Origin of the sequence: uncultured Roseobacter sp., assembly GCF_947501835.1 — a bacterium.
Taxonomy (GTDB): domain Bacteria; phylum Pseudomonadota; class Alphaproteobacteria; order Rhodobacterales; family Rhodobacteraceae; genus Roseobacter.
This window is the reverse complement of sequence record NZ_CANMXR010000007.1, coordinates 287,456-333,384: the sequence shown is the minus strand read 5'-3', so window position 1 is coordinate 333,384 and position 45,929 is coordinate 287,456. Positions and strand designations below refer to the sequence as shown.

37 protein-coding genes are annotated in these 45,929 nt (G+C 59.5%); 16 read left to right on the top strand and 21 right to left on the bottom strand.

Annotated elements, in window-relative coordinates; genetic code table 11:
- Positions 1–159: 159 nt before the first annotated feature.
- Genes Q1A20_RS16410 through Q1A20_RS16400 form a run of 3 tightly spaced genes read right to left on the bottom strand, consistent with a single transcriptional unit; the run spans position 160 to position 5,406 of the window.
- The gene (locus Q1A20_RS16410) at positions 160–3,477 is read right to left on the bottom strand and encodes an error-prone DNA polymerase (protein WP_299405219.1); all 3,318 of its coding nucleotides are present in this window, start codon (positions 3,475–3,477) and stop codon (positions 160–162) included.
- Positions 3,474–4,955, bottom strand: a complete 1,482-nt coding sequence (locus Q1A20_RS16405; protein ID WP_299406591.1) for a DNA polymerase Y family protein — start codon at positions 4,953–4,955, stop codon at positions 3,474–3,476. The genes Q1A20_RS16410 and Q1A20_RS16405 overlap by 4 nt, the downstream gene beginning before the upstream one ends.
- Entirely contained in the window at positions 4,897–5,406 is a 510-nt protein-coding gene (locus Q1A20_RS16400; RefSeq protein WP_299917678.1) for a hypothetical protein, read from the bottom strand. The genes Q1A20_RS16405 and Q1A20_RS16400 overlap by 59 nt, the downstream gene beginning before the upstream one ends.
- Positions 5,407–5,656: 250 nt before the next feature.
- Here Q1A20_RS16400 and Q1A20_RS16395 point away from each other — a divergent pair, with 250 nt between their 5' ends.
- Positions 5,657–8,077 (top strand): methyl-accepting chemotaxis protein, encoded by a 2,421-nt coding sequence (locus Q1A20_RS16395; protein WP_299917676.1) that lies wholly within the window; start codon positions 5,657–5,659, stop codon positions 8,075–8,077.
- A gap of 179 nt (positions 8,078–8,256) precedes the next feature.
- On the opposite strand, the gene ugpC is transcribed toward Q1A20_RS16395, so the two are convergent.
- The 4 genes from ugpC to ugpB are packed head-to-tail and all read right to left on the bottom strand — an operon-like array spanning position 8,257 to position 12,353.
- Positions 8,257–9,267, bottom strand: a complete 1,011-nt coding sequence (ugpC, locus tag Q1A20_RS16390; protein ID WP_299405227.1) for a sn-glycerol-3-phosphate ABC transporter ATP-binding protein UgpC — start codon at positions 9,265–9,267, stop codon at positions 8,257–8,259.
- 2 nt (positions 9,268–9,269) lie between these two features.
- Positions 9,270–10,106, bottom strand: a complete 837-nt coding sequence (ugpE, locus tag Q1A20_RS16385) for a sn-glycerol-3-phosphate ABC transporter permease UgpE (protein WP_299406594.1) — start codon at positions 10,104–10,106, stop codon at positions 9,270–9,272.
- Positions 10,107–10,123: 17 nt separating this feature from the next.
- The gene (gene ugpA, locus Q1A20_RS16380; protein ID WP_299405229.1) at positions 10,124–11,005 is read right to left on the bottom strand and encodes a sn-glycerol-3-phosphate ABC transporter permease UgpA; all 882 of its coding nucleotides are present in this window, start codon (positions 11,003–11,005) and stop codon (positions 10,124–10,126) included.
- Between the two features lie 43 nt (positions 11,006–11,048).
- The gene (gene ugpB, locus Q1A20_RS16375; RefSeq protein WP_299405232.1) at positions 11,049–12,353 is read right to left on the bottom strand and encodes a sn-glycerol-3-phosphate ABC transporter substrate-binding protein UgpB; all 1,305 of its coding nucleotides are present in this window, start codon (positions 12,351–12,353) and stop codon (positions 11,049–11,051) included.
- Positions 12,354–12,619: 266 nt separating this feature from the next.
- Here ugpB and Q1A20_RS16370 point away from each other — a divergent pair, with 266 nt between their 5' ends.
- Both Q1A20_RS16370 and Q1A20_RS16365 read left to right on the top strand, forming a co-directional pair.
- The gene (locus Q1A20_RS16370) at positions 12,620–13,870 is read left to right on the top strand and encodes an efflux RND transporter periplasmic adaptor subunit (protein WP_299405234.1); all 1,251 of its coding nucleotides are present in this window, start codon (positions 12,620–12,622) and stop codon (positions 13,868–13,870) included.
- Between the two features lie 3 nt (positions 13,871–13,873).
- Positions 13,874–16,939 carry an efflux RND transporter permease subunit gene (locus Q1A20_RS16365; protein ID WP_299917672.1) on the top strand — a complete coding sequence of 1,022 codons (3,066 nt, stop codon included), beginning with the start codon at positions 13,874–13,876 and terminating at the stop codon, positions 16,937–16,939.
- Here the strand turns inward: Q1A20_RS16365 and Q1A20_RS16360 are convergent.
- The gene (locus Q1A20_RS16360) at positions 16,936–18,339 is read right to left on the bottom strand and encodes a short-chain fatty acyl-CoA regulator family protein (protein WP_299917670.1); all 1,404 of its coding nucleotides are present in this window, start codon (positions 18,337–18,339) and stop codon (positions 16,936–16,938) included. The two genes, Q1A20_RS16365 and Q1A20_RS16360, sit on opposite strands and share 4 nt — an antisense overlap.
- 137 nt (positions 18,340–18,476) lie before the next feature.
- On the opposite strand from Q1A20_RS16360, the gene Q1A20_RS16355 reads away from it, so the two are divergent.
- Genes Q1A20_RS16355 through sucD form a run of 4 tightly spaced genes read left to right on the top strand, consistent with a single transcriptional unit; the run spans position 18,477 to position 22,747 of the window.
- The gene (locus Q1A20_RS16355) at positions 18,477–19,679 is read left to right on the top strand and encodes an aminotransferase class V-fold PLP-dependent enzyme (RefSeq protein ID WP_299405240.1); all 1,203 of its coding nucleotides are present in this window, start codon (positions 18,477–18,479) and stop codon (positions 19,677–19,679) included.
- Positions 19,680–19,703: 24 nt separating this feature from the next.
- Positions 19,704–20,645, top strand: coding sequence for a CoA ester lyase (locus Q1A20_RS16350; RefSeq protein WP_299405242.1), 942 nt, complete (start codon positions 19,704–19,706; stop codon positions 20,643–20,645).
- Between the two features lie 17 nt (positions 20,646–20,662).
- Entirely contained in the window at positions 20,663–21,838 is a 1,176-nt protein-coding gene (locus Q1A20_RS16345; protein WP_298970985.1) for a malate--CoA ligase subunit beta, read from the top strand.
- A gap of 12 nt (positions 21,839–21,850) precedes the next feature.
- Entirely contained in the window at positions 21,851–22,747 is an 897-nt protein-coding gene (gene sucD / locus Q1A20_RS16340; protein WP_299405246.1) for a succinate--CoA ligase subunit alpha, read from the top strand.
- A gap of 54 nt (positions 22,748–22,801) precedes the next feature.
- On the opposite strand, the gene Q1A20_RS16335 is transcribed toward sucD, so the two are convergent.
- From Q1A20_RS16335 to Q1A20_RS16310, 6 genes are read right to left on the bottom strand one after another with little or no spacing between them, the layout of a single operon-like run.
- Positions 22,802–24,133 carry an FAD-binding oxidoreductase gene (locus tag Q1A20_RS16335; RefSeq protein ID WP_299405248.1) on the bottom strand — a complete coding sequence of 444 codons (1,332 nt, stop codon included), beginning with the start codon at positions 24,131–24,133 and terminating at the stop codon, positions 22,802–22,804.
- A 7-nt stretch (positions 24,134–24,140) separates the two neighbouring features.
- Positions 24,141–25,691 (bottom strand): trimethylamine methyltransferase family protein, encoded by a 1,551-nt coding sequence (locus tag Q1A20_RS16330; RefSeq protein ID WP_299405251.1) that lies wholly within the window; start codon positions 25,689–25,691, stop codon positions 24,141–24,143.
- Positions 25,688–26,446 carry an NAD(P)-binding domain-containing protein gene (locus Q1A20_RS16325; protein WP_299405253.1) on the bottom strand — a complete coding sequence of 253 codons (759 nt, stop codon included), beginning with the start codon at positions 26,444–26,446 and terminating at the stop codon, positions 25,688–25,690. The genes Q1A20_RS16330 and Q1A20_RS16325 overlap by 4 nt, the downstream gene beginning before the upstream one ends.
- Entirely contained in the window at positions 26,443–27,933 is a 1,491-nt protein-coding gene (locus Q1A20_RS16320) for an aldehyde dehydrogenase (protein ID WP_299405256.1), read from the bottom strand. The genes Q1A20_RS16325 and Q1A20_RS16320 overlap by 4 nt, the downstream gene beginning before the upstream one ends.
- The gene (locus tag Q1A20_RS16315) at positions 27,933–28,838 is read right to left on the bottom strand and encodes a dihydrodipicolinate synthase family protein (RefSeq protein ID WP_299405259.1); all 906 of its coding nucleotides are present in this window, start codon (positions 28,836–28,838) and stop codon (positions 27,933–27,935) included. Before Q1A20_RS16315 ends, Q1A20_RS16320 begins: the two co-directional genes overlap by 1 nt.
- Positions 28,828–29,532 (bottom strand): GntR family transcriptional regulator, encoded by a 705-nt coding sequence (locus Q1A20_RS16310; RefSeq protein ID WP_299405261.1) that lies wholly within the window; start codon positions 29,530–29,532, stop codon positions 28,828–28,830. The genes Q1A20_RS16315 and Q1A20_RS16310 overlap by 11 nt, the downstream gene beginning before the upstream one ends.
- 172 nt (positions 29,533–29,704) lie before the next feature.
- On the opposite strand from Q1A20_RS16310, the gene Q1A20_RS16305 reads away from it, so the two are divergent.
- Complete coding sequence (locus Q1A20_RS16305) at positions 29,705–30,706, top strand: D-cysteine desulfhydrase family protein (RefSeq protein WP_299405264.1); 1,002 nt, start codon at positions 29,705–29,707, stop codon at positions 30,704–30,706.
- Between the two features lie 17 nt (positions 30,707–30,723).
- Here Q1A20_RS16305 and Q1A20_RS16300 read toward each other — a convergent pair whose 3' ends face one another.
- Together Q1A20_RS16300 and Q1A20_RS16295 are read right to left on the bottom strand one after the other, a co-directional pair.
- Positions 30,724–31,353, bottom strand: coding sequence for an NAD(P)-dependent oxidoreductase (locus Q1A20_RS16300; RefSeq protein WP_299405266.1), 630 nt, complete (start codon positions 31,351–31,353; stop codon positions 30,724–30,726).
- 495 nt (positions 31,354–31,848) lie between these two features.
- Entirely contained in the window at positions 31,849–32,142 is a 294-nt protein-coding gene (locus tag Q1A20_RS16295) for a DUF2312 domain-containing protein (protein WP_298970963.1), read from the bottom strand.
- 243 nt (positions 32,143–32,385) lie between these two features.
- Here Q1A20_RS16295 and Q1A20_RS16290 point away from each other — a divergent pair, with 243 nt between their 5' ends.
- The 3 genes from Q1A20_RS16290 to Q1A20_RS16280 all read left to right on the top strand — a co-directional run bounded on the left by Q1A20_RS16290 (position 32,386) and on the right by Q1A20_RS16280 (position 34,178).
- The gene (locus Q1A20_RS16290) at positions 32,386–32,628 is read left to right on the top strand and encodes a hypothetical protein (protein WP_298970961.1); all 243 of its coding nucleotides are present in this window, start codon (positions 32,386–32,388) and stop codon (positions 32,626–32,628) included.
- Between the two features lie 63 nt (positions 32,629–32,691).
- The gene (locus Q1A20_RS16285) at positions 32,692–33,555 is read left to right on the top strand and encodes an MBL fold metallo-hydrolase (protein ID WP_298970960.1); all 864 of its coding nucleotides are present in this window, start codon (positions 32,692–32,694) and stop codon (positions 33,553–33,555) included.
- A 191-nt stretch (positions 33,556–33,746) separates the two neighbouring features.
- Positions 33,747–34,178: a TIGR01244 family sulfur transferase gene (locus tag Q1A20_RS16280; RefSeq protein ID WP_299405270.1), complete on the top strand. Its 432-nt coding sequence runs from the start codon at positions 33,747–33,749 to the stop codon at positions 34,176–34,178.
- A 110-nt stretch (positions 34,179–34,288) separates the two neighbouring features.
- Here the strand turns inward: Q1A20_RS16280 and Q1A20_RS16275 are convergent, their stop codons facing one another.
- From Q1A20_RS16275 to Q1A20_RS16255, 5 genes are all read right to left on the bottom strand, one after another.
- Complete coding sequence (locus tag Q1A20_RS16275; RefSeq protein ID WP_299405272.1) at positions 34,289–35,479, bottom strand: flagellar motor switch protein FliM; 1,191 nt, start codon at positions 35,477–35,479, stop codon at positions 34,289–34,291.
- Positions 35,480–35,602: 123 nt separating this feature from the next.
- Entirely contained in the window at positions 35,603–38,296 is a 2,694-nt protein-coding gene (locus Q1A20_RS16270) for an ATP-binding protein (protein ID WP_299736565.1), read from the bottom strand.
- On the bottom strand, positions 38,296–38,574 hold the full coding sequence (locus Q1A20_RS16265) for a hypothetical protein (RefSeq protein ID WP_299917663.1): 279 nt from the start codon (positions 38,572–38,574) through the stop codon (positions 38,296–38,298). The genes Q1A20_RS16270 and Q1A20_RS16265 overlap by 1 nt, the downstream gene beginning before the upstream one ends.
- A 3-nt stretch (positions 38,575–38,577) precedes the next feature.
- Positions 38,578–38,961, bottom strand: coding sequence for a response regulator (locus Q1A20_RS16260; protein WP_298970951.1), 384 nt, complete (start codon positions 38,959–38,961; stop codon positions 38,578–38,580).
- A 131-nt stretch (positions 38,962–39,092) separates the two neighbouring features.
- Positions 39,093–40,382: a short-chain fatty acyl-CoA regulator family protein gene (locus tag Q1A20_RS16255; protein ID WP_299917660.1), complete on the bottom strand. Its 1,290-nt coding sequence runs from the start codon at positions 40,380–40,382 to the stop codon at positions 39,093–39,095.
- A gap of 237 nt (positions 40,383–40,619) precedes the next feature.
- On the opposite strand from Q1A20_RS16255, the gene Q1A20_RS16250 reads away from it, so the two are divergent.
- From Q1A20_RS16250 to Q1A20_RS16230, 5 genes are all read left to right on the top strand, one after another.
- Positions 40,620–41,972: a substrate-binding protein gene (locus Q1A20_RS16250; protein ID WP_298970947.1), complete on the top strand. Its 1,353-nt coding sequence runs from the start codon at positions 40,620–40,622 to the stop codon at positions 41,970–41,972.
- A gap of 78 nt (positions 41,973–42,050) precedes the next feature.
- Positions 42,051–43,082 carry a branched-chain amino acid ABC transporter permease gene (locus Q1A20_RS16245; protein WP_299405285.1) on the top strand — a complete coding sequence of 344 codons (1,032 nt, stop codon included), beginning with the start codon at positions 42,051–42,053 and terminating at the stop codon, positions 43,080–43,082.
- Positions 43,082–44,281: a branched-chain amino acid ABC transporter permease gene (locus Q1A20_RS16240; protein WP_298971593.1), complete on the top strand. Its 1,200-nt coding sequence runs from the start codon at positions 43,082–43,084 to the stop codon at positions 44,279–44,281. The genes Q1A20_RS16245 and Q1A20_RS16240 overlap by 1 nt, the downstream gene beginning before the upstream one ends.
- Before the next feature lie 11 nt (positions 44,282–44,292).
- The gene (locus Q1A20_RS16235; protein WP_298970943.1) at positions 44,293–45,057 is read left to right on the top strand and encodes an ABC transporter ATP-binding protein; all 765 of its coding nucleotides are present in this window, start codon (positions 44,293–44,295) and stop codon (positions 45,055–45,057) included.
- Positions 45,058–45,069: 12 nt separating this feature from the next.
- Positions 45,070–45,825, top strand: coding sequence for an ABC transporter ATP-binding protein (locus tag Q1A20_RS16230; RefSeq protein ID WP_299917658.1), 756 nt, complete (start codon positions 45,070–45,072; stop codon positions 45,823–45,825).
- The last annotated feature ends 104 nt before the right edge of the window (positions 45,826–45,929 follow it).

Here is a 45,929-nt window from a genome sequence, read left to right as displayed (position 1 = left end):
GCCGTATTTGATAAGAGATTGGGACGCGGGCTCCTGACCGACATCTGACGTTGCTGTCGATCTCTAGTCCTGTACTCAAACCGTAGCTGTCGGCAAGCGGACAAAGGTTACCTCCTCACCCTCCCCCAAGATCACCCCCCATGGTTTGGCGCAAATACCTCAATGGAAATCGCGGCTTGGGAACAGTCGTTTTGCTTGCTCGCGCGGGTGCATGGCGCGAGGGGGATATTTCCGGGGGCGCGGTGTATCGTCGGCTTGGGGAAGGGTTTCGCCAATGACGTCACTCATCGGGTGGCCCAGATCAGAGAGTTTGTCTGACATATCCTCAATCTGTTGCGCAATCAGGTGCACAACAGCACCTTCGCGCTGCAGATGGCCGGTGACACGCAACAGCCGCCCACCCATGACGATACGCCGGAAACGCTCATAGACCTTGTTCCACACCACAACGTTGGACACCCCGGTTTCATCTTCGAGTGTCAGGAAAATCACGCCCGAGGCCGTGCCGGGACGTTGGCGGGTGATGACCAGACCGCACACGCTGACGCGCCCAATCGGGGTATCTTTCAGCTCGTTATGGGGGGTGATATTGGGAAATGTGGGGCGGAGCAATTCCATCGGATGGGCCCGCAGGGACAGGCGTGTGGCGACGTAATCTTCGACCACTTCCTCGCCCAGATGCATGGTCGGCAAAACGACCTTGGGTTCAGCAATATGTTCGCCGTCAATCGGATCGGAGAACAGCGGCAAAGGGATCTGACTGCGGATGGATTTCACCTGCCATAAAGCTTCGCGGCGCGTCAGAGCGGTATTCGAAAACGCATCCGCCTCTGCCAGTCGCTCCATCACTGCAGGCTTGATCCCTGCGCGCAGCCAAAGGCTTTGCGGATCGGGATAGCCATTGCCGCGCGCAGCAGCGATCCAGACCGCATCTTCTTGCTTGAACCCCTTGATCTGCCGGAACCCAAGCCGCAATGCCAGAGCGCCATCGGCACGGCGTTCCAGTGTGTTGTCCCATACGCTGCTATTGATACAGATCGGCCGCACCTCGACCTGATGTTCGCGGGCGTCGCGCACGATCTGAGCCGGGGCATAAAACCCCATGGGTTGCGCGTTCAGCAGCGCGCAGGCAAAGATCGCCGGGTAATGGCATTTCAGCCAGGACGATACATAGGTGAGCATGGCAAAAGCCGCCGCGTGGCTTTCGGGAAACCCGTAATCGGCGAAACCTTCGATCTGGCCAAAACAGCGCTCCGCCACCTCCTGACTATAGCCATTGGCCAACATGCCGGCGGTGAATTTATCTCTGAACTTGCCAATCGTCCCCATACGCCGGAAAGACGCAATGGAGCGGCGCAGGTGGTCCGCTTCTTCGGGCGTAAAGCCCGCACCGACGATGGCGATTTGCATCGCCTGTTCCTGAAAGAGCGGCACACCGAGGGTCCGGGCCGTCACCGCCTCCAGGGCCGGGCCAAAAGGTTCAGGCGCCTCCAGCCCTTGCCGCCGTTTGATATAGGGTTGCACCATGCCGCCCTGAATCGGGCCAGGTCGGACAATGGCGACCTCGATGACCAGATCATAGAAGGTACGCGGCTTCATCCGGGGCAGAAAATTCATCTGCGCACGGCTTTCGACCTGAAACACACCGATGGCATCGGCCATGCACAGCATGTCATAGGTGGCGCTGTCTTCCTGGGGGACCTTTTCCAGCGAAAGTGTCTGCTGCTCATATGTCTGCATCAGATCGAAGGCTTTGCGGATGCAACTGAGCATGCCGAGCCCCAGCACATCGACCTTGAGGATCCCCAGGGCATCGATATCGTCCTTGTCCCACTCGATCACGGTACGGTCTTCCATCGCAGCGTTTTCGATTGGGCACAGCTCATCCAGGCGCCCCTTGGTGATCACAAACCCTCCGACATGCTGGGACAGATGCCGCGGAAACCCGATGAGCTCTCCGATCAGGCGGATCGTTTGAGAGAGGCGTTGATCGTCTGGATCCAGACCCAGCTCCTTGATCCTCTCGGGATCCGCGCCGCCATTGGACATGCCCCAGATCTGCCCAGACAGACTTGCCGTGACATCGTCACTCAGCCCCATCACCTTGCCGACCTCGCGAATGGCCGCCCGCGAGCGGAAATGGATCACTGTCGCACATAGCCCAGCCCGTTCCCGACGGTATTTCTTGTAAATCCACTGGATCACTTCTTCGCGGCGTTCATGTTCGAAATCCACGTCGATGTCCGGCGGCTCGCCCCGGTGTTTCGAGATAAACCGCTCAAACACCATCGAGATCATATCCGGGCTGACATCGGTAATGCCCAGCAGGTAGCACAGGATGGAATTGGCCGCTGATCCCCGCCCCTGACACAGGATACCAACGGATCGGGCATAGTGAACAATGTCGTGCACTGTCAGAAAATAGGCCGGGAATTCCAGCTCGGCGACGAGTTGGAGTTCCTTTGCCATCAAGTCATGTACCCGCTGCGGCGCGCCGTCAGGGTAGCGTCGCTTCAACCCTTCGTGGACCAGCCGCTCCAACCTTTGCTGCGGCAGCTCTCCCTCGGCGACCTCATCGGGGTATTGGTAGCTCAATTCGCTGAGGCAAAAGCTGCATCTGGCGGCAATCTCCATGGTCCGGCGGAGCGCAGCAGGGTGATTGCGGAACAACCGCGCCATGTCTGGGTGGGCTTTCAGGCGCCGCTCGGCATTTGGCAAAGCCCGCGTGCCGATCTGATCAATGGTGATATGTTCGCGAATGCAGGTCAGCACATCGGCCAATTGCTTGCGGTTGGCCCGATGCATCAGCACGTCGCCCACAGCAACCATCGGGGCCGAACAGCGTTGTGCGAGCACTGCGCAGGCGTTGAAATAGGCCTGATCCGTGCCGTCATAGCGCGGGGCCGCTCCCAGAAAGACGTGACCGGGAAAGCGGGACTGGACCTGTCTGACTGCATCCATGCTGGCGTTCAGCCGTCCCTGCGGCAGGGCAATCAGGATCATACCCGTTGCACCCTCCAGCAGATCGCGCAGAGAGAGGTCACACTGCCCTTTCTCCGCCCGCCGCTTGCCCAGCGTCAAAAGGCGGGACAGCCGTTGATACGCCGCCCGGTCACGGGGCAGCGCAACCCAGTCTGCGGGGCTATCGCGCAAGACCAGCCGGCAGCCCACGATGAGTTTGGGCAGATATGGTGTTACCGGGCGCTCGATCTGCTCGGGACTGCCGTTCTCTTGCCGTGAACTGCTGTCTGTGGTGTGACGCGATCGCACCTTGATCGCCCCGTCACGCTCTTCTTTCAGGTGTTTCAGGGCTGTATAGGCCCGCACCACCCCTGCCAGAGAATTATGATCTGTGATCGCGACCGCCCGCAGGCCCAGTTCCGCTGCCCGCGTGACCATTTCCTCGGGATGGGACGCCCCGGTGAGAAAGGTGAAATTGGTGGTCACGCAGAGTTCGGCATACTCAGGGGATCTCATGCGAATTCCCCCTGTACGAACCAGCCGGGTTTTTGGGGGGTGTAAAACAGCCAGAGCCGCCGTCCCTGTTTTGTCTCCACCTTCCAGTAATCGCGCACGCCGGAGCGCCAGTTGTCATCGGAGAACCACCATTCAGGCGCGATCCGCTCCGGCCCGGTGACCCGACCCGTTGCAAGAGACATGCGCCGCCAACGAAAGAAATCCGGCGGTTGCGCGCCCTGCCCTGCGATGGGCTCGGGGGGGAAGAGCACCACGGGGCGCGGCCTCGCAGAGCTCCATACGCCCCCCGGTTCCGAATAGGCCGCGGGAGAGATGATAAAACTGCGCTCGGGGATGTGACTGTCAGCAGGCAGAAACCGCTGGATGTTCTCAATGCCAATCCGCGTGCCAAGACGCGTGACCAAATCTTCCAGCTTGTCCTTGTGTGATCCGTTACGGGCATGGCTCACCTGCTGCGGCGGCAGGGGTTCCACCCGCACAGCCTCCAACCGCATCTGATCAATGCCATAGCCTGCATCAACCTCGGCCACGCCGCGTTCAAACAAAGGAAGAATCCGCGCAGCATCCCGCAGCGGACGGGCCAGCCGCAATTCAATATGCTGGCTCTCCTGATCCACCCGGCGCAGCGACAAGTTCAACACCCTTGCGCCGACCTGCCCGGCATTCAACGACAGGCACAAACGCTGCAACAATCGCTCTGTCCCCGCCATCACATCGCTCACCAGGCCAATGGGCTCCGGCAGGGACATCCGCACGCCGTAATGAGGCGGTGTCTTGAGCGGCGAGATATCCTCCGGCTGATTGCCTAACGCCTGATCCAGCCGCATCAGCAAATCACGCCCAAACCGCCGGGCCAGCGGCGCCCGGGCTGCCGTGGCCAAATCCCCCACGCTGCGCAAGCCAAGACGCTGCAAGGCCTGATCCGTTTGTTCCGTCAGTCGCAAAGCGGCAACGGGCAAGGTCTCAAGCGCGCCGAGCATGTCCCCGGCAGAGGCAACACCCTCCCGGTACCGCGCCAGAGCCCAGGCCGCGCCACGCGTATCCCCGACCCCGATGCGCACCGTTATCCCTGCCCGGCCCAGCCGCTGCCGGATATCGTTGAGCAGCCCGCACTCTCCGCCAAACAGATGTGCCGCCCCTGTGACATCCAGCACCAGACCATCGTTCCCCTCCAGCCCGACCCAGGGGCAATAACGTGTGGCCCAGCGGGAAAGCACGTGTTGAAATCGTTGCACCCCATGCAGATCGACCGGGACACTCACCAGATCAGGGCAAAACGCCCGTGCATCCGAGTAGGACATGCCACGGTGAAGCCCATGGCGCTCCGCACGTGCGTTCAGGCAATAAAGCCGGTTGGCATTGCTCTGCAGGATGGTCAGGGCAAAGGGGGCCTCAACGGGTCGCACCCGCAAAACCCGCTCAGAAGCGAGCTTCGGAAACCACAGCGATACGACGCGTCGATTGAGACCATCGAACATTCCAGACACCCAATGTTCCTGATTTGTTCTTAATAAGCTTCCAGCGCTGAAGTGTCGAGTCGTTTTGGTCAAACACCGGGGCACACCACCACCGCGTTTCGGCCGCATTGCTCCCCATGCCGTCGGGAATAATCGCCAAAGCGGTGGTTTTTCCCGCCTTTGCCGCCAATTGCAACCGCCGGCCGGAGGTAAGGTCGAGCGGCCCGCTCAACTCCATGATGACAAGAGGGAAAACACCGGAGCGCAGGCTTTCCTCTGCAGTGGCAAGGACCTCGGTCTGATTTCCGGTGGTGGCGACCAGCAGATTTTCGGGTGGGAAAAAATCCATGAATCCCACAGGGTTGAGCTGTTCTGAACGCCAGCTCTCTCTGATCCACAAGAATACCGACCCGGCATGCGCCGCACAGATCACCGCAAAAGACTGCGCGCCCGGACCACAAACCTCGTGCATCCGGTCAGGTCTAAGGGGGAATGATGTTGAAATATCGCAGGTCACCCTTTGAAGTCAGCACAAAGATATGCACGGTTCAAGGGCAAAGCCTGCATTGGTCCCGAACGCCGCGAATGTCGAACTTTTGCCCCCCATCATAGGGTTATCAAAACACCGCAAGAAAACGCGGTTACGCCCCCTGCGGCTAAACACATAATTAGTGTATTCGACTGTATTCCGATCTCCAAAGGCACTCATGCAGGAGATCTCAATGCTACTCGAATCGCTTCAAAAGACCTCTCTCCAACGACTGTCCCGCCTGATTGTCATCGCGCTGACGTCCATGGGCCTGATTCTGACCGCCTGTGCCATCGTGATCGTAGCCCTTCTGGCAGAATCCGAGCGGGATGCGGGCGTGTTGTCACATTCCGCGGACCCTGTGGGCATCGAATTGGGCGAGATTGTCACGTCCCTCGGGTATGGCGGTCTCATTCATTCGTTCAAGAACTATGTTCTGAGAGGTACGGAGCAGCATTACGAAGCGGTATTTGATGAAGCGCATTCGGCCAAAACATCCCTGGAACGGCTGGCCAGAACGAATTCTGAAAACAAGGTTCACGCCGAAAACATTGCCGACGTGGTCCGGCAATATGAAGCAAAAACAGAAGACGTCAAAGCCTTGCTCAAGGCTGGTGCAACATCTGAGGAAATTGATCGCGCGGTTAAAATTGACGATACACCAGCGCTCGCGGCTATTCAGAAAATTTCAGAACACCAGCAGATCGCATTCGCCGAGGCGACAGGCCTCGAACCGGGGTCGGCAAATCAAAGCAAGTCCGGATTGCTCAACGACCTGCGCGCGGCGCTTGGATATGGTGGCATGGTCCATCAGTTCAAAAACTATGTTTTACGCAAAGATGCCCCACGGATTGAAAAAATTTCGATGGCAATTGAGCGTGCAGAAAAAGACATCGAAAACTACCGCAATCAATTGAACAGCGACATCGAAATCACTGCACTGAATGCGCTGTCCCAAACCATTTCGGAATACAAAAATGCGCTCGGTCAGGCGCAGGAGGCCGTCGCCAAAGGATTGACAGCCGCAGAGATCGACGCGCTTGTCAAAGTGTCTGACGGTCCCGCTCTGGAGGCCTTGGCAAAACTGGCCTCGAAAATCGACGTGGATCTCTATGAACAGACGCGTGATCTTGACGACGACATCAGATGGTCAAAACTGATCGGAGTCGCCATCGCGGTTGCCACCGCGACAATCTGCGCCACGATGGCCGTTGGCATTGGGTTTGTATTATACCGGTCAGCCGTTGGTCCGGCACAGGATCTTTCCAGCCGCATATCCGGCCTCGCGGGCGGTGATACTTCAATTACATTTGATGACTTGGCCAGCAAAACAGAAATCGGGTCCATTGCAACGGCAGCTGGTTCGTTCCGCCAGTCTTTGATGAACAACATCGAATTGACGCAGGCCGCTGAAAAAGCCGCCGAAGAACATCGCGCGATGGCGGAAGAACAAACCAGAATGCTGGCGGAACAAAAGGCCTTGCAAGAAGAACAGGCCCGCACCGCCGCGGAGACCGCCAAACGTCAGAAAGAGCAGGATGCGCTTCAAGAAAAGATTGGCATGGTTTCCCAAGCTGCCGGTAACGGCGATTTTTCCACCCGGGTCTCCATGGAGACAACCCATGAAGACCTGGCACTTGTTGGGCGGCATGTGGACGAATTGCTTGAATCCATCGAAACCGGTGTCGATGCAATCTTTGCGGTCACCGGCAAAATGCATGATGGTGACCTGAGCGCGCGCATGGAAGGCGAGTTCAAGGGCGCCTTCCTCGCGTTGCAGGATTCGTTCAACGCATCTCTAATGCAGATCGCCAAATTGGTGGATGCGGTTCTTGAGAACGCCAACGCCATCGATTTGGACACAAACTCAATTGCAGGTGCAACACAATCGCTTGCCAAGCGCACGGAATCACAAGCCATGTCGCTTCAGGAATCCTCCAGCGCGGTCACTGAATTGTCGGCATCCGTAAGGTCCGTCGCGACGCAGGCCGGTGAAGCCAGAGACCTCACAGGTCAAGCCATGCAGATTGCGCATCAATCCGGAGAAATCGTCAAAAAAGCGGTCGATTCCATGAAGTCCATTGTCCATGCGTCTCGGGAAATCTCCAAGGTTACTTCCCTGATCGATGATATTTCCTTCCAAACGAATTTGCTGGCTCTGAATGCAGGTGTCGAAGCTGCACGGGCTGGCGATAGCGGTCGGGGTTTCAGCGTGGTTGCCTCCGAGGTCCGGGCGCTGGCCCAGAGGGCTGCGACCGCAGCCAGTGAAATCAACGACCTGATCACGGCAAGCGAAGCTCAGGTGGTCAATGGCGCCGATCAGGTAGATCAGACCGGTCATGCAATTTCTCAGATTTCGGAGTTCATTGAAGGATTGAATGACGCAATGAATACTGTGGCTGCGGCCACGACTGAACAGACCGAAGCGCTTTCCCAGGTCAGCAAGACAATGAACCAGCTTGACGAAGTGACGCAACAGAATGTCGCAATGTTTGAAGAGACGGCGGCATCGACCGCGGCGCTCAAACTCAGAACAGATTCGTTGATGGACACGGGGAACCAGTTCGTTACGTCAAATTCCATCGGGCGTGAACAGCAGACAGTTGCGGGGTGACAAACGCCAACGCGTTTTCTGAGCGCTGTCTTTGCGGCAACCGAAAGGGCGTGGGTGCAAGAAGCCAAGGGATGCAGGCGGGCGCGACAAGGTTTTTACTCAAAGCCTGGTTTTAAGCATGCGCGCCCGGCAGCGACGTCGAGACTTCGTAGCGATACGGCCTAGCCCCCTAGGAGAAGCTAATCGCAGCGCCGACCCGATTCATCAAAAACCATCTCATCCAAATCGGACCAGCTGAGCCCGGCAGACGCCCCCTCTTGCGGCAAATCATGCGTGGCTGGCTGCCGCACGGTGACGATGCCGCCATCTGGCAGTTGCACATGCACCAGCGTTTCCGCGCCAAGCGCTTCGGTGTAAAGCACCGTGCCTGATACGCGCGGATTGATCGTGGCGATATTCATATGCTCCGGACGCACCCCTAGCCTGACCGCGTTGGGCTTGTTGCTTTCGGCGAGATCCGTGGTCATGAAATTCGTCGGCGGCGAGCCGATGAATCCGGCCACAAATTCAGTTGCAGGGTTCGCATAGACATCCAGCGGTGCACCGATCTGGTCCGCGACACCGCCGTTCATCACGATCATCCGGTCGGCCAGCGTCATCGCCTCCACCTGATCATGCGTCACGTAAAGCGAGGTCACCCCCAACCGGCGCTGCAACTGCTTGATCTCCAGTCGCATTTGCACCCGCAGCTTGGCGTCAAGATTGGAGAGAGGCTCGTCAAACAAAAACACCGACGGTTTGCGCACAATCGCGCGCCCCATTGCGACCCGTTGACGCTGACCTCCCGACAGCTCACGCGGACGACGCTTGAGATAGGGTTCCAGCTGCAACAATTTCGCTGCCGTCTCCACCCGTTGGGCAATTTCGGCCTTGCTGGTTCCTGCAATTTTCAGCCCGTAAGCCATATTGTCGAAGACCGACATATGCGGATAGAGCGCGTAGTTCTGGAACACCATAGCGATATCACGGTCCATCGGTTCCCGATCATTGACCCGCGCGCCGCCGATGCGCACTTCGCCGGACGTCACGGTTTCAAGCCCGGCAACCATACGCAGCAGTGTGGATTTACCACAGCCTGATGGGCCCACGATCACGATGAATTCGCCATCGTCAATATCGATATCAATACCGTGGATGACATCTGTCTTGCTGAAGGATTTCTTGACCTGGGAAAGGCTGACAGTCGCCATGGTTATTTCTCGCTATCGACAAGGCCGCGCACAAAGAGCCTCTGCATGGAAATCACGACAATCACAGGTGGGATCATCGCAAGAATGGAGGTGGCCATGATCACCGGCCAATCGGCGATGTCGTCGCCTGAGGGGAACATCTGCTTGATGCCCATGACGATGGTGTTCATCGACGGATCCGTGGTGATCAGCAACGGCCAGAGGTATTGGTTCCAACCATAGATGAACAGGATCACAAACAGGGCCGCGATATTCGTGCGGCTCATGGGCAGCAGAATGTCCCAGAAAAACCGCATCGGTTTGGCACCGTCCACGCGGGCAGCCTCAGCCAGTTCATCCGGCACGGTCATGAAAAACTGGCGGAACAGAAACGTCGCCGTGGCAGAGGCAATCAGCGGAAAGATCAGACCGGAATAGCTGTTGAGCATCCCGAACCCCGCCACCACCTCATATGTGGGCACGATCCGAACTTCGACGGGCAGCATCAGAGTCAGAAAGATCAGCCAGAAGAAGGTTTTTCGCCCCGGGAACTTGAAATAGACAATCGCGAAGGCCGAGAGCAGCGAGATGATGATCTTGCCGATGGCAATCCCCATCGCCATGATCAGAGAATTCAGCATCATCCAGGCAACCGGCGCATTGACCCCCGCAAAGAGAGCACGCGTATAATTGTCGAGGAATTTGTCGCCCGGGAGCAATGGCATCGGCGGCCGCACGATATCCTGCTGGTCCACGGTGGAGGCGACGAAGGCCAGCCAGATCGGAAAGAACACGAAAAGCAAACCGACGATCAGACCCAGATGGGTGAAAACCAACCCAAGCCCGCGTTTTTCCACCATGCCCGTGCGCTCCGCCATCAGTAATGCACCCGTCGTTCAATGAATTTGAACTGCACGATGGTGAGCAGCCCGACGATGACCAACAGCACTACGGATTGCGCCGCGGAAGAGCCAAGATCCTGTCCCACGAAACCGTCCGAATAGACTTTATAGACCAGAATGGTGGTCGATTGCTGCGGGCCGCCCGCGGTGATCGTATGGATCACACCGAATGTTTCAAAGAAAGCGTAGACGATATTTACCACCAGCAAAAAGAAGGTGGTCGGTGACAGCAGCGGAAAGACAATGGTGCGAAACCGTGTCCAGAAGCGCGCGCCGTCGATGGCCGCGGCCTCGATCACCGATTTCGGGATCGCCTGCAAGCCTGCGAGGAAAAAGAGAAAGTTATAGCTGATGCGCCCCCAGGCGGAGGCGATGACCACAAGGCCCATCGCCTCTTCGCCGTTCAGCACGTGGTTCCAGTCATAACCCAACAGGCCCAGATACCAGGTCACCACGCCCACACGGGTGTTGAACATGAAGAGCCAGAGCACACCCGCGACCGCCGGGGCCACGGCATAGGGCCAGATCAACAGCGTCCGGTAGGTCCCTGACCCCTTGATCAGGCGGTCCGCCAGCACCGCGAGGTAAAGCGCGATGCCCATGGAAACGACGGTCACAAGGATTGAAAACACCGCAGTGGTGACAAAGGAGGCCCGATAGAACGGATCGCCGAACAGGAATTCAAAATTGCCCAGGCCCACATATTGCATCGACAGGCCGAAAGGGTCGGGAATGAACAGCGATTGCCAGATCGCCTGCCCCGCCGGGTAAAAGAAGAAGACGGCGGTGATGACGATCTGCGGCAGGACCAACAGAAGCGGCAACCAGATGCCTTTAAAGGTGACGCGCTTTTCCATTCAAGTAAGGCGCGCCCCGGTTATCGCGTGGCGCGCGCTGTTCTTAACGGTTGGCTTGCTCAAAGCGACGCAGCAGCGCATTGCCGCGTTCCGCCGCACTGTCGAGCGCGGTTTGCGCGTCCTTGTCACCGGACCAGACCGCTTCCAGCTCTTCGTCGATGATGCCGCGGATCTGGTCGAAGGACCCCAGACGCAGGCCCTTGGAATTGTCGGTCGGTGCCTTGGCCGTCATCTGGATCACGGCCACGTCGGTGCCCGGATTGGCCTCATAGAAACCCTGCTCCCGGGTCAGTTTGGCGGCATCGTTCGTGATCGGCAGATAGCCGGTGTCCTGATGCCATTTGGCTTGTATCTCCGATGAGCTGAGGAAGTTCAGAAACGCCGCAACGCCAGCGTATTCCTCATCCGTCTGACCTTCCATGACCCAGAGCGATGCACCCCCGATGATGGTGTTCTGCGGCTCGGCTTTCACCGCTTCCCAATAGGGCAAGGGGCGCACGTCGAACTCAAACTCGGCCTCGGACTTGATGCCCGCGTAACCTGCGGAGCTTTCGGTAAAGAGCGCGCATTCGCCCGCCCGGAAGTTTGCACCGCCTTCATTGCGACGACCGGCATAGATGAATTTTCCGTCCTGCGCCCATTCTCCCATCGCGCTGATATGCGCCACTTGTGCTGGGCCGTTCAGCGCCAGTTCGGTGTCCACGCCGCCGAACCCATTTGCTTTGGTCGCAAACGGCGCATCATGGTAGGCGGAGAAATTCTCCAGGTGAATCCAGCTCTGCCAGGCCGTTGTCAGCGGGCAGGAACTGCCAGCATCTTTCAACTGGGTCAGCACGTCGCCAACCTGTTCCCATGTCGACAAATCGACATCCGGGTCGATGCCAGCATCCGACAGCGCATCGCGGTTGACCCACAGAACCGGTGTCGAGGAGTTGAACGGCAGCGACAGCATCTTGCCATCGCTGGATGTGTAATATCCTTTGACCGAGCCGATATAGGCCTCGCCGTCAAACTCGGCGCCAGCATCCGCCATCACTTCATAGACGGGTTTCACGGCGCCCGAGGCCGCCATCATCGTAGCGGTGCCAACTTCGAAAACCATCAGGATGTCCGGCTGTTCACCCGCACGGAAAGCGGCGATACCGGCGTTCAACGTCTCGGAATAGTTCCCTTTATGCGTCGCGGTGACCACATAGTCTGATTGTGATGCATTGAAGGTGCTGACCTGCTCGGCCACCAACTCTCCCAGACGTCCGGTGAACGCATGCCAGAATTCGATTTCGGTTTGCGCCAGTGCTGGCCCTGCGAGCACAAGGGCGCATGTCGATGCTAAAAACGTGTGTTTCATGGTTTTTTGACCTCCTGAGTGTCGGACATTGCCTAAAAGCGGCAATCTTCATTTTTGTGACACTCAAACGATCATGACCGAAGATTTCAACCAAACATAGAAAAAAATCACCCTCGCCGTGATCGCGTTCTCCCGACCGGTCAGATCAACTGCGCGCGACGGGCGCTGCGACGCACAGATCGATCCGCGAAACTTTCCGTCGTTTACAATCAATGAGTTTGCCTGCAACCCTGACACAAATTGGGACGAATCCGGAGACCACCAGCATGAAGATCAGTTTGGCAGCTTTGTTGGGGATTTGTATTTTCTGCGCAGCGACGAGCGTTTTGGCACAATCCGATGAGCCGCCCGTGCGCCCTGCCAAGGTGTTTACGGTGGTCACCCAATCCAGCAATGTCGAACGCACCTATCCCGCGATCGTGCTGCCCTCCCGCGAGGTGCAATTGACGTTTCGCGTCAGCGGGCGCGTGGTCGACCTGCCGGTCAGGGCCGCAATGACCGTGCAGGAAGGCGATGTGATTGCCCGGCTGGATCCGTCTGACTTCGAGACGAATGTGGCGCAGCTGGAAAGCCAGCGCGATCAGGCCACTGCGGAGCTGCGCGCCTTGCGCGCCGGGGCACGGGCCGAGGAAATCGTTGCGCTGGAAGCAGCCGTCGAATCGGCACAAGCGCAGTTGGATCAGGCTCTGGATCAGGTCCAGCGGACCCGCGAACTTGCGGAGCGGGGTGTGGTGGCGACCGCCGCGCTTGAGCAAGACGAAGCCAGCCTGCGCGTCGCCGAAGCCAATTTGCAGACCCAGATCGAGCAGTTGGCCATCGGCCAGGCGGGCGGCCGACCCGAAGATATCGAGGCCTCCGAAGCCGCACTCCGGGGGCTGGAGGCTCAATTGCAAGTCGCTCGTAACAATCTGGACTACGCAACCCTGCGCGCGCCCTTCGAGGGGATCATCGCCCGACGGGACATCGACAATTTCATGAATGTGCAGGCGGGGCAAAACATCGTGCTGCTGCAGACCCTCTCAACGGTCCATGTGGCCTTTGATGTGCCGGGTCCGGACGTGACATCACTGTCGGCCAATGGTCAGGAAAACATCACCAACAAGGTCGTCTTTGACGCCCTGCCAAATCAGGAATTTGACGCCGAAGTCGTTGAATTCTCTGTGCAAGCGGACACTGCCACTCAAACCTACCGGGGCCGCGTGTCCGTCGAGGTGCCGCAGACCTCACTGATATTGCCAGGCATGGTGGGGCGGGTTTTTTCCACGGCGCCGGGAGAGCAAAAAAGCCTGATGGTTCCGGTAACCGCCATTGCGGCGAATTCGAATGGTGCGCCGTTTGTCTGGCTGCTTGACGATGACAACCGCGCGACCAAGCGGGAGGTGAGACTGGGCAATATGTCGGCGAATGCGGTGGCGGTTCTGGAAGGTCTCAGCGCCGGTGAGCGGATCATCTCCGCCGGGGTGGGAAAGGTCATTGAAGGGATGCAGGTGCGCCCGGTCACCCGGATCGGGGGCTAAATCATGGATCTGGCCCGGTTCGCCATCGAAAAACGTCTGATTTCAGCCGTTGCCACCCTGCTTATTCTGATTGCCGGGTATTATTCCTACACCAAGCTGCCACGCTTTGAGGACCCCGAATTCATCATTCGGCAGGCGCAGATCATCACCCCCTACCCCGGGGCCAGCGCCGAAGAGGTGGCCGAAGAGGTTACCGAGGTGATCGAGAATGCGCTGCAGCAGTTGCAGGGCGTGGATGAGGTGCGCTCGGTCTCCTCTCCGGGGCGCAGCACGGTGACCGTGGAATTCACCATCCAATCGACCAAAACCTACCCCACGCTCTATGAACGTTTTGCCCAGATGCGCGCCAAAATAGACGACGCACAGGCCGATCTGCCACCCAATGCGCTCTCCAGTTTGGTTTTTGACGATTTTGGCGATGTCTACGCGGTCTATTTCGCAGTTGTCGGCGACGGCTATACGCTGACGGAATTGCATGAATACGCCAAGGATTTGCAGCGTGAACTGGTGACCGTCGAGGGCGTGTCAAAGGTCGTGCTGAACGGGGTGCAGGACGAGGTCATCTATGTTGAATACTCACCCGCCCGTCTGATCGAGCTTGGTCTTGCGCCGCAGCAGATCAGCGACATCCTGGAAGGCCAGAACCTTGTCCTGCCCGCAGGCTCCTTGAAGGCCGGTCAGACCCGTCTGGAACTGCGCCCGGATGCCGCCATCAGCTCCACCGAAGCCATTGGCAACCTGCTGATCACCAACCCACAAAACGGCGCCTCCTTCCGCCTGTCGGACATCGCCACCGTGACGCGCGGGCTGCAGGACCCGCCCACCGAATTGATATACCGCGATGGCCAGCCTGCCATCGGGATCGGGATTTCCAATGAAATCGGCGGCAATGTGGTCAACATGGGCGAAGCCGCGAAACAACGTCTGGCGGAACTGATCTCAGAACGGCCCATTGGTATCGACGTCCTGCCGATTTCCGACCAATCGGACACGGTCAAGGTCTCGGTCAATGACTTCGTGATGAATGTCGTGGTGGCGCTGGTGATCGTGGTCGGCACCCTGCTCATCTTCATGGGCCTGCGCTCCGGGATCTTGATGGGGGGCATCCTGCTGGTGACGGTGGCGGGCACGCTCTTTGGCATGTTCCTTTACGGTCTCGACATGCAGCGGATTTCGCTGGGCGCCCTGATCATTGCGCTGGGGATGCTGGTCGACAATGCCATCGTGGTGGTCGAGGGCACGCTGGTGCGGGTGCAAAAGGGTGAAAACGCCGCGGAGGCCGCCCAGAAGATCGTCGCGCAAACGAAATGGCCACTCCTCGGCGGCACCGTCGTCGGGTTTCTCGCCTTCTCGCCCGTCGGGTTTTCCCCGGACAACACCGGCGAATACGCAGGAAGCCTGTTTTGGACCATTGCCATCGCCCTGCTCTTTTCCTGGCTGGTGGCCATCTGGCTGACGCCCTATTTCTGCACCCTGCTGCTCAAACCCGGCAAGGCCGAGGACAAGCCGGAGAACGGTCTGATGCGCGGCTATCGCAGCATTTTGGCCAAGGCGATCCGCCTGCGCTATGCCACCATTGCCGTTGTTGTGGCACTTTTTGCGTCCGCCATCGCCAGCTTCAGCCTGGTGCCGCCGGGGTTCTTCCCCTCCTCGACACGCGCGCAATTCGTAATCGATTATTTCCTGCCGCAGGGCACTGATATCGCGCAAACCGAGGCGGATCTGTTGGAGATCGACGCCCATGTGCGCGGGCTGGAAAACGTCACCGGCACCAATATGGCCGTGGGGAGCGGGCATTTGCGGTTCATGCTGATCTACGAGAGCGAAGATCAGAACGCCGCCTACGGGCAAATCCTGGTGGATGTCGCGGATTTCCGACACATCGACGCGCTGCAAAGCGAGTTGCAGAGCTATATCGATGAGGCCTATCCCGAGGCCACGGCCAAAGTGTGGAAATTCGTGCTGGGGCCCGGCGGTGGCTCAAAGATCGAGGCGCAGTTTTCCGGCCCCGATCCTGTAGTGCTGCGTGATCTGGCCACCCAGGCCAAGGCGATCATGGCAGATAAGGGCGCAGTGGCCATCAAGGATGACTGGAAAGAACAAGTCCCGGTCATTCGCCCGGTCATCAACACCGAAAACGCGCGCCGTCTCGGCCTCACGCAAAGCGAGATTGCCTTTGCCCTCAACGCACATCTCAGCGGCACAACTCTGGGGGTTTACCGGGATGGCGACGAGCTCCGCGATATCGTCATGCGGCCCTTTGAAAACAACCGCAACGACGCGGCAAACCTGCGAGACATCCACGTCTATAGCCAGGTCACCGGCGGCTATATCCCCATTTCGCAAGTCGTGGACCGGTTCGATCTGGGCTTTGAGGCGGGCAACCTGCGCCGGGTAGATCGCAAGCTGACCATCACTGCGCAATCCGACAATGCACCCGGCGTGCTGTCGGGGGACTTGTTTGAAATCGTGCGCCCCGATATCGACGCCATCGACCTGCCCCCCGGCTATGCGCTGGAGTGGAAGGGGGAATTTGGCAACTCGAAGGAAGCCAACGAGGGCCTTGCCTCAACCATGCCCTTGGGCTTTGGGGCGATGGTGCTGGTGGTGATCTTCCTCTTCAACGCGGTGCGCCAACCCCTGATCATCTGGCTGACCGTGCCGCTGGCCCTGATCGGGGTGTTCTGGGGGCTGGCGGCGACCAATACGCCGCTGGAATTCATGGCGATCCTCGGCATTCTGTCGCTGACCGGCATGCTGATCAAAAATGCCATCGTGCTGATTGATGAGACCGACAGTCAGATTGCGGAGGGCAAGGCGCGCATGTCCGCAGTGGTAGATTCCGCCGTCAGCCGCGTGCGGCCTGTCTCGCTGGGCGTCGTCACAACCGTGCTGGGGGTGGTCCCCCTGCTGCTGGATCCGTTCTTCAAATCGCTTGCGGTGGTGATCATCTGCGGTCTCAGCTTTGCAACCATCCTGACGCTGATCATCGTGCCGACGCTTTACGCGGTTTTCTTTCGGATCTCCGCCGAGGAGATCGACCAGGCGCCCGAGACGGCCGGGGGTTAGCTGCTATAGCGCGTGGCGCCTCTGCGCTTTTCATCCACCGGATCGGACCGGACCACCGCATGGTGCGCCCGCTGATCGCAATTGACCCGCGGACAGACCCGGCAGTTGATCCCGATGGGCGTCATGGTGGCCTCTGACAGACTGTGCCCTTCGGCATAGCCGATGGCCCCGATGTGTTCCGTGCTGCAACCCACCGCAACCGCCAGACGGACATCCTGTGCAAATCGCGTGAAACTCGGCCGATCTACCGTCCGGGCAAAGACAAAGAACTGGCTGCCGTCGGGCATTTCTACGAATTGCGGCACGATCCGACCGGGTGTGCGAAACGACGTGTGAATGTCCAGCCGTGGGCAGGCACCGCCGTATTCGGCCAGTTGGAAATCGGTCGCGTTAAAGCGTTTGGAGACATTTCCGGCCTTGTCGATCCGCAGGAAAAAGAAAGGCACGCCCTTGGCGCTCCGCCGCTGCAGGGTCGTGGCACGGTGGCAGGCCTGCTCGAAACTCACGCCAAAACGCGTGGCCACGTGGTCAAAATCGTATTTGCTCTCCAGGATTTCCGCCAGAAACGGGCCATAGGGCATCAGCACGGCAGCCGCAAAATAATTGGCCAGTTCCACCCGGCAGCGCGCCCGCCCCATCGCGTCCGTCAGCCCGGATTTCGTCAGCAGATCCTCCAATACCTCTTCCTGCTCAATCAGGCCGGAGACATGCACCAGCTGAAACACCCGGTTGGGATGGTCCATCGCTTCCGACAGCAGAACCTCGCGCGTCTCCTCATTGTAGGCGCGCAACGTCCCCGGCATTTCGGAGACCGGGACAACCCGCACCCGCAGCCCCAGTTTGTCACGCAGCCGCGCCTTGAGTTCGGCGTAGATGTCGTCCGTGGCAATCCGCTTGCCTGCCCAGAACGCATCCGCCGCCGTTTCCAGACTGTGAAAGTAGTTGCTGTGCCGACGAAAGAAGTTGTGCACCGTCGCCTCGGGCGCTTTCGGCAGGGTGGCCTGCGCGCTCTCATCCGCGCTTGCGATGCTCATCAGCTGATCGGAGGCCGCCAGATAGGCCCGGTGCAGCCGCAAAAAACATGTCGCCAGATCCGGGCTATGGGTCAGCGCCCCGCGCAATTGCGTCAGGTCCGGTCGCTCCGCCTCAAATAGCGGGTCCTGCAGCACGCCGCGCAAATCCGCCAGCTTGGCGGTATCGTCATCGTCCACCAGATCGCGCCAGTCGACCCCGTAGACTTCGAGCAGCCGCAGCAAGACCGGAACCGAGACACTGCGCTCATTCTTCTCCAGCAGGTTCACATAGGACGTGCTGATCCCCAGCGCCTTGGCCATCTGCCCCTGCGTCTGGTTCTGATCCCCACGCAAGCGCCGCAATTTCGGTCCGATGAATGTTTTCATTTTTATCTATTACTGCAAATTTTACAAATTTACAATTCTTCGTGTTTGTAAATTTTTGCATCCACAGCAGGACGCGGTTCCCTTTTACCTAGAAGGCCGCCTGCGGCATGGTCCCCTCAAATTAATGGAGGAAAGTGATGCGTACCGGACAGACCCACCTGTTTATTCCAGGCCCCACCAACGTGCCAGAGACCGTGCGTCAGGCGATGAATGTACCCATGCAGGACATGCGCGCGCCCGATTTCGGCGATGTGACGTTGAGCCTTTTTGCAGATCTCAAAAAGGTGTTCCGGACCAAGGATGCGACGGTCATGATGTTCCCCGGCTCCGGCACCGCCGCCTGGGAAGCCGCCATCACCAACACCCTGAACCCCGGTGATCGCGTGCTGATGTCGCGCCACGGTCAATTCTCGACGCTCTGGGCGGAGATGGCGGAGCGGCTTGGCCTGGACGTGCAGATCATCGATGTGCCATGGGGCGCCGGCGCACCGGTGCGCGAGTTTGAACGCCAGCTGGCCGCTGATACCGATGACGAGATCAAAGCGGTATTTGTCACGCACAACGAAACCGCCACCGGGGTGACGTCGGATGTGGCTGGCGTGCGCCGGGCGCTGGACGAGAATTTCCACGACGCTTTGCTGTTTGTGGATGGCGTCTCCTCCATCGCCTCCATCGACTTCCGCATGGATGACTGGCGCGTCGATCTGGCGATCACCGGCAGCCAGAAGGGCCTGATGATGCCCGCGGGCCTGGGTATTCTGGCGGTCAGCGAAAAGGCGATGGAGATGTCCAAGACGTCCCAGATGCGCCGCGCCTATTTCGAATTTAGCGATATGGTAAACCTGAACAGCGGCGGCTATTTCCCCTACACGCCCCCGACGCAACTCCTGCACGGGCTTCGTAAATCATTGGATCGCATCGAAACAGAAGGCCTCGACAACGTGATCGCGCGCCATAACCGACTGGCGACCGGCGTGCGGCGGGGCGTGGAAGCCTGGGGGCTGGAATTGGTCGCCGAACATCCCTCGTTCTATTCCGACACGGTCTCCGCCATCCGCACCCCCGAAAACGTCGATGCGCGTGAGGTGATCCGCATCGCCTATGAGGATTTCAACACATCGCTGGGCAGCGGCCTTGCCCGCCTCACCGGGAAAGTCTTCCGCATCGGACATATCGGCGACCTGAATGAAGGCATGTGCCTGACAGCACTTTCCGTTGCCGAAATGGCCCTGGTTCGCGCGGGCGCACAGATCGAGTTCGGCTCCGGCGTTGCTGCGGCCCAGACCTGGTTTGCCACCGAAAACGCCCCGCACCAACAGCTTGCTGTCGCTGCTGAGTAACCGATTGCCAGAAGGAACACCCCCTTGTCTCACACTCTTTTCCCCCTGAACAAGCAACGGCTGCAACGCTCGGAGCTGGCCGTTCCTGCTTCCAACACCACGATGATCGACAAGGCGGCGACCGGCGCTGCGGATTACGTCTTTCTCGATCTCGAAGATGCGGTGGCGCCACCGGAAAAGGAGCAGGCCCGGCGCAACGCCATTCAGGCGCTCAACGATATTGACTGGGCGGCGAAGGGCAAAACCGTGTCTGTGCGGATCAACGGGCTCGACACCCATTACATGTACCGCGATGTGGTGGATGTGATGGAGCAGGCCGGTGACCGGGTGCATACGCTATTGGTGCCAAAGGTCGGCGTCACCTCGGATCTCTACATGGTTGATGCCATGGTCAACCAGATCGAACAGGGCCGCGGGTTGAAGACACGCGTGGGCCTTGAGGCACTGATCGAAACGGCGCTTGGCATGGCCAATGTCGAGGCGATTGCGCAGTTTGGCGGGCGGCTGGAGGCCCTGCATTTCGGCGTTGCGGATTATGCCGCATCCATGCGCGCCCGCACCACCAACATCGGCGGTTTGAACCCCGAATACCCCGGCGACCAATGGCACGCCTCGATCACACGCATGGTCATTGCCTGTCGCGCCTATGGGTTGCGGGCCATCGATGGGCCCTTTGGCGATTTTTCCGACCCTGATGGGTATCTGGACGGCGCGCGCCGGGCTGCGGCCCTGGGATGCGAGGGCAAATGGGCCATCCACCCCAGCCAGGTCGCGCTGGCAAACGAGGTGTTCAGCCCGCCGGAAACCGAAGTGACCAAGGCCGAGCGTATCATTGATGAACTCAGGAAAGCGGAGAACGAGGGCCGTGGCGCCGCCTCGCTGGATGGCAAGATGATCGACGCGGCATCGGAAAAAATGGCGCGAAATATCATCGATGTCGCGAAGGCAATTGCTGAGAAAGTCTGACCCAGGAGGAGGACGAGATGGACATTCACGAACATCAAGCCAAGGAAATTCTTGCAGGATTTGGCGTGCCTGTGCCGCGCGGCGGGGTTGCCTACTCTCCTGAGCAGGCCGGATACCGCGCCCGCGAGCTGGGCGGCGATGCCTGGGTCGTCAAGGCGCAGATCCACTCCGGCGGACGCGGTGAAGCAGGTGGCGTGAAGCTTTGCAAAACTGAGGAAGAAGTGCGCGACTATTCCGCCACGCTCTTTGGCAAACAGTTGGTGACCAAGCAAACCGGGGATGCGGGCAAAGGGGTCTACCGCCTTTGGGTAGAAGAGGCGTCTGACATCGAACAAGAGCTCTATCTGGGCTTCGTCCTCGACCGGAAATCGGAACGGATCATGATCGTGGCGTCCGCCCATGGCGGGATGGAGATCGAAGATCTGGCCGAAGAGGACCCCGACAGCCTGCGCCGCATGATCGTGGATCCCGCCGTGGGTCTGGCAGAATTTCAGGCGCGTGAGCTTGCCTTCTCCCTCGGGCTCACCGGCGGGCAGGTCGCACAGATGGTCAACGTGTTGCGCGCCTGTTACCGCGCCTACCGCGATCTCGATGCGATGATGGTCGAGATCAACCCGCTGGTCATTCGCGGCACCGGTGATCTGGTGGCGCTTGACGCCAAGATGAGTTTCGACACCAACGCACTCTACCGGCGCCCCGAAATCGCGGCTTTGCGCGACCCCAGCCAGGAGGACCCGCGCGAGGCCACGGCAGCCAATAACGGTCTGGCCTATGTGGGGCTCGATGGGGATATCGGTTGCATCATCAACGGGGCCGGTCTGGCGATGGCGACGATGGACATGATCAAGCTGGCCGGGGGCGAGCCTGCGAATTTCCTCGACATCGGCGGCGGGGCCAGCCCCGAACGGGTGTGCAAAGCGTTCCGCACGGTGCTGTCCGATCCAAATGTCAGCGTGATTCTGGTGAATATATTCGCGGGCATCAACCGCTGCGACTGGATCGCAAATGGGGTGGTGCAGGCCTATCGCGAGGTGGGTTTGACCCTGCCCGTGGTGGTCCGGCTGGCAGGCACAAACGTCGCTGAGGGGCAGGACATTCTGAAAGAATCGGGTCTGCCCCTGATCACCGCCGACACGCTGGCCGAAGCGGCGGAAGCTGCCGTTTCCATGCGCCGTCAACCGCAAGCCGCCTGAACGGAGGATGCCATGGCTATTCTAATTGATGAAAAAACCCCCGTTGTCGTGCAGGGCATGTCGGGCCGCATTGGCCAGTTTCATGCCGCCGAGATGATCCAGACCGGCACCAATGTGGTAGCGGGTGTCACCCCCGGCAAAGGCGGCACGGAAGTTCTGGGACGACCCGTTTTCGACACGGTGCGAGAGGCCGTCGCGGCCACCGGTGCCGAGGCCAGCCTGATGTTCGTACCACCCCCCTTTGCGGCTGACGCGATGATGGAGGCCGCAGACGCGGGCATCCAAACCGCCGTTTGCGTGGCCGACGGCATTCCGGCGCAGGATATGATGCGGGTCAAAAGGTTTTTGCGGCGCTATCCCAAGAGCCGCAAGATGCGCCTGATCGGACCGAATTGCGCGGGCGTGATTTCACCTGGGCGCGGGTTCATGGGCATCATGCCGCCGCACATCTACACGCCGGGTCGTGTCGGGATCGTCGGACGCTCCGGCACTCTTGGCTACGAAGCGGCGAGCCAGATGCAGGCCCTGGGCATCGGCGTGTCCACCTCTGTGGGCATTGGCGGCGACCCGATCAACGGGTCATCCTTCCGCGATATTCTGGAGCTTTTCGAAGCAGATCCGGAGACCGACGCGGTGATGATGATCGGTGAGATCGGTGGCCCGCAAGAGGCCGAAGCCGCCGCTTTCGTCCGTGACCACATGAGCAAACCGGTCGTTGCCTATGTGGCCGGGTTGTCCGCCCCCAAAGGCCGCCAGATGGGCCACGCGGGCGCGATTATCTCTGCCTTTGGTGAAAGTGCGCAGGAAAAGGTGGAGATGCTGAGTGCTGTTGGCATCACCGTGGCCCCCAACCCGTCAGCCATGGGTGCAACGATGGCGCAGGTTCTCGATACCAAAGAGGCCGCTTAAACCGAACGATGGGCGCCGCTCCGATCCCCGAGCGGCGCGCGTATTCAGCTTAACTCAGAGTTCCTTGCCAGCGCGGGCTTCCCCCCACCGCAACCGAAGAGAGGCCCCGATCCGGGCCAGCGGTGCGGGCGGCAAACGCTTTGGCAGAGGCGCCGACATCGCGCGCTGCAACGCATCGGATGCCACGCCATTGGCGGCCTCCGCGGCCAGCACCCCGGCCAATGTCCCCTTCGCGGTGCCCAGACCATTCTGGCAACAGGCCGACCAGAGCCCTGGCTCCAATTCACCGATTACCTGCACATTGTTCAGGCTCAGGCAAAGCCGCCCGCCCCAACGATAGGCCATTCTGACCCCGCCCAGCATGGGAAACCGCGCAGCAAAGGCGCGGTCGTGGTCACGACCCACCTGTTCAATGCGCCTGTCGTCGACCTCCATCGATGGATCGAAGGTGAACCGGTTGCGGATCACGATCCGGTCCCCGCCCGTGCCCGAAATCCGCCGCACCGTCGTCCCCAACGGATCCGCCGGTGTCAAACCCCACTCAGGCGCGCCGCCCAATCTGGCGCATTCCTCTGCGCTCAGCGCCGCGGTCATCGAGGCGTAGGTAAAGACGTGCATCAGGCGGCCTGTCATATGACCAAAGCTTTCCAGATGACCGTTCACCGCGAGGATGACATTTGGCGCCGTGACCTTACCTTTAGGCGTCTCCGCGACCCAATCGCCCCTGCGCGTCAGAGATGTCACCGGGCTCAGTTCGTGCAATGTCACCCGATTGGAGCGCAAACCATCTGCGACTGATCGCACATAAAGCGCCGGCTGGATCATTGCCGTGCCGGGCGTAAAAAGCCCCCCTTGGTAATAGGAAGACCCGGTCAGGTCCTGCATGTGCTCAGCATCCAACAGTTCATGATCTTCGCCCAGGGCCGTCAGGTGCCTGGCATAGTCGCTGTTATGAGTTTGCCCCTTCGTCGTGGCGGCGGCATTGATTTTGCCACTGCGTGAAAAGGCTTCTTTTGGCAATTCAAAATCTGCTGCAATCTCAGCAGCGAATTCAATGGCCCGCCTGTTGTCCGCGGTTTGCGCCGCATCTGCGCTCAGGGTCCCGCCGTAGTTTTCAGACGCAAGGTCATGGGGCAGATCAATCATGAAACCGGAATTTCGCCCCGCAGGCCCCTCGCCCACACGCGATGCTTCCAGAATCACAACTCGATCCCCTGGACAAAGCTGCGACAACCGTCGCGCGGCCGAGAGCCCGGCAAAGCCTGCGCCGATGACCAACCAATCCGCCGTTGTTGTTTCCTCAAGCGGTGTCGGGAGGTGCGCATCCGGCAGCAGGCAATGCCACCCCGCAGGCCCGGGATCGCGTGGCAGGCGGGTGACCTTCATGCGCGCCTCAATACGTCTGGTTCAGCGCATCGGCGGCCGGGATCTCGCGTTCCCGCCGCGCAATGTAGTCGCGCAGCGCCTCGTCCGTGGCCACATCCAGTTTGGGCTCCTCGTAGCTTTGTAACAGCGCACGGGCGCGCATCAGGGCGCGTTCGGTGATTTCAACGCTGCCCTCGGCCTGCCATTGCTCGATCGAATTGTTGTCAAACATCTCTGGCATGAAAAAGGCGCGCTGGAAGTTTTCCAGCGTATGCGGATGCCCCAGATAGTGACCGCCCGGACCGACATCGCCCACCGCCTTCAGCGCCGCATCGAAATCATCCCAGTTGATCCCCTGCGCCATGCGGTAGCCCATCGCGCACATCTCCGCGTCGACCACGAATTTGGCCATGGAGCAATGCATCCCCGCCTCGTTCCAGCCCGCCGAATGCCAAATGTAATTCGCACCGGCCATGAGCACTGCATTCAGCGTCATCGCGCTCTCGTACCCTGCCTGTGCGTCAAAGGTTTTAGCGCCGCCCAGAGTGTTGGATGTCCGCCAAGGCACGCCATAAAACCGCGCCATCTGGCCGATCATGAAATTCATCAGGCTGATTTCGGGCGTGCCCGCCATCGGCGCCCCGGATTTCATGCTGACCGTGCTGAGGTAGTGCCCGTAGATCGCTGGCGCGCCCTTGCGGATCACCTGCGTGTAGGCCAGCGCGCTGAGCGCCTCGGCATTGAGCTGCGCGACGGTGGGGGCGACTGAGGCGGGCGTGTTCGCCCCGCCCAGCACGAAAGGCGAGCAGAGCACCGGTTGATTGCGCCTGCAAAAGGCCCGCAGGGCGCCCAGCATGGTTTCATCCCAGACCAGCGGCGAATTGCCGTTGCAATTGCCCGTCACCACCGGGTGGCTGTCGATGAAATCCGCGCCAAAAAGGATCGCCGCCATCTCGATCACATCCTCGGCGTTCTTCGGGCTCGTGGTCATGCCCATGAAGGTCTTGTCGGAGTGTTTCATTGACGAGTAGGTGATCCGCAGATGGCGCTGGCTGATCGGGTGATCATAGGGTTCCACGATGTGATGCGCCGAGGAATGAATGGCGGGCAGCATATGGCTGAGCTTGTGAAAATTCGCCAGATCATCGAGCGTCGGATTGCGCCGCACATCGTCGAGATCGCGCAGATAAGGTGCCCCCGTCATCGGCACGAAGATCGCGTGATCCTTGCCAAACGGCAGATTATTGGCCGGGTTACGTGCTTGATAGGTGAATGTCTCGGGGATCGTGGCAATCAGCTCGCGCACCAGTCCGCGGTCCAGATGCACGGTTTCCCCGCGCACATCCGCCCCTGCCCGTTTCCAATCGGCGAGCGCGATTTCGTCGCGAAAGACAACGCCAACATTTTCCAGAATATCCATGGAGGCGGCGTCGATGCGTGCCACCTGATCCGCATCCATCGGCTCGGTCAGTGGCAATCGCCGCTTGAGCGCAGGCAGCATGGTGACATCCCGCGTCTGGCGCAGCGCTTTGCGCGCGCCACGGCCTCTGCGGGTGGTGCCAACCGCTTCCACGCTCATGATTTTCCCTCCAGCCGGTCGCCGATGGCCGCCATCGCATTGCGCAATGCCACATGTGCGCCACCGCCGCGCAACGCGCGTGTCATCTGAATGCTGATGGTGCCCTCCGTCGCCAGCCCGTCGCGCTCACGTGCGAGCGCGCCCGCCTCCTTTGTCATCGCGGTCAGATATCCCGCGATCAGCTGCGCCGCGTAAAAGTCCGCCTGTGCGGCATCGCCCGTCTGATCGGTCAGCCATTCCGCGCCCGTGGCCATGAGATCCAGAATGCCGGGCAGCATCGCGCAAACCGCAAAATGCATGTTCAATGCGCGCTCATCCGCCACGGCGAACACAGGGTTCTCAGGCGCAAAAAGTGTGCGCAGCAGGTGATCATCAGGCCAGACCGGCAAGGGGCACCCACCTTGCTCCAGGTACCCCAGTGGGATCGTCACCGAAATGTCATCAGCGGGCGCGCAAAGGGATTTCAGGCGATCATAAGAAACACCCGCCATGACAGATACGATCCGCTGACCGGCGCGAAAGATCAGCGACGCCAGCACCTCCTCGGCGATCTGAGGGCGCACCGACAGGAACACCACGTCACTTGCATCAATCACCGCCTGATTGGCAGCGACGGTCACACCGTGCGACCGTGCCAAGGCCGCAGCCACCCCGGCATTGCGCTCCGACACCGTGACCTGATGGCCTTTGCCAACCAGAAAACGCACCATGGGTGCCGCGATATGACCTGTGCCGATAAATCCGATGCGGCTCATCCGATGTTGTCTCCCTCAGCAGGATCGGTGAGATCAATCCAGATGGTTTTCAGCTCGGTGTATTGGTCATGGGCGTGCAGCCCATTGTCCCGCCCCCCGAAACCGGAGTGTTTGTAGCCCCCGAAGGGCGTCGCGATGTCGCCTTCGCCGTAGCAATTCACCGTCACGGTCCCGGCGCGGATGTCGCGCGCCGCCCGAATGGCTTGGCGCGTATTTGCAGTGAAGACGCAAGCCGCCAGCCCATAGTCCGTATCATTGGCCACGGCGATGGCCTCTTCGGTGGAGGCGACTTCGATCACACTCAGAATGGGCCCGAAAATCTCCTCGCGCGCCTTGGCATCCTCCTTTGCGACCTCATAGATTGTGGGCGCTACGAAGGGCCCATCCGCCGTGCCGCCCGCCAGCGCCTTGCCCGTGAGATAGGCACCAACTTTGGCGCAATGATCTGCATCGATGAGCGCGCCCAGATGGTTGGCCGGATCAAGCGGATCACCGGTTTTCCACTCCCGCAAGCGCGCAAGAATACACTCCATCAAAGGTGCTTTGACGTCCCGATGCACGATCAGGCGCGACGCGGCAGAGCAGTTTTCACCCATGTTCCAAAAAGCGGCGCTGACCACATGCGCTGCCACATGATCAAGGTTTTCGGCATCCGCTAGCACCACGGCCGGGTTCTTGCCACCACATTCAAGCACCACCTTTTTCAGGTTGCTGTCGGCGGCATAGTGCAGAAACCGACGGCCCGTTTCGGTGGACCCGGTAAAGCTCACCATATCCACATCTATGTGACGCCCCAGCGGCTCGCCAACCGATGGCCCATCCCCCGGCAGCACCTGCAGGACACCCCGTGGCACGCCGGCCATATGCGCCAATTCCGCGACGCGCAGCGCCGTCATGGAGGTTTGCTCCGCCGGTTTCACGATCACGGAACACCCCGCCGCCAGCGCCGGGCCGATCTTCCACGCCAGCATCAGCAAGGGGAAGTTCCACGGCAGGATCGCAGCAACAACCCCCACGGGTTCGCGCACGATCATCGACATCGCATCCTCCCCCGCGGGCGTCGTCTGGTCATAGATCTTATCCGCCGTTTCCGCATGCCATTTGATGCAGTGGATGGTCTCGGGGATGTCGATCTCCTCGCAATCGCGGATGGGTTTGCCGGACTCCAGGCTTTCCAGAACAGCCAATTCGCGTTTGCGCCGCGTGATGTATTTGCACAGCTTGATCAGCACATCCTTGCGGGCTGCGGGGTGCATCCGCGCCCAATGCCCCTGTTCAAATGCCTCGCGCGCCTTACTGACCGCCAGATCCACATCCGGAGATGCAGCCGTGGAAATCTTTGCAATCTCCGCGCCGGTTGCCGGGTTCAACGTGGCCATCATCGGCCCCGCGCCCTTGCGAAACTTTCCGTCGATGAAAGGCGCGCTCGGAAAATCCAGATCACCGGCAATCGCCGCGTATTCTGCATAGGTCAGCAGGTCTGTCATCACAGAGCTCCCGGTATGGCGGCGATGGTGGTGTTCATCGTGCGAATGACCTCCTCCAACGCGCGCTTGTCGTCTTTATTCAAGGGCTGCAGGGGTTTGCGCGGGGGTCCTGCATCAATGCCACGCAGGGTCACGCCGTGTTTGATGCACTGAATGAACTTGCCGCCCTGCTCCAGCACCCGCATCAAGGGCAGCATCGCGGACATGATGGCGCGCCCGCGCGTGAAATCACCATCAATGGCACAGGCCCGGTAGAGCGCGATATGCGCTTCGGGCGCAAAATTTGACCCCGCACAGACCCAGGAGCGCGCGCCCCAGGCAAAAAACTCCAGCGCCTGATCGTCCATGCCGCAGCTCAGCGCAATATGCGGATAGTCCCGCGCCAGCATGTGCAGGCGGTTCGGGTCGCCCGAGCTTTCCTTTATCGCACAGAAATTCGGGCTGCGGCCCAGACGGCCGAGACATTCCTCGTCCATATTCACGCTCATCCGCCCCGGGTAATTGTAAAGCATCACCGGCAGGTTGGCGGCGCGGTCCACCGCCAGCGCATGCAGGGCAATTTCGCGCCCCGTCGGGTAGGCATAGGGTGGCGTCGCAATCAGCAGCGCATCCGCGCCCACCTCTTTTGCCGCCTGCGCGAACACAATGCTGTCTTCGGTGCGAATGGCCCCGGTGCCCACAATCATCGGCACGCGGTCACCGATAAGGGACCTGCACCGCCGCATCATATCGATGCGTTCCTCCATCGATTGCGCATAATATTCGCCCGTGGTGCCCGCCACAATGATGCCGTGCACGCCTGCCGCAACCAGATGATCCACGGTTTCAGCCAGCGCCGCCTCATTCAACGTGAAATCGGTGTGATAGGGCGTGATCAGAGGCGTGTAGATCCCTTCAAATTGCATTTCGGCGATCCTTGAGCGACACAACGTCGACGGGCAGAGGATCGGGGCGCACATAGCGCTCCATCCGGTCGCGCGACAAATCCCAATGCTGCAGCGACAGATCGATTGCCAGCGCACTCTCATGCGCTTCGATGGCCGTGATCAGCGCGTCATGCTGGTCGCTGGCCTTTACAATCCGCCCCTTTTCATCCGCATTCGATGGACGGTAGAACCGCTGGCTCAGACGCGTGTGATCGATGAGCAGACGGTCCAGCGATGCCACCAGATAGGGATTATGCGCCATCTCGCCGACCACCGCGTGAAAGCGATGATTGGCAAGGGCCGCCGCTTGTGCATCCTGTGCACCCGTGGCTTTGACAAAGGCTAACTGCGCATCCTTCAGCGCATCAAGCTGCGGTGCCGTGCGCGCCTCCGCCGCCAGGCTGGCGATATTGGCATAGACCATCGGGGCGGTCTGGAAAAAGGTGCGCATGGTGCCGATGTCCATCGAGGCCACCTTGGCGCCGCGGTTTTCAGCCGTGGTGATATAGCCCGCCCCCGCCAGCCGGTGCAGCACCTCACGCATTGGTGTGCGCGATATCTCATAATATTCGGCCAGCGAGGTTTCATCCAGATCGCTGCCAGGCGCCAAATCCGTGGAAAGGATCCGCAACTTCAGATCATCGAGACATTGATCCTTGGTAATTCTGCCCACCTGCGATCCTTTGCTTACATAATGTATACTTTTTGTATACAAATCTGAGTCGGTCAAGCGTAAATCGAATTGCCCCCAAAGCTCCGGCTCTTGGTCGCGGTCCAGCTTTTGTGCAACACTGTTTTGGGACGCATTGATCCACTGCCGGATCGGAACGGGAGGACCAAAGATCATGGAATTTGCGCGCGCCGAGTTGGTAAGTGCGGTCACGCCCATCGAACCACTGCCGAACCTCTCGGCGCTGCTGGGCATCGATTTGCACATCAAGCGGGACGATCTGGCGGGCACCACCATGGGCGGCAACAAATCGCGACAGCTGGAATACTATCTGGGGGCGGCCCAAGCAGCCCACGCAGATACGGTTCTGATCACCGGTGCCGTGCAGTCGAATTTCGTGCGCACCGCAGCCGCCTCCGCCGCAAAACTGGGCATGAAAACGATTGTCCAGCTTGAAGCCCGGGTGCCGGATGTCGATGCGCTCTATGGATCGAATGGCAATGTGCTCCTCTCCCGCCTGCTCGGGGCGGAGGTCATGTATTACCCGTCCGGCGAGGATGAAGCTGGCGCAGATGCCGCGCTGCGAGAGCGCGCGGCACAGGAACGGCAAGCGGGCCGCACGCCCTATGTGATCCCCCTGGCCCTCGGAAATCCGCCCCTCGGGGCGCTGGGGTACATGCGCGCCGCCGAAGAGATCCTGCAGCAGGACAGCGCATTTGACGTGGTTGTCATCGCCTCCGGCAGCGGCCTGACACATGCGGGCATGTTGGCAGGGTTGCGGGCGGTGGGTCACAGCGCCCGCGTGATCGGCAGTTGCGTCAGGCGCGACGCTCAACAGCAACGTAAGCGCATCCGCACCGTTCTTGACGCATTGGCAGAATTGACTGCGCATGCGTCACAGGTGGGCGATGACGACATCATGATATGGGATGAGGCGCTGACGCCGGGCTACGGCCAGTTGGGTCCGCCCGCCGCGGAAGCCATGGCGATGATGGCCCGCACCGAAGGCCTCGTGTTGGACCCGGTCTATACAGCCAAGGTCTTTGCCGCCGTGCCGGCCCTTGTTGAAAGCGGTGAAATTACCAAAGGCAGCCGCGTGCTGTTCGTGCATACCGGCGGATTGGCATCGCTGTTTGCCTACCAATCCGCCCTGGAGAACGCATTCCCACACGGCTGAAACCGGCCTGACCCGGCTTAATTGGACAGGCTGACGGCGCGACGAAGATATGCCAGATCACCCAGTTGTCGGGTCAAAAACCCTGCCACATCGGCGCGGGTGATTTTTAACGTCAGATCGCGCTCCTGAGCTCCAAACCCTTCCTTGTATGCCCCCGTGGCAGGACCATCCGTAAACGCACCCGGGCGCACCAGCGTCCAGTCCAGACCGCTGGCCTGTACGAGCTTTTCTTGCAGCTCATGGTCTTTGAAAACCGGCTTGAGCAGCGCCCCGAACATGATGCGCTTCCAGAAGAAATTCAGATTGCTCCAGCTTTCATGCGCCCCCAACGTCGATTGGCAGATCAGCCGGGAAATGCCGTGTTCCTGCATGCCCCGGATCACATTCATCGTCCCCTGCGAGCGGATCAGGCTGCGCCGAGACATTCCAGCTCCCAAAGTGACAACCACAGCATCATGACCGGCGATGGCGTCACAAACGTCTTTGGGATGTGTCGCATCGCCCGCGACAAGAAGCAGCTGCGGTGCTTTCAGTTTCAACCGCTCAGGGGTGCGCGCAAAAGCGGTGACGCTGTGCCCTTCGGCGAGCAGGTTTTGCACGGTCAGGCGACCGACTGTTCCGGTCGCCCCAAATACGATGACTTTCATAGTGGAACTCCATAGCTCATCAAACTTTACCTCGTGTAAAGTTTACATGGCGTCAATATTATTTACTTTACACTATGTCAATAGTCTTTGCAGGGTCTTTTCGCCTGCGCTCAGAACCTGCAATCTTCGCTATTTTCTTGGGGCAAACAGCGCCGTTTGATCGGGCGGTTCTCATTCAAACCCAGATACCGCTTCTAAGGCGGGGCAACCGGGAAAGCAGGAACCAAAGATATTAAAATCGCGGCACGAATACCCGCGCGCGATTTCAAAAGTCATTTATGGGGTGACGATGGTGCAGCCAGGGAGCGGCACGCGAAACACTGCCCCTGGTGATAGAAAATGACGCTTTCGGCCTCAATTTCGCGCGAGTAGCCTTAAGCGCAGCACTCATACCTCAACCAAAAGGCCACTCAATTTTGGAAACGGCGTTTTGCCTTTTGGGTGAATGCGCTACACCAACATTGGCGGAAACTTCACGTCACGCGAGGCCCAAGCTCACATGCCGAGCGCTTCTTTATACATCTCCAGAACCGCCTCTTCTTCGGCGATGTCATCCGCATCCCGTTTGCGCAGCGCAATCACCTTGCGCATTACCTTGGTGTCATAGCCCCGCGCTTTGGCCTCCGCCATGACCTCTTTTTGCTGTTCCGCAAGATCCTTTTTCTCCGCATCCAGCCGTTCGATACGCTCCACAAACTGGCGCAACTCATTGGCTGTGACGCGATAGGTCGCGTCGCCGGGTGCTTCAGCGGTTTCAACAACAGAAGGATCGGTCGCGGTATCGGTCATCGGGAATTCCTCAAGCATCAGGTCAATCAGATCGCCCTTGCCTAGCGATCTGAATCAATACCTGCAAGCGGCTTTAGCAAGCGATTTCGCCAATGACAGTCACGATACGTCGATTGCCCCTCATGGCCAGCTTTTTGGCGTGAAATCACCGATCGCGATACGCGGGTTCGTTAACCGAGATCACACCCCACCCGACCGTCCAACACGCTTGCGCTTGAAGTGTGGATTGGATAGCTCAACCTCATGGAACAAACCGATACATCCGCCGCCTTTGACCTTCTGATATGGGGCGGCGCCTCTCTCTCGCTCATCGGTCTGGTTGGTCTGATCTGGTGCATTATCTATGTGGCCCGCGCCCGACGCGCCAAGCTGTCTGATGAAGACATGCGCGCGAAACTGCAAAAGGCGCTGCCCATGAATCTGGGCGCGCTGTTTCTATCCGTCATTGGGTTGATGCTGGTCATTCTGGGGATCTTTCTGGCGTAACGCGCCACTTGCATGGCGCGCGCGCACCACCATATAATTATCGAAGATCAGGGAGTTTCGCACATGTCGCCAGATGTAAAAGCCTTCTTCGACACCACCACAAATACCGTCAGCTATGTCGTTAAGGACCCGCAGGGCACCGCCTGCGCGATCATCGATTCAGTGCTGGATTTCGATCACGCGTCCGGGCGGACCGATACGGCCTCCGCTGACGCGATCATCGACCATGTGCAATCCCATGGCCTGCAACTCCAGTGGGTTCTGGAATCGCATGTGCATGCAGATCATCTCTCTGCGGCCCCCTATCTTCAGGAAAAACTCGGCGGTCAGATCGGTATTGGCGACCGGATCACGACGGTTCAGGATACCTTTGGCAAGGTCTTCAACGAAGGCACAAAATTTCAGCGGGACGGCAGCCAATTTGATCGCCTGTTCAGCGATGGCGACAGTTTTCACATCGGGCAGATGCGCGCAGATGTGATGCATACGCCCGGACACACCCCTGCCTGCATGACCTATGTCATCGGTGATGCGGCATTTGTCGGCGACACGTTATTCATGCCTGATTTTGGCACCGCGCGGTGTGATTTTCCGGGTGGATCGGCGCATGATCTTTACCAATCCATTCAACGCATTTTGAGCCTTCCAGACGATACGCGCATCTTTGTCGGTCATGATTACAAGGCGCCGGGGCGCGAGGAATTCGCCTGGGAAACCACGGTTGGCGCTCAGAAAGCGCGCAATGTGCACATCGGACAAGATCGCGCCGAGGAACAATTTGTGCAGATGCGCGAAGCACGTGACGCCACACTGGGGATGCCGAAGCTGATCCTGCCGTCGCTGCAAGTGAACATGCGCGCGGGCAACATGCCGGAACCTGACGAACAGGGTGACGTCATGCTGAAGCTACCGGTGAACAAGATCTAGCGTTGGCGAACCTGCGTTTTGGGCGGTGTGGCATTTCCATCTTGAGATGCACGCCTCGTTTGAAGAGCGTCACCTGAGCATCGCTCGTTTTCGGCAGCAGGCACCCGACCCGCAGTTTTCTTGAGCAAATGTGACCGCTTTACTGCATCGCTGGCTGGACAGTCCCGCCGCTGTTTCGTAACAGTTTTCTCATGGACATGCGCCAGATCACACCCCGTTTTTTCGCGGCTCCGCAAATCTCTGCGGAAGACATGCCCGCGATTGCGTCGGCTGGCATAAAACGGGTCCTGTGCAACCGACCTGATATGGAGGTGCCACCCAGCCATCATTGCGCTGTGCTGGCGGAGGCCGCAGAGGCCGCCGGGTTGGAGTTCGTGATCCAGCCTTTGACACATCAGTCGATGACGCCAGATGTAATCGCATCCAACCACGCCTTGATGACAGACTGCGACGGACCGGTCCTCGCCTACTGCGCATCCGGCACGCGCTCGACCATCGCCTGGGCGCTGGCCGCCGCAAATGAAATGCCAGCGGATCAGATCATTCAAGCTGCTAGATCCGGCGGCTATGATCTGGAGAATTTGCGCCCGACCTTTGAAGCAATCCATGCTTCGGCAAGGTAGCATCGCGACAAAGCGTTTTTGCCTCAACCGGTTTCCCTTAGCGCTGTCTTAGGTCAGATATGTCAACCTGCTATGGGATAGATCACATCTCAGGCCAGGGACGAAACGCTCTAGGCGATCTTGAAATCAGGCATATCTTCTAAGGACGACAGCTCGTCCTCATCGCTCAGACCGGGTAGGTCGGACAGATCAGGCAAAGCCGCCATTTCGGTATCCTCGGACAGTCCTGGCAAATCTGACAGATCCGGCAGGTCATCCGCGCCTTCAAGCGCAGGTAGATCTGGCAAGTCCGGCAAACCTTCTGAGTCATGCTCAATCGCGCCGATATCGATATCCGGCAGACCCCCAAAATCATTTCCACCAGGCGCCTCTTTCAAAGGGTCGACCTGAGGCAAGTCCAGCCCTTCGCGATCTTCGGCGCGCCGTGCCGGATGATCAGGCCGCGCCACAGCATTGTCCAATTGAATGGCGCGTTGGCCTTCAATCTGCCCCATTGCGCCACGGCTGACCACCCGCCGGTCACAGGTCATGATCTCAACGGTATCAAATGCATCAGGTTTCAGTGTCAGGACATCGCCCGGCACCAATTGGCTGAGTTTGTCCAAGGGTAATTTCAACCGGCCCAATACGGCGGTGAGGTCGGCCCGAAGGTTCATCACGGATTTTTCGAGCGTTTGGGCAGGTGCAGCGACCCCTGTCTCTTCCGAGGCGATGTGTTCCGGAGCTCTTTCAAAGACAGGCAGGATCAGCGTCAGATTTGATTGAAAGGCACCACCTGCAACATCAATCGTCAACTTCACGATATGGTATTCATTGGCATCAAGCGCCAAACCGAACAACCGGGCATTTTCGACGCGGGCGCCAAACTTGTAGGGGCATAAAATGTCGCGATCCGCATCCTCTTCCAACAGGCCATTTGATCGCTGAAACAGGGCATCCAGCAAAGGGGCGCACAAGGCAGCATCCGTGGAGGTCAGCGGGCGCGCGGCGGGGGCTTCTTTGGCGACTTTGCCCGTCGTCTGTTGCTGGATCATCGCCGCAACCAGTTCCGCGCCAATCACCGCGCCGCCAACATTCCCCCTGGGGCCGTCCAGCACCACAAGCAGCGATGCATCATCCATTTTGTCGCTCAGCGCATCACCCCCGCACCGCTCTTGCGTCGCCCCGATCACAGCCAGAGCCATGTCGAACATCTGATCAGCGATTTTTGCGAGGCTGACTCGCAGGGCTTTGGGCACGGTCATAGCCCGTGCCTGATGTTCCTGCTTTCCTGCCTGCGCCTTGCGCTGCAAAACTGACATCTTCGGCCCTTGTCAAAACAACCTGCGCCTCGCCCACTGCGCGGTCCTGTACAGGGAGGGATAAGGGCCAATGGTTACCATAGCCTTTATGGCGAATGCTTCAGCGCAGAAAATCACAAAAAATCATTGCGCAGCAAGCGCCTGCCGCCCGGGCACTGTGACCCGGAATGCGGTGCCACCCGTGCCATCCAGATAGTTCACATTGCCTCCCAAACGGGTCATGATCTCGCGACAAATGGCCAGCCCGAGACCGGCCCCTGCAGCATCCTCTGCACCGATCCGGCTGAATTTTTCAAACATGACCTCGCGCGACGCCGCTGGAATCCCAGACCCATTGTCAATGAAATCGACGAGGATGCTGTCGCCTGCGCGCTGCACCACAATCTGCAGTTCCGGGGTGTCCGAACCGCAGTATTTCTGGGCGTTGGTGATGAGGTTGATGAAAACCTGGCTCAGCCGGTCCAGATCCGTGTGCAGTGTCACGGTTTCTTCCAGCCGACGGCGCTTGATCGTAATGCCCCGTGCCTCGCTGGCTTCGGCGGTGGCGACCGCCTGATCGAGAACATCCACCAGGCTGCCGCTTTGCTGGTTCAGCGTCACCTGACCATTTTCCAGCACGCTGAGATCCAGCAAATCGTCCAGCAATCGGGTCAGGCGGATCGCTTCGACGTGGATGATATTCGCATATTTCGTCTTTTCCAGCGGACCCAGACCGTCGGTGTCGCGCAAAATCTCGGAGAACGCCCGGATCGACGTCATGGGCGTACGCAATTCATGGCTGATCTGACTGAGAAACGCGTCTTTCTGATCGCTCAACTGCATCAGCTTGGCATTGGCGTGGCGCAGCTTGGCCGCGGTTTGGCTGAGCTCGCGCGATTTGGCCTCCAACTGGCTGGAATATTCCAGCATCTGCGCGGATTCGTCCGCCACCGCCAAGAGATCCTGCACCGACACGGCGCTGCCGCCGACGATCTGACTGATCATCGCATGGGCCGTGGCGCCGCCGACCGAACTCGCCAGTTCCCGTTCCAGTCTTTGCAGAAAATCCGCTGTCGGTTCAGGCAGATAGTCACCGCGCCCCTGCCTTTGCGCCTCGGCCTGGAACAGGCGTTGCGCCTCGCGGGCGCCCAGGATCCGCTGCGCCATGATCATCAGATCCTCGCTTTCGGCCACGGAAGCCTGCCAGCCGCGGGTCTGGCCGGAATGATCGAACACATTGACAAACTGCGCGCCTTGCAGCCGCTCCAGCGGTTGCGGGAAGGTCATCAAAGACACCAGAACGAAACTGACGCCATTGAGCAGCAGGCTCCAGAAGATTGCATGAACCGTCGGATCCAGCCCCGGAATGCCGAAGAGCGCCTGCGGGCGCAGCCATCCCAGCCCAAAAAGCCCGTTTGCGAAGGTATCGACGCTCAGCGCCGCACCCGGCCCGAAACTGGGCAGCAGCATGGTAAAAACCCAGACCGAAAAGCCAACGCCAAGCCCGACGAAGGCCCCTGCCCGCGTCGCGCCGCGCCAGAAGATCCCCCCCAGCATCGCAGGCAGGAATTGCGCCACCCCGGCAAAGGAAATCAGACCGATGGCCGCCAGGGCACCGGACCCGCCGGAGGCACGGTAGTAGATATAGCCAAACCCGATGATCGCCAGCACCGACAGGCGCCGCGACAGGATCACGACATTGCGCACGTCCCCCGATTGCGTGGCACCGCCCTGCCGCAAATAGAGAAAGATCGGCATGACCACATGGTTCGACACCATCGTCGAAAGCGCCAGCGTGGCCACGATGACCATCGAGGTGGCCGAGGAAAACCCACCCAAGAAGCTGAGCATCGCCAGCCCTTCCTGCCCCTGGCTGAGCGGCAGGCTCAGCACGAAGAAATCTGGGTTGGACCCGGCGGGCAGCAAATCGAGCCCGATCACGGCGATGGGCACCACGAAGAGGCTCATCAACATCAGGTAGAGCGGAAAGGCCCAACTGGCGATCTGGAGATAGCGTTCATCGTCGTTTTCCACGATCATGACCTGAAACATGCGCGGCAAACACAGGAAGGCCGCGGCAGACACAAAGGTTAGTGCGGCCCAACGGCTGCCATTCATCTGCCAGGTGCCCAGGGACGACGCATCGATCCGCGCCAACGTTTCGGACACGCCGCCGGCGATCCCCCAAACGACAAAGACCCCCACGGCCAGCAGCGCGATCAATTTGACGACGGCTTCGACAGCAACCGCGATCACCACACCATGCTGACGTTCATTGACGTTGAGATTGCGGGTGCCAAAAAGCACGGTGAAAAGCGCGAGCCCCACGGAAATCCACAGCCCTGCCGCATGCGCATCACCGCTTTCGGCGAGACTGCCATGCTGGGCCGCGATAAAAATCGACAGGGAGGCGGTAACCGACTGCAACTGAAGCGCAATATAGGGTGTCACGCCGATCACAGCCATCACCGTCACAACAATCGCCAGCCCGTTCGACTTGCCATAGCGCGAGGAAATCAGGTCAGCGATGGAGGTGACCTTGTAGCTGCGCCCGATGCGCACCAGACGCCGCAAAATCCACCACCATCCGACAATGACCAGGCTGGGGCCCAGATAGATGGTGACATATTCCAGACCGGACCTGGCGGCATAGCCGACCGCGCCGTAAAACGTCCAGGCAGTGCAGTAGATCGACAGCGAGAGCGTATAGACCAATGGTGAGCGCAAGAGCCACCCGGCCCGGCCCTGAACGCCCGCGCGTTCCGCCGCGAAGGCCACGCAGAACAACAGGAAAACATAAGCCAGGGAAACCGCGACAAGGACATTCAGCGACGCCATCACATCGCCTCGGTTTCATCCGATTGTTCAGGCAGGTCGCGGATCTTGCGGGCCAGCACATAGGCGATGGCGATCAGAAACCACCAGACCCCAAAGACATAAAGCAGCGCCTGCGACAGCGGAACCGCCTGCGCCGTACCCGGCTCGGCGGTGGGCCAGAGCAGCGGGATCATCCAGAGACCCGCCCCCAGAATGGCGATCAGCTTGACCGCATCCATCATCCGGCGCTGGCGGTAGCTGCCACGTTCCAGAAACAGGGGCGTGCCGGGTTTGGCCATCGCTCAGGTCCGCTGACCGTGGACGTAAAGCAGATCCCGCACGGCTGTCAGCACCTCGGTATTGGAAAAAGGTTTTGTCATGAAGCGGCTGACACCGGCCTTCTCCGCCATTTCGCGATCCCGGCTCTGACCCCGCGCTGTCAGCATCAGCACCGGCAGATCAGCCGTCTGGGCGTCACCGCGCAGTTCTTCGAGGATGTCAAAACCGCTTTTGCCGGGCAACATCACGTCCAGCACCACCAAATCCGGCTTGCGGTCCCGGATCACCTCTGCGGCATCCGTCCCGTTGGAATGCGTGTCCACATCCCAGCCTTCCCGGCTGAGCAAAAATCTGATTGCTTCAATGATATTCAGCTCATCCTCCACCAAAAGCACATGCTTGCCCATCGTGGCGTCCTCCCAAATCTCCACCCTGCCAGGCCCGCCGCCTGTCTCCCTCAAAGTGGAAGTCAAACTATTGTCGGTTTTGGGCGCCCTGTCAAAACCTTAGCCCGGTTTGGCACATATTACCCTTCGCCTTACAGACCGGTGCTTAAAATGGAGGGTTCGCGGCGTCCCGGGCACAGCTCCCGCGGACATACACCACAGGTTGAACCGACCTCAATCACCTCCTCCTCGCTGAGGTTCGAATTGGGCAGGACCAGCATGCTGGCCTGCACCAAAGGCGCTTGATTGTAAACCGGGCGTCCCACCACATCGGCCACCGCGTAACACTCGAACCCAGCACGGCCCCGGCCCAATTGTACCAGCGGCGTGCGGATGACCTGCCCCGGCTGACCCAATGCCGCAAAAAGCGGCCAAAGCGCACAGGCAGCACCAAAACGTGGAATGACAAAACCCGCGGTCGGTTTGCGAAACAGCAAGCTACCCGCCCGGTCGCAGACAACCAATCCGGCCTCCAGCTTGGGCAACCCCGCAAGCCTGCGAAACACCAGTGACACCGGGGACGCAAGATGACGCGCAAGCTCCACCGGGTCCGGGCCCACCGCCTCCAAGGCCGCCTCAAACCGGTGTTTCGTGACCAGCTGCGCGTCCTGAACCACACGCTCCAGAATGCCCCGGGCCATGTGACGGGCGGCGTTGGATTTCAGGCTTGGGGCAGCGGCGATCATCGTATCGGGTGTCTCATGACCGGCCTCGACCTCGTCAAAGGCATATTTGTGATCGCTGAGGAAGCTCTCGAGCTCATCCTGCGGGCTGGCGGCGGCATCCTCGACCCGCTCACCCGCATCAAGGTATTCAACCAGCGCCTTCGAGCTGTCGGCCAACCGGCGGCTGTCTTCATTGATGTTGGCGTGAAACCGGTTGCGCCACTCATCCGTCAGGTCTTCTTCATCAGCGAGAATGGCGGCTGTCGATCGGATCGCCGCCGCCGTCGACAACAGCTCGTGCACGGAGGCGGCAAGATGCGGATCATGGGTGAGCCGATCAGAGAGCGTTTCCACCGTGCGCTCTAGGCTCGATATGCGCCGAAACCCGGATGCCAACACTTCTGCCCAGGCCGGGAAACGACCGGTAAACTCATCCGCCCGGGCAATTTCGGACGCAGGCAGGTTGGCGCTGGTGGCCGCTTCGCGCAGCGTGGCGATCAGGGCTGCTTCCGCCCCTTCCGTCAGCATGGAGGGCTCGACATTGAGCAGCCGGGCGATGTCCAGCAGCAATTTACCGCCGATTCTGCGGCGATTATGCTCGATCAGGTTGAGATATGAGGCCGAAATCCCCAGTGATCGTGCCAAATCCGCTTGCCGCAGTCCCGCAACAGACCGGCGCTCCCGAATGCGGCTGCCGGTCAATCCTTCTCGTGCCATGGTGGCCCCTTTTGCAATATCGCGCGTTTTCAACAGGTTTCTGCGCTGCAATATTATGTAATTTACAAAAAACGTAGCATAACTGTGGATTTGTTTACAAAATAAATGAGCATTTCAAGGCACTTGTTGCGACATTTTCTTTAACTAAGCGATAACACCTTTGCACCAAAGTGCCCCGCGCGCCGGTCAAAGAGGAAGTTTGACGGGCGTGTGATTATACCAACTGGGAGGATTTCAATGTCCAATTCGAAACTTACGCGTCGCGGTCTGATCAAGACCGGTGCGGTCGCCGGTGCAGCCGGTCTGACCCTACCGACGTATCTGCGTGCTGACGGGCATGCAGGCTACCTGAATGCCCCGCAAGGCGACACCGTAACGCTTGGCTTCAACGTGCCACAGTCCGGTCCCTATGCGGATGAGGGTGCGGATGAGCTGCGCGCCTATGAACTCGCGGTCGAGCATCTCAACGGCACCGGTGCCGACAACGGCATGCTGGAAACTTTCAGCTCCGATGCTCTGCAAGGCAACGGCATCCTCGGCAAGAAGGTCGTCTATGTCACGGGCGACACGCAGACCAAATCAGACGCCGCGCGCGCATCTGCCAAGTCGATGATTGAAAAAGACGGCGCGATCATGATCACCGGCGGCTCAAGCTCCGGTGTGGCTGTGGCCGTGCAGGCGCTTTGCCAGGAGGCGGGCGTGATCTTCATGGCGGGCCTCACGCACTCCAATGACACGACAGGAAAAGATAAGCGGGCCAATGGCTTCCGCCACTTCTTTAACTCTTACATGTCCGGTGCGGCCCTCGCGCCCGTGCTGCAGAATGCCTATGGGTCCGACCGCAAAGCCTACCACCTGACAGCGGACTACAACTGGGGCTACACCACCGAAGAAGCAGTGCGCTCCTCGACCGAAGCGATGGGCTGGGAAACTGTCAACGCGGTGAAAACGCCGCTGACACAAACCGACTTCTCCTCCTACATCGCGCCGGTTCTGCAATCGGGTGCCGACGTTCTGGTGCTGAACCACTACGGCGGGAACATGGTCAACTCGCTGACCAACGCGGTGCAGTTCGGTCTGCGCGACAAGCTGGTCAACGACAAGAACTTCGAAATCGTGGTACCGCTCTACTCGCGCCTGATGGCGAAGGGTGCGGGTGCCAACGTGAAGGGTATCTTCGGCTCGACGAACTGGCACTGGTCGCTGACCGACGAAGGCTCCAAAGCATTCGTCAAATCCTTCGGCACCAAATACGGCTTCCCACCGAGCCAGGCGGCACACACCTGCTATGTTCAGGCGCTGCTCTACGCAGATGCCTGCGAACGTGCGGGCACCTTCAACCCATGCGGCGTTGTCGAGGCTCTGGAAGGGTTCGAATTCGACGGCATGGGCAACGGCCCGACCCTCTACCGTGCCGACGATCACCAGTGCTTCAAGGACGTGCTGGTCGTGAAAGGGAAAGAGAACCCGACATCCGAGTTCGACCTTCTCGAAATCGTCGAAGTGACCCCTGTCGAGCAAGTCACCTACGCGCCGGATCACCCGCAGGTTGCGGGCGGCAGCTTGGGCACCTGCAACCCAGGGGCCTGATAAGACGCGCAGGGCGGAGCACACCTCCGCCCTGCTCTTCCGGCCACCGGGCCACACTCGTTTCATGAAGGTGGGGACATGGACGCAATCATCCTGCAAATTCTCAATGGCCTGGACAAAGGCTCCGCCTATGCGCTGATTGCGCTTGGGCTGACACTGATTTTCGGCACCCTTGGGGTGGTGAACTTCGCGCATGGCGCGCTCTTCATGATCGGCGCTTTCTGCGCGGTAACGCTGAGCCGCATTCTGACCTTGAGCCACGAGGTAATCGATGAGACAAAAACCGACTTTCTGGGCAATCCACTCAAGGTCGATGTCCCCTATATCTATGATATCTTTGGGCAAACCACCGGTGATGCCATCATCGACTGGGCGGTGCCGATCTCGATCCTCTTTGCCATCCCGGTCATGGTCGCCATTGGCTTCATCATGGAGCGCGGGCTGATCAAGCATTTCTACAAGCGCCCCCATGCGGATCAGATCCTCGTAACCTTCGGCCTTGCGATCGTGCTGCAGGAGATCATCAAGTATTTCTACGGCGCCAACCCGATCCCAACGCCTGCGCCTGACGCCTTCCGCGGCTCCTTCGATTTCGGCGCGATGCTGGGGTTCGATCCCAATACCATCATCTACCCCTACTGGCGTCTGGTGTATTTCGCCTTCTCCGCCCTGATCATCGGCGCGGTCTTTGCCTTCCTGCAATTCACCACCTTCGGCATGGTCGTACGCGCCGGCATGGCAGACCGCGAAACCGTGGGCCTTTTGGGCATCAACATCGACAAACGCTTCACCATCATGTTTGGCATCGCCGCCGCGGTCGCCGGGCTCGCCGGGGTGATGTATGCGCCGATCAATTCGCCCAACTATCATATGGGCATGGACTTTCTGGTGCTCAGCTTCGTGGTGGTTGTCGTCGGCGGCATGGGCTCACTCTCGGGTGCTGTGCTCGCAGGCTTCCTGCTGGGCATCCTGGAGAGTTTCGCCTCCATGGCCATCGTGCTTGAGACCCTGCCCGGCATCAATCAGATCATCATCTATCTGGTCGCAATCATCATCTTGCTGACACGTCCCCGGGGCCTCATGGGCCGCAAAGGCGTGATGGAGGAATAATCATGGGCCTGACAAAAAAAGACTTCACCCTCCTGATCATCGTCGCGTGTCTCGCACTCTTTGCGCCCTTCATCCTGAACCCCTTCCCCGAAGGATCAGCGATGGCGCAGTTCAACGCGGGCTATCCGGACCTGATGCAACGCCTCGTGATCTTCGGCATCTTCGCGATTGGCTTCAACATCCTCTTTGGCCTCACCGGCTATCTCAGCTTCGGCCACGCGGCCTTCCTCGGGGTCGGCTCCTATGCGGCGATCTGGATGATGAAACTGCTGACAATGAATGTGATCCCCGCGATCATCATTTCGGTGCTGGTCGCCGGTCTCTTCTCTCTGCTGGTGGGGTGGATTTCATTGCGCCGCTCGGGCATCTACTTCTCGATCCTGACACTGGCCTTTGCCCAGATGTCCTACGCGCTGGCCTATTCCGTGCTCACGCCGATCACCGGCGGTGAAACCGGCCTGCAGCCGAAATACACCGATCCGCGTATCCTCGACGGCGCCTTGGCGCCCGGGGAAACGCCCCGCGCCAACCTCTTCGGCCTCGATATGAAGAGCAGTTTCCAGGTATCGGCAGGCGATTGGATATTCACCTTCAACGCCGGATATTATGTCGCCGCCGTGATCATGCTGATCGCCTTTTACCTCTCGATCCGTATCTTCCGCTCGCCTTTCGGCATGATGCTGCGGGCCGTGAAGTCAAACCAGCAGCGGCTGAACTACACCGGGCTGAATGCAAAACCCTATACGTTGGCGGCCTTCGTGATCTCCGGCATGTATGCCGGTCTCGCGGGCGGTCTGCTGGTGGCGATGGACACACAGGTGGGCGCCGAACGCATGTTCTGGACCGCCAGCGGTGAGGTCGTCCTGATGACCATCCTTGGCGGCGCTGGCACCCTGATTGGCCCCGTGCTGGGTGCGGGCTTCATCAAATACTTTGAGAACATCATCTCCAAGATCAACAAGTCCATTCTGGAACAGTGGTTTGCCTTCATGCCCGATGGCATCGAAGATCTGCTGATCACATTGGTCTACCCCTTTATCGGCAAGGGCTGGCACCTGACCCTCGGCATCCTCTTCATGCTGGTGGTGATCTTCCTGCCTGGTGGTCTGGTCGAGGGCGGGCAACGTGTCGCCCGGCTCTTCAAACGCAAGAAACCTTCGGACGATACACCCGACGGCAAAACAACCCCAGCCGAATAAGGAGACGTCAGATGGGAATTCTTGAGGTTAAAAACGTCGGCAAACGCTTTGGCGGCCTACAAGCGCTGGGGGATGTGAACCTGAGCGTGGCGGAAAACTCCGTGCATGCAATCATCGGACCGAATGGGGCGGGCAAATCCACCCTGCTCAATTGTCTGGTCGGCAAGCTGATCCCGGACACCGGTTCGGTCATGTTCGATGGGCAATCGGTGCTGGGTCGCAAGCCCTATGAGATCAACCAGATGGGCATTTCCCGTGTCTTCCAGACGCCTGAGATCTTTTCCGATCTGTCGGTTATGGAAAACATGATGATCCCCTGCTTTGCCAAGCGCGACGGCGCATTTGAGCTGAACGCGATCAGCACCGTGGGCTCGCAGCGTGACATGATCGAAAAAGCCGAACATATGCTGGAAGACATGAACATGGCGGACAAGCGCGAGATGCACGCTGGCTCGCTGTCACGCGGTGACAAACGCCGCCTGGAAATCGGCATGTGCCTGAGCCAGGAACCGCGCCTGCTGCTGCTCGATGAACCCACTGCCGGTATGGCGCGGGCCGATACCAATAACACCATCGATCTGCTGAAGCAGATCAGCGACGAGCGTGACATCACCATTGCCATCATCGAACACGACATGCATGTGGTGTTTTCACTGGCTGAACGCATCACCGTTCTGGCGCAGGGCACCCCGTTGGTGGAGGACACACCCGACAACATCAAGGGCAACCCGAAGGTGCGCGAAGCGTATCTTGGCGAAACCCAGGACGCGGCATAAGGAGATACCGAGATGAATGTGAAACCCGATTTCTCCAAGAACGCAAATGTCGCGGCCACCGCGCCCGCCTTTCTTTCCGTCTGGGACATGCACGCCTATTACGGCGAAAGCTACATCGTGCAGGGCATCAGCTTTAACGTGCACGAGGGCGAAATCCTCGCCCTTCTAGGTCGGAACGGGGCGGGCAAGACCTCGACCCTGCGGGCCATCGCACGGCTGGCCGATCCGGAATTGAAACGGGGTGAAATCTGGCTCGATCACCAACCCCTGCACAGCATGTCGAGCTATCAGGCGAGCCAGGCAGGGCTTGGCCTTGTCCCGGAAGACCGCCGCATCATTGCCGGCCTGACCGTGGAGGAAAACCTGAAACTGGCGCAGATCGCGCCGCCGATTGGCTGGTCGCTGGAACGTGTCTATGACCTCTTCCCGCGCCTGCGCGAACGCCGCACGCAGGAAGGTGTGACACTCTCGGGGGGCGAACAGCAGATGCTGGCCATCGCCCGCGCACTTTGCCGGGACATCAAGGTGCTGCTGCTGGATGAACCCTACGAGGGTCTGGCCCCCGTGATCGTGGATGAGATCGAAAAGACGCTGCGGATCATCAAGGAGCAGGGCATCACCACCATCCTGGTGGAACAAAATGCCGTGCGCGCCCTGCAACTGGCCGACCGCGCCGTGATCCTGGACACCGGTGGCGTCGTCTTTGACGGCACGGCGGCGGAGGTTCTGGAAAACAAGGAATTGCGCGAAGAATACCTCGCCATTTGACGCGAACCGCGCAGGGGTCATGGCCACCGCTAAGGGATGGCGCGTACCATATGCAGGTGCGTGCCGATCCCGTGGTTTTCCGCAAGCATCGGTATGCGCGTTTC

Bases quoted from the DNA above. Each gene is read 5' to 3' on its own strand.
- Q1A20_RS16280 (WP_299405270.1), top strand. From the start codon at position 33,747: ATGGACATGCGCCAGATCACACCCCGTTTTTTCGCGGCTCCGCAAATC.
- Q1A20_RS16250 (WP_298970947.1), top strand. From the start codon at position 40,620: ATGTCCAATTCGAAACTTACGCGTCGCGGTCTGATCAAGACCGGTGCG.
- sucD (WP_299405246.1), top strand. From the start codon at position 21,851: ATGGCTATTCTAATTGATGAAAAAACCCCCGTTGTCGTGCAGGGCATG.
- Q1A20_RS16330 (WP_299405251.1), bottom strand. From the start codon at position 25,691: ATGAGCGTGGAAGCGGTTGGCACCACCCGCAGAGGCCGTGGCGCGCGC.
- Q1A20_RS16345 (WP_298970985.1), top strand. From the start codon at position 20,663: ATGGACATTCACGAACATCAAGCCAAGGAAATTCTTGCAGGATTTGGC.
- Q1A20_RS16260 (WP_298970951.1), bottom strand. From the start codon at position 38,961: ATGGGCAAGCATGTGCTTTTGGTGGAGGATGAGCTGAATATCATTGAA.
- Q1A20_RS16255 (WP_299917660.1), bottom strand. From the start codon at position 40,382: ATGGCACGAGAAGGATTGACCGGCAGCCGCATTCGGGAGCGCCGGTCT.
- Q1A20_RS16295 (WP_298970963.1), bottom strand. From the start codon at position 32,142: ATGACCGATACCGCGACCGATCCTTCTGTTGTTGAAACCGCTGAAGCA.
- Q1A20_RS16285 (WP_298970960.1), top strand. From the start codon at position 32,692: ATGTCGCCAGATGTAAAAGCCTTCTTCGACACCACCACAAATACCGTC.
- Q1A20_RS16405 (WP_299406591.1), bottom strand. From the start codon at position 4,955: ATGTTCGATGGTCTCAATCGACGCGTCGTATCGCTGTGGTTTCCGAAG.
- Q1A20_RS16270 (WP_299736565.1), bottom strand. From the start codon at position 38,296: ATGGCGTCGCTGAATGTCCTTGTCGCGGTTTCCCTGGCTTATGTTTTC.
- Q1A20_RS16275 (WP_299405272.1), bottom strand. From the start codon at position 35,479: ATGTCAGTTTTGCAGCGCAAGGCGCAGGCAGGAAAGCAGGAACATCAG.
- Q1A20_RS16230 (WP_299917658.1), top strand. From the start codon at position 45,070: ATGAATGTGAAACCCGATTTCTCCAAGAACGCAAATGTCGCGGCCACC.
- Q1A20_RS16290 (WP_298970961.1), top strand. From the start codon at position 32,386: ATGGAACAAACCGATACATCCGCCGCCTTTGACCTTCTGATATGGGGC.
- Q1A20_RS16315 (WP_299405259.1), bottom strand. From the start codon at position 28,838: ATGCAATTTGAAGGGATCTACACGCCTCTGATCACGCCCTATCACACC.
- ugpB (WP_299405232.1), bottom strand. From the start codon at position 12,353: ATGAAACACACGTTTTTAGCATCGACATGCGCCCTTGTGCTCGCAGGG.
- Q1A20_RS16395 (WP_299917676.1), top strand. From the start codon at position 5,657: ATGCTACTCGAATCGCTTCAAAAGACCTCTCTCCAACGACTGTCCCGC.
- Q1A20_RS16325 (WP_299405253.1), bottom strand. From the start codon at position 26,446: ATGAGCCGCATCGGATTTATCGGCACAGGTCATATCGCGGCACCCATG.
- Q1A20_RS16355 (WP_299405240.1), top strand. From the start codon at position 18,477: ATGCGTACCGGACAGACCCACCTGTTTATTCCAGGCCCCACCAACGTG.
- Q1A20_RS16360 (WP_299917670.1), bottom strand. From the start codon at position 18,339: ATGAAAACATTCATCGGACCGAAATTGCGGCGCTTGCGTGGGGATCAG.
- Q1A20_RS16400 (WP_299917678.1), bottom strand. From the start codon at position 5,406: ATGCACGAGGTTTGTGGTCCGGGCGCGCAGTCTTTTGCGGTGATCTGT.
- ugpC (WP_299405227.1), bottom strand. From the start codon at position 9,267: ATGGCGACTGTCAGCCTTTCCCAGGTCAAGAAATCCTTCAGCAAGACA.
- Q1A20_RS16265 (WP_299917663.1), bottom strand. From the start codon at position 38,574: ATGGCCAAACCCGGCACGCCCCTGTTTCTGGAACGTGGCAGCTACCGC.
- Q1A20_RS16300 (WP_299405266.1), bottom strand. From the start codon at position 31,353: ATGAAAGTCATCGTATTTGGGGCGACCGGAACAGTCGGTCGCCTGACC.
- ugpE (WP_299406594.1), bottom strand. From the start codon at position 10,106: ATGGTGGAAAAACGCGGGCTTGGGTTGGTTTTCACCCATCTGGGTCTG.
- Q1A20_RS16235 (WP_298970943.1), top strand. From the start codon at position 44,293: ATGGGAATTCTTGAGGTTAAAAACGTCGGCAAACGCTTTGGCGGCCTA.
- Q1A20_RS16245 (WP_299405285.1), top strand. From the start codon at position 42,051: ATGGACGCAATCATCCTGCAAATTCTCAATGGCCTGGACAAAGGCTCC.
- Q1A20_RS16320 (WP_299405256.1), bottom strand. From the start codon at position 27,933: ATGACAGACCTGCTGACCTATGCAGAATACGCGGCGATTGCCGGTGAT.
- Q1A20_RS16305 (WP_299405264.1), top strand. From the start codon at position 29,705: ATGGAATTTGCGCGCGCCGAGTTGGTAAGTGCGGTCACGCCCATCGAA.
- Q1A20_RS16365 (WP_299917672.1), top strand. From the start codon at position 13,874: ATGGATCTGGCCCGGTTCGCCATCGAAAAACGTCTGATTTCAGCCGTT.
- Q1A20_RS16410 (WP_299405219.1), bottom strand. From the start codon at position 3,477: ATGAGATCCCCTGAGTATGCCGAACTCTGCGTGACCACCAATTTCACC.
- Q1A20_RS16370 (WP_299405234.1), top strand. From the start codon at position 12,620: ATGAAGATCAGTTTGGCAGCTTTGTTGGGGATTTGTATTTTCTGCGCA.
- ugpA (WP_299405229.1), bottom strand. From the start codon at position 11,005: ATGGAAAAGCGCGTCACCTTTAAAGGCATCTGGTTGCCGCTTCTGTTG.
- Q1A20_RS16335 (WP_299405248.1), bottom strand. From the start codon at position 24,133: ATGAAGGTCACCCGCCTGCCACGCGATCCCGGGCCTGCGGGGTGGCAT.